The sequence below is a fragment of the Planococcus sp. CPCC 101016 genome, assembly GCF_007859295.1.
Classification (GTDB): domain Bacteria; phylum Bacillota; class Bacilli; order Bacillales_A; family Planococcaceae; genus Planococcus.
On record NZ_VOHB01000008.1, the window covers coordinates 1 to 57,138 of the forward strand.

The following is a 57,138-nucleotide window of genomic DNA, read 5'->3' on the forward strand; positions in this document are numbered from 1 at the left end:
AGATTTCCCATTGCGCAAGCAAGTAAGATCCCTCAAAGACGATGAGGTAGATAGGTTCGAGGTGGAAGCGTGGCGACACGTGCAGCTGACGAATACTAATCGATCGAGGACTTAACCAAATTTGTATGCGGAATCCTTGCATGTTCCGGTGTCGTTTATCCAGTTTTGAGCGAACAAGCTCAAGCAAAAAATAGTCCAGTGATGATGGCAAAGAGGCCACACCCGTTCCCATCCCGAACACGGCAGTTAAGCTCTTTTGCGCTGATGGTAGTTGGGGGTCTCCCCCTGTGAGAGTAGGACGTCGCTGGGCATCGAAAAGAAGTCGTTACCGATTCCGGTAACGGCTTTTTTTGTTTTGGAGAAAAAAAGCTGAAAACAAAGAATCTTAAAGTAAAAATAAGGGTTGAATAAGTATTGAAATGGGAAAAGTAAGAGTGAGGTGAGAATTATGAAGCCAGGTATATACAAAGTAGAAGCTATTGATAAAAGAACGGTATTGCTGAAAGCGACAGAAGAAAGCGAAGAACAGTATACTTTCCCTTTGGTAGATTTCACACATAATGTTTCCGTCGGTGATGTAGTAGAAATTTGGCAAGAAGGTATTAAGTGGAAGACTAAATACGTAGAAGAGAAAACAGAGTCAGTCTCTAGCCACGCTAAAGATTTTGTGAAAAGAATATTGGATCAAGAATAAGTTGTAAAAGTCTTTAAGCGTCTTAGCTTTAAGGCTTTTTTCAATTGATTAATACTTCTGATACATACTATTTGATATCTATAAAAACCATGGTGTATAATTAAGTCAAATATAGTCAAAGTCAACTTTGACATATTATGTATCGAAGAGGTGAAGGCGATGCGGAATATTTCGGATGTAATTGAAGGTTATTTAAAGCAGGTTATCGAATTAAGCGAGAGAGATCATATTGAAATTAAACGCAGCGAAGTAGCTGAAAAATTTCAATGTGTTCCTTCTCAAATAAATTATGTAATTAATACTCGATTTACCGTTGACCGTGGGTATTTGGTGGAGAGCAAACGCGGTGGCGGCGGGTATATTCGCATTAAGAGAATCAGGCTCCATCAAAAATCAGATGTAATTGCCGAAGTTATTCAACGCTTAGAACATGGTGCCACTCAAGTAATGGCAGAAGATATTGTTTTCAGGCTATTGGATGAAGAAATTATTTCTAAAAGAGAAGCAAAACTGATTCTTAGTGCTGTAGATCGTGCGACGCTGCTTTTGCCTCTTCCGACACGAGATGAAGTCCGAGCACGAATACTTATAGCTATGCTCTTCACAATTAAATATCAATCAAATGTATAAAGGGGTGAAAAGATGATTTGCGATCAGTGCGGAGAACGTTCTGCATCAGTTATAGTTAAACAACAGCATCAAGGACAGATAACTGAGCTTCATTTATGCCATATCTGTGCTGCTGAAAACCATAGTATTAATACTGCTTTTGAACAGGATCCACTAGCTATTCACCAGCTATTATCAAATTGGTTCCCTAACTCGCAGGCATCTATCAGTCCAGTTAGAAAGGAAGCAGCAACTTGTCCTTCTTGTGGCTTTACTTTCCCTAGGTTTTTACAACTTGGTAAATTTGGCTGTGCTTCTTGTTATGACGCATTTTCATCACAGCTTAATGAAATATTCAAACGATTCCATAATGGAAATACAGAACATACCGGTAAAATACCCGCTTCCTATGGAACGACGTTAAAAATAAAAAAAGAAATTGAAGAGCTCCGCAAGCAAATGCAGGTATCTATTCAAGGCGAACATTTTGAAGAAGCTGCACGATTAAGAGATGAAGTAAGAGTGCTAAGTTCGAAGCTTGAGGGAGGTGCTTCTAATGGTAGTTGACCGATTTCTCCAACCTCGAGCAAGTAGCTGGATGGCCAACGGTGGTGAAAACGTGGATATTGCTATGAGTACCAGAATTCGCCTAGCTAGAAATCTAACTGATTTTAAGTTTCCCTATTCTTTCTCAGAAGATGAGGCTCTCAAGGTGGATAAAGAAATATCTTCGGTATTGTTAGATAAAGGCCACGAATTAGATTATACTTTTAGCCATATCAATATTGAAGAACTTGCAAATCTGCAAAAAGAAGTATTGGTAGAAAAGCATTTGATCAGCCCGTATCTCGCTAATAGCCGTCATTCCAGTTCTGTGTTATTGTCTGAGAATGAAGAGCTGAGTATTATGGTAAACGAAGAAGACCATTTGCGGATTCAAAGTCTGCAATCAGGATTTCATCTTCAAAAAGCTTACAAGATAGCAAATGAGTTGGATTCCTTGCTGGAACAGAATCTGTCCTATGCTTTTCATGAGAAATATGGCTACTTAACCAGTTGTCCTACTAATGTGGGAACAGGGATGAGAGCTTCGGTCATGCTCCATTTGCCGGCCTTGACTATGTCGCATCAAATTCAACGGATCATACCTGCAATTTCAAGACTTGGCATGGTTGTTCGCGGCATTTATGGTGAAGGCAGCGAAGCATTAGGAAATGTTTATCAAATATCTAATCAATTGACGCTTGGAAAGTCTGAATACGAAATTCTTCAGGACTTGGAAAATATGACAGAACAGATTATTCAACAGGAACGCAAGGCAAGGGAAGCAATTGCTTTAAATTCCCCTTTAGTATTGGAAGATCGTGTGTATCGCTCGCTTGGGATTCTTACCCATTCGAGACTGCTGACGACAGAAGAAGCTGCAACTTGTTTGTCAGATGTTCGATTGGGTATTGATTTAAAGATGATCCAAGATGTAGACATGTCGATTTTGAATGAATTGATGATTTTTATGCAGCCGGCTTTTCTGCAGCAATATGCAGATAAACCGCTGCAGCCGAAAGAACGCGATTTTGCCCGGGCAAAACTGTTCCGGGAGCGATTGAATAAAGAAGGTACAAATAGTGAAGGAGAGGATCTTGCATGATGTTTAATCGATTTACACAACGCGCACAAAAAGTTCTTCAATTAGCTCAAGAAGAGGCTATTCGCATGAAACATGAATCAATAGGTACAGAGCATATTCTTCTCGGTTTAATTCGTGAAGGCGGCGGTATTGCCGCTAAAGCTCTTGAAGCGATTGAAGTGAATACACAGTTAATCGAAGAAGGCGTCAAAGAGCTTGTTGGTGTCGGTGAAAAAGATGTTGGCCCAATCGTACATTATACGCCGAGAGCGAAAAAAGTGATTGAATTGTCAGTTGATGAGTCTCGTAAATTGGGCCATTCTTATATTGGTACAGAGCATTTGCTATTGGCGTTGATTCGTGAAGGTGAAGGCGTTGCAGCCCGTGTATTAGGAAATGCAGGTGTCAGCTTGAATAAGGCGCGTCAACAGGTGTTGCAGCTTTTGGGCAATAATGAGCAGGCGTCTACAGGCACAAGCCCGAATGCTTCGGCTAATACACCAACTTTAGATGGTTTGGCCCGTGATTTGACCCAGGTAGCCCGTGAAGGCGGACTAGATCCAGTCATTGGCAGAAGTGATGAAATCACACGTGTGATTGAAGTACTGAGCCGCAGAACGAAAAACAACCCTGTATTGATCGGAGAACCAGGTGTCGGTAAAACTGCGATTGCTGAAGGTTTAGCACAGCAAATTGTCAACAATGAAATTCCGGAAACCCTACGCGACAAACGCGTCATGGTCTTAGATATGGGTACAGTGGTTGCAGGAACTAAATACCGTGGTGAATTTGAAGATCGTTTGAAAAAAGTGATGGATGAAATTCGCCAAGCAGGCAACGTTATTTTGTTCATCGATGAGCTCCATACATTAATTGGAGCAGGTGGTGCAGAAGGTGCAATTGATGCGTCCAACATCCTGAAACCTTCGTTATCGCGCGGTGAACTTCAATGTATTGGTGCCACTACTTTGGATGAGTATCGCAAGTATATTGAAAAAGACGCGGCGCTTGAACGCCGTTTCCAACCAATTCAAGTGGACGAACCTACTGTTGAAGAGTCGATTCAAATTATCCGTGGACTGCGTGATCGCTACGAAGCACATCACCGTGTGAAAATTACGGATGAAGCGATTGAAGCAGCAGCTAAAATGTCTGACCGCTACATTTCGGATCGTTTCTTGCCGGATAAAGCGATTGACTTGATTGATGAGGCGGGCTCTAAAGTAAGACTTCGCTCTTACACGACTCCACCAGATCTGAAAGAGTTGGAAGCGCGCTTGGAAGCTGCACGTTCTGAGAAAAATGAAGCGGTACAAAGCCAGGAATTTGAAAAAGCGGCTTCGCTTCGTGATGCGGAACAGAAGCTTCAGAACCAACTTGATAAAACAAAGAAAGAATGGAAAGAAAAACAAGGAAAAGAAGAATCTGAAGTGACAGTTGAAGATATTGCGAAAGTCGTGTCCATGTGGACTGGCATTCCGGTTTCAAAACTGGCTCAAACAGAATCTGATAAATTGTTGAATTTGGAATCGATTCTCCACAACCGTGTTATCGGCCAGAATGAAGCTGTAACTTCAATCTCTAAAGCCATTCGCCGTGCGCGTGCTGGATTAAAAGATCCAAAACGTCCAATCGGATCGTTCATTTTCCTTGGTCCAACTGGTGTTGGTAAAACTGAGTTGGCGCGTGCGCTGGCTGAGTCCATGTTTGGTGACGAGGACGCGATGATTCGAATTGATATGTCCGAATACATGGAAAGACATTCGACTTCACGCTTGGTCGGATCGCCTCCAGGTTATGTGGGTTATGAAGAAGGTGGACAGTTAACAGAGAAAGTTCGCAGAAAGCCTTATTCTGTAGTACTGCTTGATGAGATTGAAAAAGCTCACCCTGATGTATTTAATATTCTTTTGCAGGTTTTAGAAGATGGGCGTCTGACAGATTCCAAAGGTCGCAGAGTCGATTTCCGCAATACTGTCATCATCATGACTTCAAATGTTGGTGCGGAAGAGTTGAAATACAATAAATATGTTGGTTTCAATTTAGACGATGCAAAAACGGATTACAAAGACATGAAAGGGAAAATGCTTGCTGAATTGAAAAAAGCATTCCGTCCAGAGTTCTTAAACCGTGTGGATGACATGATCGTCTTCCATTCTCTTGAAAAAGAGAATTTGAGAGAGATTGTGAATTTGATGACGAAGCAATTGGTGGACCGTTTGCAAGAGCAGGATATCGATTTGGAATTGACCGAAGCTGCGCTTGAAAAGGTTGCTAAAGAGGGGTATGATCCGGAATACGGAGCCCGCCCACTTCGTCGCTCTCTACAAAAACACGTGGAAGACCGTTTGTCTGAAGAGTTGTTAAAAGGCACAGCGCTATCAGGCCAACGTATTGTCTTTGATGTGGAAGATGATGAGTTCATTGTTCGCACAAAAGAAACAGAAGAAGTAAAAGAGGCATTAGTGGAAAAACAATAAAAACATTCCGCTCGCCGGAGTTGATCTCTGGCGAGCGTTTTTTCTATTTAAGGAGGTACACATGGCTAAGAAAAAGACAAAATTCATTTGCCAGTCGTGTGGTTACGAATCGGCTAGATGGATGGGGAAATGTCCAGGATGTGCAGCATGGAATACGATGACTGAAGAAGTTGAGGTGGCTGCTCCTAAAGGCACCCGAGGCGCGTTTCAGCATAGTGCATCGGTTCCTCAAAAAGCGACGCCGATCAATGCGATTGAAACACAAGATGAACCAAGGGTAGAGACAGAACTAAGCGAATTGAACCGTGTACTTGGCGGGGGCATAGTACCGGGTTCGTTAGTGCTGATTGGGGGAGATCCAGGAATTGGGAAATCTACTTTGCTTTTGCAGGTTTCTGCAATGCTTGCAAATAGTGGTAACCGGGTATTATATATTTCCGGGGAAGAATCCATCCGCCAAACTAAACTCCGGGCAGAACGTCTGGATGCTTCGTCTTCAGAGCTGTTTATCTATGCAGAAACAAATCTTGAGCTGATTCATCATACAATTGAAGATGTGGCACCTGACTTTGTAATTGTCGATTCGATCCAAACCGTCCATCACCCTGAAGTGACTTCTGCACCAGGCAGTGTGACACAAGTAAGGGAAAGTACTGCGGAATTGATGCGGATCGCGAAAACAAAAAATATCGCTATCTTCCTGGTTGGTCACGTTACCAAAGAAGGGCAAATTGCTGGACCGCGTATTCTTGAGCATATGGTGGATACGGTGCTGTATTTTGAAGGCGAACGCCATCATACGTACCGGATTTTACGGAGTGTCAAAAACCGTTTTGGCTCGACTAATGAAATTGCCATCTTTGAGATGCTTCAAAGTGGCTTGAAAGAAGTATTGAACCCGTCCGAATTGTTCTTACAGGAGCGGTCGAGTGGTACAGCGGGTTCGACTGTAGTAGCTTCAATGGAAGGAACTCGTCCGATCCTGGTTGAAATCCAAGCCTTGGTGACCCCTTCGAGCTTTAACTATCCCAAACGCATGGCAACGGGCATCGATGTCAATCGTGTGTCGTTGCTGATGGCGGTGCTAGAGAAGCGGGTAGGTATGCTGCTGCAGGCACAGGACGCATACATCAAAGTTGCAGGTGGCGTGAAACTTGATGAGCCTGCCATCGATTTGGCTGTACTAGCCAGTATTGTCTCCAGTTTTCGGGACAAGGCTCCAAACGTCTACGATTGTATTATTGGTGAAGTAGGATTGACTGGTGAAGTAAGGCGCGTATCACGTATCGAGCAGCGTGTTCAGGAAGCAGCTAAGCTCGGATTTAAGCGAGCAATTGTGCCATCGTCAAATTTAGGCGGCTGGGATTATCCGGAAGGGATTCGTGTAGTCGGTGTAGAAAGTATCAATGATGCATTAAAAGAAATTTTTCCACAGTAAGGGGGCAGACATGCCTCCTTTTATTTCTAAATAAAGGTCATAAAAGCGTTTCCGTTTTAAAATGTGTATAATTATAAAAAGGAGGTGGAGCGCGTGTTAAGACCTATTATTCAAATTATGTTTTTGCTTATTGGTGCGACAGTCGGAATTTTATTATTACCATCTGCATTTGAACTTATTCCCCTTCTCGACAATCCTTGGATCAGTAATCCTTACGTAGCAGCAATTGTTGGTGCTCTTGTCTTTTTCCTGTTATCTTTATTATTTGTAGATTCTTTGATCAACTTCATGAAGTGGATGGAAGAGAAATTGCTTCATGCACCGACGCCTGATTTGTTGTTTGGAACAGTCGGAATGATAATCGGTCTTGTGGTGGCGTTCTTGATCGGATTTGCTTTAAGTACAGTTGATATTCCATTGGTAGCGACAATAGCCCCCTTAGTGCTTTCAGTAGTGCTTGGCTATTTAGGATTCCAAGTAGGATTCCAAAAGCGCGAAGAAATGTTGACCATGTTGACACCTTCAAAATTCACACCGGTAAAAAAGCTGGAAGCTGAAGAACCGGTTGAAAAAGTTTCTTATAAATTACTTGATACCAGTGTCATTATTGATGGGCGGATTGCCGATATCTCGGCAACAGGTTTTATGGAAGGCACTTTTGTGGTGCCGCAATTCGTTTTGTCTGAGCTTCAGCATATTGCTGACTCTTCAGATACACTAAAACGGACACGTGGCAGGCGAGGCTTGGATATTTTGAAACGCCTTCAAAGTGAACGCGTGGATGCCATAATGATCACCGAGGAAAATTTTGACGAAGTCAGCGAAGTCGATCTGAAATTGATGCGTGCTGCGAAAAAAATGGGCGGCCAAGTTGTGACCAATGATTTTAATCTTAATAAAGTGTGTGAACTTCATAATGTTCCTGTATTAAATATCAACGACTTGGCAAACGCTGTAAAACCTGTTGTAATTCCAGGAGAAGATATGCATGTAGTGGTCATCAAAGACGGCAAAGAACAAAACCAAGGTGTAGCTTATTTGGACGATGGCACAATGATTGTGATTGAAGATGGCAAAGGGTATATTGGCCAGGCTATCAATGTCACAGTCACCAGTGTTTTGCAGACCTCTGCAGGGCGGATGATTTTTGCGAAGCCGCGCGACCGCAAACAAACTGCAACAAATTGATAAAGGATGTTATCCAATGAATTATACAGTCGTCCTACCTGCTGCTGGCAGCGGGAAACGAATGAAAGCAGATAAAAATAAACTATTGCTCGAACTTTTTGGCAAGCCGATCTTTCTCTATACGCTGGAAGTTTTTCAGCGGGATCCAAACTGTGATGGCATTTGGATGGCAGTTAAAGAGCAGGAGCGGGAACTGATCGAGAGTTATGTGAAACGCTATGACATGACTAAAGTACAAGGGTACGCTACAGGGGGAATGGAAAGACAGGATAGTGTCAGAGCCTGTCTTGAAGCGATTCCACCTTGTGGCGTTGTTTTGGTTCATGACGCAGCGAGGCCCTTTATCGACCGCGAAGTTATTGCGCGTCTCGTGGAGGCAGCAAAAGAGTCAGGGGCTGCTATTGCAGGTGTTCCGGTCAAAGATACAATTAAGAAAGTAGACAATGGAATCATTTCAGAAACTGTGGATCGCAACCAATTATGGATGATCCAGACGCCGCAAGCCTTCCGTTATCCCTTGATCTTGAAGGCAGCTCAGGCAGCCCGCAATGACGGATTTATGGGTACAGATGAAGCGATGCTTGTCGAGCGCTTAAACTACCCTGTCGCTATTGTTGAAAGTACATATGAAAATATTAAAATGACGACGCCGGATGACTTGATTTACGGGAAAGCGATTCTGGAAAGTCGACTACAGGAGGAACAGAAATGATTCGAATTGGACAAGGTTATGACGTACATCAATTGGCAGAAGGACGTCCTTTTATATTGGGCGGTGTTGAAATCGACCATGATAGAGGGCTGCTTGGCCACTCAGATGCAGATGTTCTATTGCACACAATTACTGACGCTGCACTTGGCGCCATAGGCGGAGGGGATATCGGCAAACATTTCCCTGATACAGATCCTGAATTCAAGGATGCTGATTCCCGCAAATTACTGACGCATATTTGGGAATATGTCAAAGATCAGGGCTATGAGCTGGGCAATGTTGATTGCACGGTAATTGCCCAAAAGCCGAAACTGGCTCCATACATTGAACAAATGCGTGAATCGATTGCGAATCTGCTGGAAGCGGATGTATCACAAGTCAATGTCAAAGCAACCACTTCCGAACATTTGGGTTTTACGGGTCGCGAGGAAGGTATTGCAGCATTAGCAGTGATTTTACTGAATAAACGTCCGGTTTCGCTTGACGTCCCGGAGTGATAGAATAACAAAAGGATATTAGATAAATTAGGAGGAACTTAAATGACACAAGAAGTACGCGTACGTTACGCCCCAAGCCCAACAGGACATCTGCACATTGGCGGCGCCCGTACAGCATTATTCAATTATTTATATGCGCGCCACAACAATGGGAAATTCATCGTGCGCATTGAAGATACAGATACGGCACGCAATATTGAAACAGGTATCATGTCCCAACTGGATAATTTAAAATGGTTGGGCATTGAGCACGACGAGTCGATTGATATCGGCGGAGATTACGGTCCTTATCGTCAGATGGAACGTTTAGATACGTATAAAGAGCATTCAGAAATAATGCTTGAAAAAGGCTTGGCTTATAAATGTTTCTGTACACCTGAAGAGCTTGAAGCAGAACGTGATGCGCAAAAAGCATCTGGTATTGCAGCTCCTCAATATAGCGGAACTTGCCGCAATTTGACGGCTGAAGAAGTCGCTGAAAAAGAAGCAGCAGGCAAATCGTTCACTATTCGTGCAAAGGTTCCGGCCGGTGTTACGTATGAGTTCAACGATTTGGTGCGCGGCCCGATTTCATTTGAATCAAAAGATGTTGGCGATTGGGTGATGGTCAAGACGACTGGCATTCCAACATACAATTTTGCTGTTGTCATAGACGACCATTTGATGAAAATTTCCCATGTATTCCGCGGGGAAGAGCATTTGTCGAACACACCAAGACAGATGATGATCTATGATGCATTTGGCTGGGATTATCCAGGTTATGGCCACATGACTTTAATCATCAATGAAGATCGCAAAAAATTATCAAAACGTGATGAGTCTATTTTGCAGTTTATTTCCCAGTATAAGGATCTAGGTTATATTCCAGAAGCTTTATTTAATTTCTTTGCACTTCTAGGCTGGTCTCCAGAAGGGGAAGAAGAGATCTTCTCGAAAGAAGAGCTGATCCGCATCTTTGATGTGGAACGCTTGTCTAAATCGCCTTCCATGTTCGATAAGCAGAAATTGATGTGGATGAATAACCAGTACATCAAACAATTGCCGCTTGAAGAAGTGGTGAAGTTGTCTCTGCCGCATTTGCAAAAAGCAGGCAGATTGCCGGAAGAAATGACGCCGGAGCAAGCAGAATGGGCGAACAAGCTGGTCGCGCTGTATCATGATCAAATGAGTTATGGTGCAGAAATCACCGAACTTTCCGAGCAGTTCTTCACTGAAGAATTGTCATACGGAGAAGCCGAGAAAGAAATTTTGGCTGCTGAGCAAGTGCCTGAAGTCATGACGGCATTCAAAGAGCAATTGGCTTCATTGGAAAACTTTGAACCCGCTGAAATCAAAGCGGCAATCAAGGCAGTCCAAAAATCAACGGGTCATAAAGGCAAAAATTTGTTCATGCCGATCCGTGTAGTCATCACGGGACAAATGCATGGACCTGAGTTGCCGGATGCTATTTCCTTGTTAGGAAAAGACAAAGCCATCGCTCGTGTTTCACAATATGCAAGTGCATAACATTGACTTATTGCGCTGAGCGTGTAAAATGAATTTACCATTAACAAAACGTTGACGAGAAGAAGTACATGCAGCATGCTCTTTAGAGAAGATCTCCACCGGCTGAAAGGGATCCGGGCCGCTGCTGCATCGAAATGCCTCTCCGAGTGCTGAGTCGAATCAAGTAGACCAGACGTCTTGCCCGCGTTACGGGCCATCGAGAGAAAAGGACACACTGTCCTTTTAATCAGAGTGGAACCGCGCAACTATGCGTCTCTGTCATTTACATGACAGGGGCGCTTTTTATTTTGGAGAAGAAAGGGAGCGAGAGAGATGTTTAAGTTATTGAAAGATGATGTTGATGTCATTTTCGAACAAGATCCGGCAGCACGTAGTTATTTGGAAGTCATTCTGACCTATTCGGGTCTCCATGCCATCTGGGCACATCGATTGGCTCATTTCTTTTTTAAGAATAAGCTGTTTTTCATTGCCCGCATCATTTCACAGATCAGCCGTTTTTTCACTGGGATTGAAATTCATCCAGGTGCCGTTATTGGCCGCCGCTTCTTTATTGATCACGGAATGGGTGTTGTTATTGGAGAGACCTGTGAAATTGGCGACAATGTCACGCTGTACCAGGGTGTGACTTTGGGCGGTACCGGAAAAGAGCGCGGCAAACGCCATCCGACATTGGAAGACAATGTTCTCGTCGCCACTGGTGCTAAAGTGTTGGGTTCTATCGTGATTGGAGCTAACTCAAAAGTTGGGGCAGGATCGGTTGTCTTGAAAAATGTACCGATGAATTCGACAGTAGTCGGGATTCCAGGCAAAGTGGTTATTCAGAATGGTGTAAAGGTAAAGCGGGACTTGAACCATCAGAATATGCCGGATCCCGTTATGGATAAATGTGAAAGTATGGAAATGAAGATTGCCAGATTGCAGCAGGAAATTGAAGAATTAAAAAAAGTCAGGCAGGAAGAAGGGCAACGTTTATGAGTATTCAAATTTTTAATTCATTGTCACGGCAAAAAGAAAAGTTTATTCCTTTAGAAGAAGGAAAAGTGAAAATGTATGTATGTGGACCGACTGTTTACAACTATATCCACATCGGCAATGCTCGACCGGTCATCGTTTATGATACGGTACGCCGCCATTTGGAATACCGGGGCTACGATGTGAAGTATGTTTCTAACTTTACGGATGTTGACGATAAATTAATCAAAGCGGCAAATGAGTTTGGCCAAGAAGTTCCCGAAATTGCGGAGCGGTTTATTGCTGCTTATTTTGAAGACACGAAAGCATTGGGCTGTTCAGAGGCGGATGTTCATCCACGCGTAACGGACCATATGGTGCAAATCATTGAATTTATTGAAGCGTTGATTGAAAAAGGTTATGCCTATGAGTCGCAGGGAGATGTTTATTACCGGACCCGGAAATTTGAAGGCTACGGCAAGCTGTCTCATCAATCGGTGGACGAACTGAAGATTGGTGCACGGATTGAAACGGGCGACAAAAAGGAAGATGAGCTGGATTTTGTTTTGTGGAAAACAGCGAAGCCGAAAGAAATTTCTTGGGACAGCCCATGGGGCAAAGGACGCCCAGGCTGGCACATTGAATGCTCGGTGATGGCTCGCGAGCATTTAGGAGATACCATCGATATTCATGCAGGTGGACAAGATTTGACTTTCCCACATCATGAAAATGAAATTGCCCAATCGGAAGCATTAACTGGCAAACCATTTGCGCGTTATTGGATGCATAATGGGTATATTAATATTGATAACGAAAAAATGTCGAAATCGCTGAATAATTTTGTGTTGGTGAATGACATATTGAAGGAAATGGATCCACAGGTATTGCGCTTCTTTATGCTGTCAGTGCATTATCGCCACCCGATCAACTATTCACAGCAATTGGTTGAAGATGCTGTTGCCGGACTGGAGCGGTTGCGAACGGCTTATGCCAACTTGAAGCACCGTCTCGGCACATCAGCTGATCTTGGCGATCATTCCGATATATGGATCAATAAAATTGAAATCATTAAAGCAGCGTTTGTCGAAACAATGGATGATGACTTCAATACAGCTAATGCCATATCGAGCCTATTCGACTTGTCGCGTTTATCGAATACGTATTTATTGGAAAAACAAACATCTACAGCGGTTTTAGAGAAGTTTATTGCAGTGTTTGATGAATTGGTTGGTGTTTTAGGTGTACCATTCAACCAGGAAGAAGAACTGCTGGACGAGGAAGTCGAAGCATTGATGACGGAGCGCATTGAAGCGCGTAAAAACCGTGATTTTGCCCGCGCTGATGAAATCCGTGATTTATTTAAAGAAAAAAATATCATTCTGGAAGATACAGCACAAGGTACACGCTGGAAGAGAGGGTAACAACTTTGAGTGTTTTACGAAAAAATGATGTAGACCAATTGAACGCACTGGCTCTGGCATATATGGGAGATGCCGTTTACGAGCAGTCCATCCGTGAGCATTTACTGCGTTCAGGACGTGCAAAACCAAATATTCTGCACCGTCAGTCGACTACTTTTGTTTCTGCTAAAGCGCAGGCGGTGGTATTGAAGCGGTTGACAGAAGAAGGATTTTTGACAGAAGCGGAATTGGCGATTATGCGACGTGGGCGCAACGCTAAGTCCGGATCTGTTCCTAAAAATACCGATGTGCAGACTTATAATTTCAGCACTGCTTTTGAAGCGGTATTGGGCTGGCTATACTTAAAAGAAGAGCAAGCGCGTGTGGACGAAATCATTTCCTATGCGATTGAGATTGTCGAAGAGCTGGGAGGCGTGTTGAAATGACGGAAGAAGAATTGGCACCGGAGATAATTGGCGGCAAGAACCCTGTACTGGAAGCATTGCGGGCAGACCGGGATATCAATAAAATTTGGATTGCAGAAGGCATTCAGAAAAAAGGGATTACGGAATTGCTGCAGCTGGCTAAAGATAAGGGTGTCATCGTTCAATCTGTCCCGAAGAAAAAAATTGACGGATTGACAGATACTAACCATCAAGGCATTGCAGCGGCAGTAGCCGCCTATAATTACGCAAGCCTAGATGACTTGTTCGAGGCAGCAACTGTAAAAAATGAAGATCCATTCTTTCTCATATTAGATGAGTTGGAAGATCCTCATAACTTGGGCTCTATCATGCGAACAGCTGACGCAATTGGTGTTCATGGTTTAATTATCCCGAAGCGCCGGGCTGTCGGATTGACAGGTGTTGTGGCAAAGGCATCGACAGGCGCAATTGAGCATGTACCGGTTGTACGTATCAATAATTTGTCCCAGACAGTGGAAGAATTGAAAAAGCGTGGTGTGTGGATTGCCGGCACGGACGCTAAAGAGTCGGTTGATTACCGGAGAATGGATGCTTCCTTGCCGTTAGCCGTCATTATTGGCAGCGAGGGCAAAGGAATGAGCCGGATTTTGCGTGACAAATGCGATTTCCTTTATCAATTGCCAATGGTTGGCCACGTGACTTCGTTGAATGCTTCAGTGGCAGCAAGCTTATTAATGTATGAAGTTTATAGAAAGCGCAATCCTTTGGGTTGATGCCATGAATATTCTGCTAGTTGATGGATACAATATCATTGGTGACTGGGTGGAACTGCAGGAACTGAAAAAAGACAAATTGGCGAATGCTAGGGATCGCCTAATAGAGCGGATGGCTGAATACCGGAGCTATAAAGGGTGGCGTGTCATTATTATTTTTGACGCCCATCTTGTTCCAGGAATTGAAGCCAAGAATCTGCACCACGATGTTGAAGTCATTTTTACAAAAGAAAGCGAAACGGCAGATGAACGAATTGAAAAACTGGCGGCGAGTTTAAATAACCGCCGTGACCAAATTTATGTAGCCACTTCGGATTTTACGGAGCAATGGGTTATTTTTGGCAAAGGTGCATTGCGAATTTCAGCGCGTGAACTGGAAATTGAAATGATTGAAATACAGGAGAACATCACTAAAAAAGTAAAAGAAATCCAGGAACAGCGCGGGATTTCAAAAATACCGCTATCCGGAGAAGTAGCGGAAATTTTCGAAAAATGGCGAAGAGGCTTGAAATGAACGGTTGACGCTCATTTTTTTCTTCCTGTATACTGAAGATATCGAGGCTCACGCAATCGGAGGGATCACCCGTGGAAAATCATGAGCAAGTTCAGCCCCAACGATTCACCGACATGACAGATGAGGAACTTGTCAGTTTAGTCCACAGTGGAAACACGGAAGCATTGGATTTTTTGATTACAAAGTTTCGGCCTTTTGTTCGAATGAAAGCGCGCTCGTATTTTTTGATCGGCGCTGATAAAGAAGATATTATTCAGGAAGGCATGATCGGTCTCTATAAGGCGATTCGTGATTTTCGAAGTGATAAATTGTCTTCGTTCCGTGCGTTTGCAGAACTATGTATTATTCGGCAGATTATTACTGCCATTAAAACAGCCACACGCCAAAAGCATATTCCCTTGAACTCGTATATATCTTTAGACAAACCGATTTATGATGAAGAGTCTGATCGAACACTGATGGATGTGCTGACTGGAAACGGTGTAGACGATCCAGAAGATCTGATCATTCATAATGAGGAATTTCAGTATATGGAAGAAAAGATGGGTGAAGTACTGAGTGAACTTGAGCGTGAAGTGTTGGCTCTCTATTTAGACGGCCAATCCTATCAGGAAATTTCCGAGAAGCTCGAGAGGCATGTAAAATCGATTGACAACGCCTTGCAGCGGGTCAAGCGAAAGCTTGAACGGCACTTGCAGATCAATGAAATGCCGAGCTCCTGACGAGCGGTTGACAGGTCAGTTTTAAGGTGATAACCTTGAAAAAGCTGTAAACTTGAATAAGGTGATAACATGGCTAAAAAAATTGTTGTAAGCTGCTCGGAATGTGCATCCCGTAATTATGCGGTTCCTGCGAAAGCGGAATCGAGCACACGTTTGGAACTCAAAAAATTCTGTGCTCATTGCAATGGGCATACCGTGCATAAACAAACGATATGAATTTTAACTGAATGCCGGACGATATAAAGTGATTTTGAAATTCGGAGGTTTTTTAAACAATGGGTAACATTGGCGATTTCTTTAAAAATGTCGTTTCGGAAATGCGGAAAGTTAGCTGGCCGAAACGAAAAGAACTAACTCGTTATACAATCGTTGTTCTTTCTACTTGTATTTTCATGGCTCTCTTCTTCGCGGTAATTGACGCAGGCATCTCAGAGGTATTCCGCTGGTTCTTAGCACTATAAGTCATTCGACAAGAATAACGCATAAAAAATAGCCCGTCATTCTATGAGAACGGGTTTTTTCATTTGGTAAAAAAGGAGGGATGGACGTTTAGTCCGCACGATTATGGAGAAAAATTGGTATGTAGTCCATACGTATTCCGGTTACGAAAATAAAGTCAAAGCGAACCTGGAAAAGCGTGTAGAAACGATGGGTATGGAAGATCTTATCTTCCGCGTCATCATTCCTGAAGAACAGGAAACAGATTTTAAAGACGGCAAGAAACGTACAGTCATGCGCAAAACCTTCCCGGGATATGTCTTGGTCGAATTGATCATGACAGATGAGTCCTGGTATGTAGTCAGAAACACGCCAGGGGTTACAGGATTTATCGGTTCATCAGGCGGTGGAGCAAAACCGACGCCACTACTTGATGAAGAAGTAGATTTCATCCTGAAACAAATGGGAATGACTGAACGCAAAGTGGATATCGACTTTGCAGTTGCTGATACAGTTGAAGTAATGGAAGGACCATTCGCCAACTTCCAAGGGAAAGTGGAAGAAATCGACGATACAAAAGGCAAAGTTAAAGTGTCGATTGATATCTTCGGACGCGAAACCAAAATGGAACTGGATTTCGAGCAAGTTCAAAAAGTATAAAAGCCACTTGCTATTCTAAATTATTAATGGTATTATTTCATAGGTCAGACTGTCATAGGACAATCTGTACAATTTAGCTAATTCTATCAACATCGTTGACAGACAGATATTGAGTGGGAGGGGAAACCCTATTACCACATCACGGACTTAAGGAGGTGTGTTTCGTGGCTAAAAAAGTTGTTAAAGTTGTAAAATTGCAGATTCCTGCAGCAAAAGCTAATCCAGCGCCACCAGTTGGTCCAGCATTGGGTCAAGCAGGTGTTAACATCATGGGCTTCTGTAAAGAGTTCAACGCGCGTACGGCAGATCAAGCAGGACTGATCATTCCAGTTGAGATTTCAGTATTTGAAGATCGTTCATTTACATTCATTACGAAAACTCCACCCGCAGCTGTTCTATTAAAAGTAGCAGCCGGTATTGAATCAGGTTCAGGCGAACCGAACCGCAATAAAGTAGCGACTGTGAAACGCGACAAAGTTCGCGAAATCGCAGAAACTAAAATGCCAGATCTAAATGCTGCTTCAGTAGAAGCTGCAATGTTGATGGTTGAAGGTACTGCTCGCAGTATGGGCATTACAATCGAAGACTAATTCTAGCAGTTGTTTTTGGATGGGTTGCGCAGTTCATCATGAGCCGCGCAGCCTTTAATCGTGGGAGGTTCATTCCGTTATACCACAACAAGGAGGACGTTTAAAATGGCTAAAACAGGCAAAAAGCTGCAAGAAGCAGCAAAGTTGATCGACCGTTCAAAACAATACGAAGCTAAAGAAGCAATCGAACTTGCGAAAAAAGCAAGCACAGTGAACTTTGACGCTACAGTAGAAGTGGCTTTCCGTCTAGGAATCGACACGCGTAAGAACGACCAGCAAATCCGTGGGGCAGTAGTACTTCCAAACGGAACTGGTAAAACTCAAAGCGTATTGGTTTTCGCTAAAGGCGAAAAACTGAAAGAAGCTGAAGCAGCTGGCGCAGATTTCGTAGGCGATGCTGAATATATCCAAAAAATCCAACAAGGATGGTTTGACTTCGACGTGATCGTTGCAACTCCTGACATGATGGGTGAAGTTGGTAAACTTGGACGCGTTTTAGGACCAAAAGGCTTAATGCCAAACCCTAAAACAGGCACAGTTACATTTGATGTAACTAAAGCTGTTCAAGAAATCAAAGCTGGTAAAGTGGAATACCGTGCAGACAAAACTGGTATCATCCACGCGCCAATCGGGAAAGTTTCTTTTGATGACAGCAAACTTGCTGAAAACTTGGAAGCGATCTATGACGTAGTACAAAAAGCGAAGCCATCTTCTGCTAAAGGTACTTACATCAAATCATTGAACGTTACTACTACAATGGGACCTGCTGTTAAAGTAGATCCAACTAAAGTGGTTGCTAAATAAGATATTGACATCGTATTTCCGCTCTGCTATACTAGCGAAGTTGTGAAATACCCATTTGTACCGCAGACAGCAGGGGCGCCAGCCGCTTAATATATCCCTGCCGAGGACATGATGAATTCAGATAACATCTTTTTGATGCTGATTTTATGCCTCTGTGTCTGTAATGGACCAGAGGCTTTTCTTATGGACGGTATAAATGAAAAATCTATAGGAGGTGCCAAAATGAGCAAAGCAGTTGAAACGAAAAAAGTTGTCGTGCAAACAATCGCTGACAAGTTCAGCACTGCAGCTTCAGTTGTAGTTGTTGATTACCGCGGATTGAACGTTGCACAATTAACAGAACTTCGTAAACAGCTTCGTGAAGCAGGCGTTGAGTTTAAAGTTTACAAAAACTCAATGACTCGCCGTGCGACAGAAATGCACGGACTTGAAGCGATCAACGAACACTTTACAGGACCAAACGCCATTGCATTTTCTAACGAAGATGTAGTAGCACCAGCGAGAATCATTAATAATTTCGCTAAAACAAACGACGCGCTTGAAATTAAAGCAGGTGTCATCGAAGGTGCGGTTGCATCTGCTGAAGATGTGAAAGCATTGGCAGAACTTCCATCACGCGAAGGTTTGCTATCTATGCTACTCAGCGTACTTCAAGCTCCAGTCCGCAATTTTGCAGCTACAACAAAAGCAGTTGCAGATCAAAAAGAAGAACAAGGCGCTTAATAAGTTAGCCGGCTAAGCACGACAAAAAATATTACCTATCAATAGGAGGAAACTATAATGACACAAGAACAAATCTTAGACGCAATCAAAGAAATGACAGTTCTTCAATTAAACGACCTAGTAAAAGCAATCGAAGAAGAGTTCGGCGTAACTGCTGCTGCTCCAGTTGCTGCTGCTGCTGGCGGTGCTGCTGCTGAAGAAGAGCAAACTGAATTCGACGTAGTTCTTACTTCTGCTGGCGATTCAAAAATCAAAGTAATCAAAGCAGTACGTGAAGTAACTGGTCTTGGTCTTAAAGAAGCGAAAGCTCTTGTAGACGAAGCTCCTAAAGCAATCAAAGAAGGCGCTACTAAAGAAGAAGCTGAAGAAATCAAAGGCAAACTTGAAGAAGTTGGCGCGTCAGTAGAAGTTAAGTAATTTCATGAATCTATAAAAATGAAAGGAAAGCTCGTCAGTGTATACCGACGGGCTTTTCTTCTTTTTAAATTCATTTGCATGGCGGGCAGCTGTCCGCACCAAGTTAAATGCAAGGAGGACTTTATATGTCTCAACATTATTATTCCAAAAATCCTCAGACAAAAAGCAACCCTCGAGAATGGACAGATGTATTGCGTGGGGAAAAATTTCGTTTCCATACTGACACAGGTGTTTTTAGCAAAAGTGAAGTCGATTTTGGTTCGCGTCTATTGATCGAGACATTCAAAGAAGCTGAGATAGATGGGCCAATACTGGATGTGGGCTGTGGTTACGGACCCATCGGAATGGCGGTCGCTAAAGCATTTCCTCATAAACAAGTGCATATGGTAGACGTCAATACCCGGGCCATTGAACTGGCTAAAACAAATGTTGAAAAGAACGATATCTCCAATGCTCAGATCTACGAAAGCGATGGTCTGAGTGCTGTAGAGACAACGGGTTTTTCTGCAATTTTAACAAACCCGCCGATTAGGGCGGGAAAAGAGACGATTTTCCGTTTTTATGAAGAAGCTGCCGAGAAGTTAGCGGATGGTGGATCATTGTGGGTGGTTATTCAGAAAAAGCAGGGTGCTTCCTCTACAAAAGTGAAGCTGGAAGAGCTTTTCGGAGAAGTTAAAGTGGTCGATAAGAAGAAAGGTTACTTTATTTTTGAGGCCAGAAAAGTTTGACTTGACAAAACGGCTGTGTTATTATAATGAAATGCAAAATTTATTATTTTGAGGTCGTTTGCCCTTTTTCGGGCTTGGCATGACGACAGATCTAATCACGTGTAAACCGAAAATGAGCTGATTTAGTCTCGTTTTCTTTTTGTCTTTTCGATATCATACACTATTCTGTAGAAATCGCAAAGACCTATAATCGTTTTATTGAGGGGTGAATAAGTTGGTAGGTCAACTAGTTCAGTACGGTCAACATCGTCAACGCAGAAGTTTTTCGAGAATCAGTGAAGTGCTGGATCTTCCGAACTTGATTGAAATTCAATCATCATCTTACGAATGGTTCCTTGAAGAAGGACTTCGCGAAATGTTCCGGGATATCTCGCCGATTGAAGATTTCACAGGAAATCTATCACTCGAGTTTGTTGATTACAGTCTCGCAGAACCGAAGTATCCAGTCGATGAATCGAAAGAGCGTGACGTTACTTATGCAGCACCTTTGCGTGTAAAAGTACGTCTGCACAACAAAGAAACTGATGAAGTGAAAGAACAGGATGTCTTCATGGGAGATTTCCCATTAATGACAGAGACTGGTACTTTCGTCATCAACGGCGCAGAACGCGTCATCGTTTCCCAATTGGTTCGTTCGCCAAGTGTTTATTTCCATGACAAGACAGATAAAAACGGTAAAAAAGGCTTTGGAGCAACTGTTATTCCTAACCGCGGTGCATGGTTGGAGTATGAAACAGATGCAAAAGATGTCGTGTATGTCAGAATTGACCGCACGCGTAAATTGCCAGTGACGGTTCTTTTAAGAGCACTTGGTTTCGGATCCGACCAGGAAATTATTGATTTGCTTGGCGATAACGAATTCCTTCAAAATACGCTTGAAAAAGATAACACAGAGAGCACAGAAAAAGCGCTTCTTGAAATCTACGAACGCTTGCGCCCTGGTGAGCCGCCAACGGTTGAAAGCGCGAAGAGCTTATTGTATTCACGCTTCTTCGATCCAAAACGCTATGACTTAGCAAATGTCGGCCGTTACAAAATGAATAAAAAACTTCATATTAAAAACCGTCTATTCAATCAGACCATCGCTGAAACTTTGGTTGATCCTGAAACAGGCGAAATTTTAGTTGAAGCTGGCACACTGATCGACCGTCGTGTACTCGATCGTTTAATTCCAAACTTGGAAAATGGCGTTGGTTTCCATACGGTTTCTCAAGTAGGTGGTGTTCTGGAAGGCGAAGTTACCTTGCAGTCGATCAAAATCTACGCGCCAAATACCGAAGACCAAAAAGAAGTTACTGTAATAAGCAATGCTTATATAGAAGATAAGATTAAACATGTAACACCGGCAGATATCATTTCTTCCATCAGTTACTTCTTTAACCTACTTCACGGTGTTGGAAACACGGATGATATCGATCATCTTGGTAACCGTCGTCTGCGTTCAGTAGGGGAATTGCTGCAAAACCAATTCCGTATCGGATTATCCCGTATGGAGCGTGTAGTTCGTGAGCGTATGTCTATCAACGATACACAAGCAATCGTTCCTCAGCAATTGATCAATATCCGTCCGGTTATTGCATCGATTAAAGAGTTCTTCGGCAGCTCTCAGCTTTCTCAGTTTATGGATCAAACGAATCCATTGGCTGAATTGACGCACAAACGCCGTCTATCGGCTCTTGGGCCCGGTGGTTTAACGCGTGAACGCGCAGGCTTTGAAGTACGTGACGTTCACTATTCCCACTATGGCCGCATGTGTCCGATTGAAACGCCTGAGGGTCCGAACATCGGATTGATCAATACATTATCAACATTTGCGAAAGTGAATAAGTTTGGTTTCATTGAAACTCCTTATCGCCGTGTAGATGCTGAATCCGGTATTGTAACAGAACACATTGATTACTTGACTGCTGACGAAGAAGATAACTATGTAGTGGCTCAGGCCAATTCGAAGTTGAATGACGATGGCTCATTCGTTGAAGAAGGCATTGTTGCACGTTTCCGCGGTGAGAACACCGTTTACAAACGCGGCAATATTGACTACATGGATGTTTCGCCGAAGCAAGTCGTTTCCGTAGCGACAGCCTGCATCCCGTTCCTTGAAAACGATGACTCCAACCGAGCATTAATGGGAGCGAACATGCAGCGTCAAGCGGTTCCATTGTTAAATCCAGAAGCTCCTTTCGTAGGAACTGGAATGGAACACTTGGCAGCGCGTGATTCTGGTGCAGCTGTTGTTTCAAAAAGCGATGGTATTGTGGAATATGTGGAAGCTAAAGAAATTTCAGTCCGCCGCATTGAAGTAGTGGATGGCAATGAAGTCAGAGGCGACCTTGACACTTACAGATTGCAGAAGTTTGTTCGTTCCAACCAAGGAACAAGTTATAACCAACGCCCAATCGTTAAAGTTGGAGACCGTGTTTCCAAGCGCGATATTCTTGCTGACGGACCTTCGATGGAACGTGGAGAGATGGCATTAGGAAGAAACGTACTGGTTGCCTTCATGACATGGGATGGTTTTAACTACGAAGATGCGATCATCATGAGTGAACGCTTGGTAAAAGACGATGTTTACACATCTGTTCATATTGAAGAGTACGAATCCGATTCACGTGATACAAAACTGGGGCCGGAAGAAATTACGCGCGATATCCCGAACGTTGGGGAAGACGCATTGCGTAACTTGGATGACCGCGGAATTATCCGTGTCGGAGCTGAAGTGAAAGATGGAGATATTCTAGTTGGTAAAGTAACACCTAAAGGCGTTACTGAATTGACTGCTGAAGAACGTCTTCTTCATGCCATTTTCGGCGAAAAAGCACGTGAAGTTCGCGATACTTCATTGCGGGTGCCTCACGGTGCTGGCGGTATTGTATTGGACGTCAAAATCTTCAATCGCGAAGACGGAGACGAACTGCCACCGGGTGTGAACCAGCTGGTACGTGCATATATCGTTCAAAAACGTAAAATTTCTGTCGGCGATAAGATGGCTGGACGCCACGGAAACAAAGGTGTTATTTCAAGAATTTTACCTGAAGAAGATATGCCATTCATGCCAGACGGCACACCGGTTGACATCATGTTGAACCCGCTTGGTGTACCATCTCGTATGAATATCGGTCAGGTACTTGAGTTGCACTTAGGAATGGCTTCCCGTTCACTTGGAATTCATATGGCCTCATCGGTATTTGATGGAGCAAATGAAGAAGATGTACTGGAGACAATGGAAGAGTCAGGCATGCCGCGCGATGGCAAGACGATTCTTTACGATGGCCGTTCTGGTGAAGCATTCGATAACCGTGTGTCTGTAGGAATCATGTACATGATCAAACTTGCTCACATGGTCGATGATAAATTGCACGCCCGTTCAACAGGGCCTTATTCATTGGTTACACAACAGCCATTGGGTGGTAAAGCTCAATTCGGCGGACAGCGTTTCGGTGAAATGGAAGTATGGGCCCTTGAAGCATATGGTGCCGCACATACATTACAAGAGATCCTAACGGTGAAATCGGATGATGTTGTAGGCCGTGTCAAAACTTATGAAGCAATTGTCAAAGGTGAAAGTGTGCCGGAACCAAGCGTACCGGAATCATTTAAAGTTCTGATCAAGGAGCTTCAAAGTTTAGGTATGGATGTTAAGATGTTGACGATTGATGATGAAGAAATTGAGTTGCGCGATTTGGACGAAGAAGAAGATCTTCAACCTGCGGATTCATTGAATATCCTCCCGATTGCAGATACAGAAGCACCGGTTGGAACAATTGATTAATAACTATTGGGTTCGAACGGCTTTAACCGGCCGTTCTCCATTTATTCACTTAGCCATTACCGAGGAAGAGCCGTACAGAAACTCGAGACAAAAGGGAGGTAGGCTCCTTGATAGATGTTAATAATTTTGAGTATATGAAAATCGGATTAGCGTCACCCGATAAAATTCGCTCATGGTCTTATGGAGAAGTCAAAAAGCCAGAAACAATCAATTACCGTACACTAAAACCTGAAAAAGATGGTTTGTTCTGTGAACGTATTTTCGGTCCTACAAAAGACTGGGAATGCCATTGCGGTAAATACAAACGTGTTCGTTATAAAGGTGTTGTCTGCGATCGCTGCGGCGTTGAAGTTACACGTTCAAAAGTTCGCCGTGAACGCATGGGGCACATTGAATTAGCAGCTCCTGTTTCGCACATCTGGTATTTCAAAGGAATTCCAAGCCGTATGGGACTTATCTTAGATATGTCTCCGCGTTCACTGGAAGAAGTCATTTACTTCGCTTCTTATGTAGTAATTGATCCTGCGGATACACCGCTTGAAAAGAAACAACTTCTTTCTGAAAAAGAATACCGCGCTTACCGTGATAAGTTTGGCAAGAAATTCCAAGCTGCTATGGGAGCAGAAGCAATCAAACGTCTATTGCAGGAAATTGACCTTGAGCGCGAAACGGATTCATTAAAAGAAGAGTTGAAAACTGCCCAAGGCCAGCGCCGCACTCGTGCGATCAAACGCCTAGAAGTAGTTGAGTCTTTCCGTAATTCAGGGAACAATCCTGATTGGATGATTCTGGACGTACTCCCGGTTATTCCACCTGAACTTCGCCCGATGGTTCAATTAGATGGCGGCCGCTTTGCGACTTCTGATTTAAATGACCTTTATCGCCGCGTAATCAACCGGAACAACCGCTTGAAACGTCTTTTGGACCTTGGAGCACCAAGCATTATCGTACAAAACGAAAAACGTATGCTTCAGGAAGCTGTTGATGCGTTGATCGATAACGGCCGCCGCGGCCGTCCGGTCACAGGACCTGGTAACCGTCCATTGAAATCTCTTTCTCATATGCTGAAAGGGAAACAAGGGCGTTTCCGTCAGAACCTTCTTGGTAAACGAGTTGATTACTCAGGCCGTTCAGTTATCGTAGTTGGACCTAACCTGAAAATGTATCAATGTGGTTTGCCTAAAGGAATGGCAATCGAATTGTTCAAGCCTTTCGTTATGAAAGAATTGGTTGAACGCGGATTGGCACACAACATCAAGAGCGCAAAACGCAAAATTGAACGTCTTCATTCTGAAGTTTGGGATGTACTGGAAGATGTCATCAAGGAGCATCCGGTTCTACTGAACCGAGCACCGACACTTCACAGACTGGGTATCCAGGCATTTGAACCGACATTAGTTGAAGGTAAAGCGATCCGTCTGCACCCGCTTGTATGTACTGCATACAATGCCGATTTTGATGGTGACCAAATGGCTGTTCACGTACCTTTATCATCCGAAGCACAAGCAGAAGCAAGATTGTTGATGCTTGCAGCTCAGAACATTTTGAATCCAAAAGACGGAAAACCTGTTGTAACACCATCTCAGGATATGGTTCTAGGAAACTATTACTTAACACTTGAGCGCAAAGGTGCTACAGGAGAAGGCGCTACTTTCTCAGGACCTGAAGAAGTAATGATCGCTTATCAAACAGGCCATGTACATTTGCATACACGTATTGCAATTCAGGCTGGAGCCGTCAACAACCCGACATTCACAGAAAGCCAAAACAAAATGCTTTTATTGACAACAGTCGGTAAAATTATTTTCAATGAAATTCTGCCGAAGTCATTCCCTTATATAAATGAACCAACTGACTACAATCTGCAGGTGGAAACACCAGCGAAATATTTTGTCCCAACAACGACAGATATTCGCAAGCATATTGAAGAAGCAGAGCTTGTGACTCCATTCAAGAAGAAAATTCTTGGGGAAATCATCGCTGAAGTGTTCAAACGTTTCCACATTACGGAAACTTCTAAAATGCTTGACCGTATGAAGAGCCTTGGATTCAAGTATTCGACACAAGCCGGCATTACTGTTGGTGTGGCGGATATCGTAGTTCTTCCGGACAAAGGAGAAATCCTAGTTGATGCGCAAGAAAATGTAGATAAAGTAATGAAACAATTCCGTCGCGGATTGATTACTGAAGAAGAACGATATGCACGCGTCATTTCGTATTGGAGCAATGCAAAAGATATCATTCAGGGCAAACTGATGGCATCTCTTGATAACTTGAATCCAATCTTTATGATGAGTGATTCCGGAGCGCGTGGTAATGCTTCCAACTTTACACAGCTTGCTGGTATGCGCGGGCTCATGGCCAACCCGGCTGGACGCATCATCGAACTTCCGATTAAATCTTCCTTCCGTGAAGGATTGACAGTACTTGAATACTTCATCTCTACACACGGTGCTCGTAAAGGTCTTGCCGATACAGCACTTAAAACAGCCGATTCAGGTTACTTAACTCGTCGTTTGGTAGACGTTGCACAAGATGCAATTGTCCGTGAAAATGACTGTGGAACTGACAGAGGCTTGTTGGTAGGAGCGTTGATGGAAGGCACAGAAGTGATTGAAGAGCTTCATGAGCGTATCGTTGGTCGCCATGCTAAGAAAACAATTCGCCACCCGGAAACAAAAGAAGTGATTGTAGCGAAAGATGAATTGATCACACAAGATTTGACTCGTCTTATCCTTGAAGCGGGCATTAAAGAAGTGACGATTCGCTCTGCATTTACATGTAATACAAAACACGGCATTTGTAAAAAATGCTACGGAACTAACTTGGCAACTGGAGACGAAGTTGAAGTGGGCGAGGCAGTAGGTATCATTGCAGCTCAATCAATCGGTGAACCAGGAACTCAGCTTACAATGCGTACATTCCATACAGGCGGTGTTGCAGGAGACGATATTACACAAGGTCTTCCGCGTATCCAAGAAATATTCGAATCGCGTAATCCGAAAGGCCAAGCAGTTATTTCTGAAATTACAGGTACCGTAACTGAAATTGATGAAATCCGCGAAGGCCAGAAAGAAGTAACGATTCAAGGAGACGTTGAAACTCGTAAATACTTAGCTCCTTACAATGCACGCATCAAGGTTCAAGTTGATGACGCCATCGTTCGAGGTGAAGTGTTGACGGATGGTTCAATTGATCCGAAACAATTGCTTCAAGTAAAAGACGTTCAAGCTGTTCAAGTGTATCTATTGAAGGAAGTTCAAAAAGTATACCGTATGCAAGGGGTAGAGATCGGCGATAAGCACGTAGAAGTTATGGTTCGTCAAATGTTCCGTAAAGTTCGCGTCATTGAAGCCGGCGATACTGAATTGCTGCCAGGTTCACTTTTGGATATCCATCAATTCACTGAAGCCAACGTCAAAGCGGTTCTAGAAGGTAATTTGCCAGCGACAAGCCGTCCTGTTATCTTGGGTATCACAAAAGCATCCCTTGAAACAGAATCATTCCTATCAGCCGCATCATTCCAGGAAACGACTCGTGTCTTAACAGATGCAGCGATCAAAGGAAAACGCGATGAGCTTCTAGGATTGAAAGAGAATGTTATCATCGGTAAACTTGTTCCAGCTGGAACAGGAATGCAGCGTTACCGCCAAATTAAAATTGCTCAAAGCGAAAAAGCGGCGAAGCAGGAAATTGTCGGTACAGAATCATAAAATAAAATCTTAGATTCCGGGAAGCTTCTAAATAACCTTCCCGGGATTTTTTAAGAATTCAGTTGACAGCATTGTCATAGAATGATAATATGTTGAGGGTTGATGGTTAACGGTCTGACACTTTGGAGGATATGCAAATGTCTAATGAAAAAGTAAAACAGGCAAGTGAAATAATCATCGGTACAAAGCAGACAGTAAAAGCATTAAAAAGCGGCATTGTCCAAGAAGTAATAGTGGCAAAAGACGCGGACGATCGAATGACCGAACAGATTATCCAACTAGCCTTAGAAAAAGGTATTCGGATCGAATATGCAGATTCACGATTGAAGCTTGGCAAAGCATATGGCATTAATGTCGGTGCAGCTGCTGTGGCTATTACTGGATAACAGTTTTTGTGTAAAACACAAAGACTTTGTTTTTTACCCAAAAATGAACCACCTGGATATGTGGTATTAGAACACCTTTTGAGAGGAGGAAAAAATCGATGCCTACAATTAACCAATTAGTTAACAAGCCTCGTAAACCAAAGAGCACTAAATCAGATTCACCAGCGTTAAACAAAGGGTATAACAGCTTTAAAAAGTCTCAGACTAACGTGACATCACCACAAAAACGTGGAGTATGTACTCGTGTTGGTACGATGACACCGAAAAAACCAAACTCCGCATTGCGTAAATATGCGCGTGTACGTTTGACAAACCAAATCGAGGTTAATGCTTACATCCCTGGAGAAGGTCACAACCTTCAAGAGCACAGTGTAGTTCTTCTTCGCGGCGGACGCGTAAAAGATTTACCGGGTGTGCGTTACCATATCGTACGTGGAGCACTTGATACAGCTGGAGTAAACGGCCGTATGCAAAGCCGTTCTAAATACGGAACTAAACGTCCTAAAGTAAAAAAATAATAAGTTAAATTAACGAAGAGATTTCGTTGAAAGGAGGAACATACATGCCTCGTAAAGGTCCTGTAGCTAAACGTGACGTGTTGCCAGATCCAATTTATAATTCAAAATTGGTGACACGCTTAATTAATAAAATGATGGTTGACGGAAAAAGAGGTACTTCACAAAAGATCCTATACGGAGCGTTTGAGCTAGTTAAAGAACGCAGCGGTAAAGATCCAATTGAAGTATACGAACAAGCATTGACTAATGTTATGCCAGTTCTTGAAGTACGCGCTCGCCGTGTTGGTGGAGCTAACTACCAAGTACCGGTTGAAGTTCGTCCTGAACGCCGTACAACTCTAGGTCTTCGCTACCTTGTAAACTATTCACGTCTTCGTGGAGAGAAAACAATGGAAGAGCGTTTGGCTAATGAAATTTTAGACGCTGCTAACAACACTGGTGCAGCTGTTAAAAAACGTGAAGATATTCATAAAATGGCGGAAGCAAACAAAGCGTTTGCTCACTATCGCTGGTAATTTCTTTCGAGATGTTTACATCTTAATCCGAAACGGAAGGAGAAAAACAACATGGCTAGAGAGTTCTCCTTAGACAAAACACGTAATATCGGGATCATGGCACACATTGATGCCGGTAAAACGACTACTACGGAGCGTATTTTATACTACACTGGTAGAATCCACAAAATTGGTGAAACGCATGAAGGTGCTTCTCAAATGGACTGGATGGAGCAAGAGCAAGAACGTGGAATTACAATCACTTCTGCTGCGACAACAGCTTCATGGAAAAACCACCGTGTTAACATCATCGATACTCCTGGACACGTAGACTTCACTGTTGAAGTTGAACGTTCATTGCGCGTACTTGATGGTGCAGTTACAGTTCTTGATGCTCAATCAGGTGTTGAGCCTCAAACTGAAACTGTTTGGCGTCAAGCTACAACTTACGGAGTTCCACGTATCGTATTCATCAATAAAATGGATAAAATCGGTGCGGACTTCTTATATTCTGTAAACACACTGCATGAGCGTTTACAGGCTAATGCTCACCCGATTCAATTACCAATCGGTGCAGAAGATGACTTCTCAGCAATTATCGATCTTGTTGAAATGAATGCACGCTTCTACGCAAACGATTTGGGAACTGAAATTACAGAAGGTGAAATTCCTGAAGAGTACAAAGAGCAAGCAGAAGAATGGCACACTAAATTAGTGGAAGCTGTAGCTGAGCTTGATGAAGACTTGATGGAGAAATATCTTGGTGGCGAAGAAATCACTAAAGAAGAACTTAAAGCTGCGATCCGTAAAGGAACGTTAGATGTTGAGTTTTATCCAGTGGTTTGCGGAACTGCATTTAAAAACAAAGGGGTTCAATTAATGCTTGATGCAGTAATTGATTACCTACCATCTCCATTGGATGTACCACCAATGACTGGTGTTCTTCCGGATTCAGACGAAGAAGTATTGCGTAAACCTAGCGAAGACGAACCATTCTCAGCGCTTGCGTTTAAAGTAATGACAGATCCATACGTTGGGAAATTGACTTTCTTCCGTGTGTATTCTGGAACTCTTAAATCTGGTTCATATGTTCAGAACTCTTCTAAAGGCAAGCGTGAGCGCGTAGGACGTATCCTTCAAATGCACGCAAACTCCCGTGAAGAAATCGCTGAAGTATATTGTGGAGATATTGCTGCTGCTATCGGCCTTAAAGATACATCGACTGGTGATACTTTAAGTGACGAGAAACAACAAGTAATTCTTGAGCGCATGGTATTCCCAGAACCTGTTATCTCACTTTCTGTGGAGCCTAAATCTAAAGCGGATCAAGATAAAATGGGTCAAGCTCTTGCAAAACTGCAAGAAGAAGATCCAACTTTCCGTGCTCATACTGACCAGGAAACTGGCCAAACGATCATCGCTGGTATGGGTGAACTTCACCTTGATATCCTAGTTGACCGTATGCGTCGTGAATTCAACGTAGAAGCTAACGTGGGTGCACCTCAGGTATCTTACCGTGAGACATTCCGTGAGTCTGCTAAAGTTGAAGGTAAATTCGTACGCCAATCTGGTGGACGTGGACAATTCGGACACGTTTGGATTGAATTCTCTCCAAATGAAGAAGGAGCAGGTTTTGAATTTGAAAATGGTATCGTTGGTGGTGTTGTTCCACGTGAATACATCCCAGCAGTTGAAGCGGGTCTTCGTGACTCTCTAGACAATGGTGTTATCGCCGGATATCCTTTGATTGATATTAAAGCTCGCTTGTTCGACGGCTCTTACCATGATGTTGACTCGAATGAGATGGCATTTAAAGTTGCTGCTTCTATGGCACTTAAAAATGCAATTTCTAAAGTTAGACCGGTTCTTCTTGAGCCAATTATGCGCGTTGAGGTTGTTATCCCTGAGGAATACCTTGGAGATATCATGGGTGACATTACGTCACGCCGAGGCCGTGTAGAAGGTATGGACGCTCGCGGAAACGCACAAGTAGTTCGTGCTATGGTACCTCTTGCAGAAATGTTCGGTTATGCAACTTCATTGCGCTCAAACACGCAAGGTCGTGGTGTATTCTCAATGCACTTCGATCACTATGAAGAAGTACCGAAATCAATTTCTGAAGAAATCATCAAAAAAAATAAAGGTCAATAATTGAATTTTGATCTTTAATAAAGTATAAATAGTTTGTATGCTCGGAATAATAGGGCCCTATTATTCCAGCACTTCAAACAAACATTCACTTACATTTTGAGGAGGATTTTTCTAATGGGAAAAGCTAAATTTGATCGTTCTAAAACGCACGCGAATATTGGTACAATTGGTCACGTTGACCATGGTAAAACAACTTTGACTGCAGCAATCGCTACAGTTCTAGCTAAAAAATCAGGCGGGGAAGCTCGTTCTTACGCTCAAATCGACAACGCTCCTGAAGAAAAAGAGCGCGGTATCACAATCAATACTTCACACGTTGAGTATGAAACTGAAACTCGCCACTATGCACACGTAGATTGCCCTGGACACGCCGATTATGTTAAAAACATGATCACTGGTGCTGCTCAAATGGACGGCGGGATCCTAGTAGTATCTGCTGCTGACGGCCCAATGCCACAAACTCGTGAGCACATTCTTCTTTCACGTCAAGTTGGTGTTCCTTACCTAGTAGTATTCATGAACAAATGCGACATGGTAGATGACGAAGAACTTCTTGAACTAGTTGAAATGGAAGTCCGCGATCTTCTATCTGAATATGACTTCCCTGGCGATGACATTCCTGTCATCAAAGGATCTGCTCTTAAAGCTCTTGAAGGCGAAGCAGAATGGGAAGATAAAATCGTTGAATTGATGAACGCGGTTGATGAGTACATCCCTACTCCACCACGTGATACTGACAAGCCATTCATGATGCCTGTTGAGGATGTATTCTCAATCACTGGCCGTGGTACTGTTGCTACTGGACGCGTTGAACGCGGACAAATCAAAATCGGTGATAACGTTGATATCATTGGTCTTACTGAAGAACCAAAATCTACAACTGTAACTGGTGTAGAAATGTTCCGTAAATTGCTTGACTATGCTGAAGCTGGCGACAACATTGGTGCACTTCTTCGCGGAGTTTCTCGTGATGACGTACAACGTGGACAAGTATTGGCTAAACCAGGCACAATCACTCCACACACTGAGTTTAAAGCTGAAGTTTATGTTCTTTCAAAAGAAGAGGGTGGACGTCACACTCCATTCTTCACAAACTACCGTCCGCAGTTCTACTTCCGTACAACTGATGTAACTGGTGTTTGTAACCTTCCTGAAGGTGTAGAAATGGTTATGCCTGGAGATAACATCGAAATGATCGTTTCTCTAATCTCTCCTATCGCACTTGAAGAAGGAACTAAGTTCTCTATCCGTGAGGGTGGACGTACTGTAGGCGCTGGCGTTGTTGCTACAATCACTAAGTAAGATCTGCTAAGTGTTAATTTAAGACCCTGTCTCATTAAATGAGACAGGGTCTTTTTTTGTGCTGTGGCAAGGGGTACGACGAGTTTTTTTGAAAAATTATAGTGCGTTCATAAAATATTCAAACTTTTTAAAAAATCTGTTAAAGCCAGGTATACCAACAATGAAAACGGATACATGGTTTGTGAATATTCAAAATTAATAAAAAAACAGTGTGAAGTTGATTGACAGGCATGTAAATAGGCGATATGATAGCAACAATTTACAAGACGCAAACAGAATTCGATATATTGCATATTATAAAACTTTCGAGAAAGAAGTGGACATCATGAGCGAACAAGTAATTTATTTAAATGGTGAATTCGTTAAAAAGGAAGACGCTAAAATTTCAGTTTATGATCACGGTTTTTTATACGGTGATGGTGTGTTCGAGGGAATCCGTTCTTATAACGGAAACGTCTTTCGGCTGGAAGAACATCTAGAGCGGCTTTACGATTCAGCAAAATCCGTGATGCTCGAGATTCCACATACTTTTGAGGAAATGGTTGAAATTGTTGTCCAAACGCTTAGAGAGAATAAATTCAAGGATGCTTATATTCGACTGATCGTTTCACGGGGAGTTGGAAACCTTGGATTGGATCCATATAGCTGCTCACATCCAAGTGTAATTGTAATAGCAGAGCCTTTATCGTTATTTCCTAAATCAATGTATGAGACAGGGATTGAAATTGTATCGGTTGCTACACGGAGAAGCCGTTCAGACGTATTAAGTCCAAAGGTAAAATCATTGAACTACATGAATAATATTTTGGTGAAACTGGAAGCTCATCTAGCAGGTGTTTCTGAAGCACTCATGTTGAACGATCAAGGTTATGTAGCCGAAGGTTCAGCGGATAACATCTTCATTGTCCGCAAGAATAAATTATTAACGCCTCCAGGTTATGTAGGAGCGCTTGAAGGGATAACACGCAATGCGATTATGGATGTAGCGGCAGAAAAAGGTTATGACATTCAAGAAGGTGTTTTTACTAGACACGATGTGTACGTAGCGGATGAGGTGTTCCTGACAGGTACGGCTGCTGAAGTAATTGCCGTAGTAAAAGTGGATGGCCGAGTAATTGGCGAAGGGAAACCGGGGCCAGTAACAAATGATTTGCTTGAATCATTTAGAGAACTTGTCCAGAACGATGGCGTAAAAGTTTATTCAGACCATTTAAATGTAGTGTAAAAAATCGGTTAAATAAATTGAATATTAGTTCAACTCAATGACGAGGTTAAAGTAATTGGAAACTGTATTTACAGAGAGCCGGTATAGGTGGAAGCCGGTAATACAACCATTTACGACATCCCCTCTGAGTGGATTGCTGAAAAGCTTCGGCTGTTTAGGTAGTTCCGGTGACTTGCAAGTTAAAAGACATCGTTATCAGCGGATAGGCAATGCTTATCCATGAGGCTGCGGTTGCGCAGTGAAATAGGGTGGTACCATGAAGCTTTTTCATCCCTATGCGAAGAACATGTTTCTTTGTGTAGGGATGAAAAAGCTTCTTTGTTTTTATTCCACCGGAGACTTAGAAAAGGAGGCGGAAGGATTGGGAGTAAACGTACAGGTAAGAGAAGAAGTTAAACAGCAGCTGACAGGTAATGGTGCAGACGTACTGATTCAATCTTTGAAAGGTCAGGGTGTAGAAATCATTTTCGGATATCCGGGAGGCGCGGTGCTGCCAATTTATGACGCCTTGCATAAAAACCCCATACGCCACGTATTAGCCAGACATGAACAAGGTGCAATCCACGCGGCTGAGGGATATGCAAGAGTTTCCGGTAAGACTGGAGTCGTCCTTGCTACATCGGGACCAGGAGCTACAAATTTAGTTACAGGTATAGCGGATGCCATGCTGGATTCCTTGCCGCTGGTCATCTTCACGGGTCAGGTTGCAACTTCAGTTATTGGAACAGATGCTTTCCAGGAAGCAGATATTATCGGCATCACACAACCAATTACGAAACATAATTATCAAGTGAAAAAAGTGGCGGATTTGCCAAGAATTATAAAAGAGGCATTTTACATTGCTTCTACTGGACGACCAGGACCGGTTCTGGTCGACATCCCAAAAAATATCGCAACTGAATTATTCTTATCCAATAAAGAAGAAGAGGCTGTATACTTGCCGGGCTATCAACCAACAACAAACCCGAACTACCTGCAGATCCAAAAAGCTGCTCAGTTGTTATCACAAGCGAAAAAGCCATTGATCTTAGCGGGAGCCGGTGTACTTGCCGCAAAAGCAACAGATGAACTAAGAACTTTCTCGGAACGGCATCAAATTCCGATTACCAATACATTGCTGGGGCTCGGCAGCATCGCTGGCGAACACGAACTATTCTTAGGAATGGCTGGCATGCACGGAACTTATACAGCTAATACAGCAATTTGCGACTGCGATGTATTGATGAACATTGGTGCACGATTCGATGACCGGTTGACTGGGAATCTTGCTCACTTTGCACCTAATGCACAAGTGATCCATATCGATATCGATCCAGCAGAAATCGGTAAAAATGTTCCTACAGCAATTCCGATTGTTGCAGATGCTAAAGAAGCATTGGTTCAATTGCTTAACCAATCGTTTGAAAGCCCAGACACTACTCAATGGTTAACCGAATTAACCGGCAACAAAGATGAATATCCACTTCAGTATCACGTGAAAGGCCGCGAAGGCATCCTTCCTCAACAGGCGGTTGAATTGATTCATCGTTTGACCGGAGGCAATGCGGTCGTAACTACTGATGTGGGTCAGCATCAAATGTGGGCTGCTCAATATTACCGCTTTAATAATCCTCATAACTGGGTTACATCAGGCGGACTAGGGACAATGGGCTTTGGGTTCCCGGCAGCCATCGGCGCACAATTAGCAAAACCCGATGAGCAAGTCATCTCCATTGTTGGAGATGCCGGATTCCAAATGACTTTGCAGGAGCTGTCTTTGCTTCAAGAGCTTCGTCTCCCGGTCAAGATTGTTATCTTGAACAATCAAAGTCTGGGGATGGTAAGACAGTGGCAGGAAACATTCTACGAAGGACGTTATTCGCAATCGTTGATTCCTGTTCAACCGAACTTTGTGAAGCTCGCTGAAGCTTACGACATTAAAGGGTACAAAGTGGAAACGATGGAAGAAGCAGAAGCGGTTTTCGCAGAAGCATTTAATTCAAACGAGCCAGCCTTGATTGATTGCCGAGTGGTGCAGCTGGAATCTGTATATCCGATGGTTGCGCCTGGCAAAGGCTTGAATGAAATGATCGGAGTGAAAGGCGAATGAAAAGAGTCATTACTACAACGGTGATCAACCAAAGCGGGGTGTTGAACCGCGTGACTGGATTGCTGATGAAACGGCAGTTCAACATCGAAAGCATTTCGGTTGGCCACACAGAGCAGCCTGGCATGTCGAAAATGACTTTTGTGGTCAATGTAGAAGACAAAGGCAAATTGGAGCAGTTATTAAAGCAGCTTCAAAAGCAAATTGATGTGATTAAAGTGAATGACATTACCGATAAGGCAATGGTGATGAGAGAGTTGGCACTGGTCAAAGTGGTCGTCCCACCAGCAGTCAGAAATGAAGTTCTCAGCATCGTTGAACCGTTCCGGGCGACCGTCGTCGATATGAGCAAAAACGTAACGACATTCCAAGTGACAGGCGACCCGGAAAAAATCGAAGCGTTTATTGATCTGATGAGGCCGTATGGTGTGAAAGAGCTGACCCGAACCGGGGTATCCGCTTTTGTCAGAGAGACACAAAAAACACAAACACCGCAATTGAACATCCTATAAAAAACCCAAACCCAAGGAGGAAATTAAAAATGGCAAAAATGTATTATAACCAAGACGTAAACGAACAGGTACTTAAAGGAAAGAAAATTGCGGTGATCGGCTATGGTTCTCAGGGCCATGCACATGCTCAAAACTTAAAAGAATCCGGTTTTGATGTAGTAGTTGGAGTACGTCCAGGCAAGTCATTTGATCAAGCGAAAAATGACGGCATGCAAGTGTCTACAGTAAAAGAAGCGGCAGACGCTGCGGACGTAATCATGATCTTAGTACCGGATGAAAAACAGACGCAAATTTACAACGCAGAAATCAAACCTTCATTAACGGCTGGGAAATCACTTGTTTTTGCACACGGCTTTAATGTTCACTTTAACCAAATTGTTGCACCGGAAGATGTAGACGTGTTCTTAGTAGCTCCAAAAGGTCCGGGGCATCTTGTACGCCGTACGTACGAAGCTGGTGCCGGAGTTCCTGGATTGTTTGCTATTCATCAAGATGTATCTGGACAAGCTAAAGACGTGGCGCTTGCTTACGCTAAAGGAATCGGGGCTACACGTGCAGGCGTTTTGGAAACGACGTTTAAAGAAGAAACAGAAACGGATCTATTCGGAGAACAGGCAGTTCTTTGCGGTGGTGTAACTTCACTGGTGAAAGCTGGATTCGAAACACTTGTGGAAGCGGGATACCAACCGGAACTTGCTTATTTTGAATGCATGCACGAATTAAAATTGATTGTTGATCTAATGTACGAAGGTGGCTTGTCAGGAATGCGCTACTCGATTTCCGATACCGCTCAATGGGGAGACTTTGTTTCAGGACCGCGTGTTGTTGACGCAGATACAAAAGCTCGTATGAAAGATATTCTTACAGATATCCAAACAGGGAAATTCGCAAAAGGCTGGTTGCTTGAAAACCAATTGAACCGTCCAGAATTTACTGCGATTGAAAAAGCCGAAGAATCTCACCAAATTGAGCAAGTTGGACGTGAATTGCGTGCGATGATGCCATTCGTCAATGAAGGAAAAAAAGCTAAACAAAAAGAGGTGGTCGCCAATGTCACAAATTGATATTTTCGATACGACATTACGAGACGGAGAACAGTCGGCCGGGATCAACTTGAATACAGCAGAGAAAATCGAAATCGCCCGCCAGCTTGAACGTCTGGGAGTGACGATTATCGAATCAGGATTTCCTGCTTCATCTCCAGGAGATTTTGATGCCGTGCAGCGAATCGCAGGCACGGTGAAGAATTCCATCGTAACGGGCTTGGCCCGTTCGATCCAAAGTGATATTGACCGGACATGGGAAGCGTTAAAAGGAGCGGAACAGCCGCATATTCACATCTTTTTAGCTACTTCGCCTATCCATATGGAAACTAAATTGTTTAAAACACCTGAGCAGGTTGTTGAGCTTGCTGTGGAATCAGTGAAATATGCGCGTAAGTTCTTCCCGTTGGTCCAATGGTCAGCGGAAGATGCTTCCCGTTCAGATCCGGAATTTCTGGCCCATATTATTCGTAAAGTCATTGAAGCGGGTGCGACTACCATCAACCTTCCAGATACGGTTGGTTACGCGACGCCTCAGGAATACGGAGCAATGTTCAAATACATGACCGAAAATGTAGCAGGAATTGACAAAGTGAAGTTGTCCGCGCATTGCCATAATGATTTGGGCATGGCAACGGCCAACACATTGGCGGCAATTGAAAATGGTGCCACTCAAGTGGAAGGGACTATTAATGGCATTGGAGAACGCGCCGGCAACGTCGCACTCGAGGAAATTGCAGTCGCTTTACACATTCGCAAACAAATTTTCAATATCGAAACGGGTATCAACCTTCACGAAATCAAACGCACAAGCCAGTTGGTTAGCCAATTGACAGGCAGCCTGATTCAACCGAATAAAGCGGTTGTCGGCAAAAATGCTTTTGCCCATGAATCTGGCATCCACCAGGACGGCATGCTGAAGAATCCGTTGACCTATGAAATCATTACACCAGAATTGATTGGCGATGCAGCAACTGAATTGGTGCTTGGCAAACATTCTGGGCGCCACGCCTTTAAAGACCGCGCCGTCAAAATGGGCTTTGATTTAACAGATGAGAAGTTGAACAAAGCATTTATTGAATTTAAGAAACTAGCCGATCGCAAAAAAGAGATTGTAGAAGACGACCTTTACGTATTGCTGACAGATCAGCAGATTCATGATACTGAAACACCGGTTTACAAGTTGGAAAGTGTTCAAGTGCAATATGGTACGGCAAACATTCCAACTGCTACGGCTTCTGCTTATCACCCGAATGGTGAATTAATTAATGAAGCAGCTACTGGAGCTGGATCGGTCGAAGCGATTTTTAACACATTGGAACGAATTGTAGAAGGCAAAGTTCATATTTTAGATTACCGTGTAACCTCTATTGGCAAAGGACGCGATGCACTGGGCGAGGCTGTTATCAATATGAGTTATGACGGAGAGACAGTGACAGGACGCGATGTCGCGCAGGATGTTTTGGAAGCAACAGCAAAAGCTTATTTAAACGCAGTCAATCGTCAAATTGTGCAAACAGGTAAGAAAGTTAGGATGTCGGCAGTGTAAAAAGAACAGATCAAAAGAGGAGGAATTTAAAATGAAAAAAACAATAGCGGTATTGCCAGGAGACGGAATCGGACCAGAAGTAACAGATGCAGCGGTAAAGGTGCTGCAATCCATCGCAATGCGTTATGGACATACTTTTCATTTGAAGCACGCGGCAATCGGAGGTACCGCGGTTGATCAATTCGATAACCCGCTGCCTCAGCAAACTATTGATGTTTGCGAAGCGAGTGACGCGATTCTCCTCGGTGCGGTCGGAGGAACAAAATGGGACAGCAATCCTGCTCACCTGCGTCCTGAAAAAGGACTTTTGAACATCCGTAAGCATTTCGATTTGTTTGCCAATATCCGCCCTGTCAAAGCGGTGCCTGCATTGCTGGCTTCTTCTCCATTAAAAGAAGAAGTAGCGAAAGAAGTGGACATGGTCATTGTCCGTGAATTGACGAGCGGTCTGTATTTCGGAGAACCGAAGCGCCGGTCGGAAAAATCAGCGGTGGATACCTTGGTTTATACAAGACAGGAAATCGAACGCATTGTAAATCAAGCATTTGAAATTGCCCGTACACGCAGAGGCAAAGTGACTTCGGTCGATAAAGCCAATGTACTGGAAACCAGTAAACTATGGCGTGAAGTTGTAGAAGAGCGCCGTAAAGCTTATCCGGATATTGAAGTGGAGCATATGCTGGTCGATTCAGCTGCAATGAAACTGATCACCGATCCGCGTGCTTTCGATGTTATGGTAACGGAGAATATGTTTGGTGACATCTTGAGCGACGAAGCTTCAGTGATCACCGGTTCACTTGGCATGCTGCCATCTGCGAGCATCCGTTCAGACGGCTTCGGGCTTTACGAACCCGTACACGGTTCAGCACCGGATATCGCAGGACAAAATAAAGCGAATCCATCGGCTGCCATCCTGTCGGTCGCGATGATGTTCAAGCATTCATTCGGCCTTCATACAGAAGCTGCAGCTATTGAGAAAGCGGTTATGGGAGTTCTCGAAGACGGCTATTGCACAGGTGACTTGGCTGGGCATGGGAAACGTGTAGTTTCTACTGATCGATTTGTAACGAAAGTGGTAGAAGAATTGGAAAGAGAATTTGTATCAGAACACATTATGTATTCTTATGTATAAGTGAAAGGAGCGGTTCGCATGGCAAAAACAATCATAGAGAAAATTTGGGAACAACATATCGTCTTCGAAGAGAAAGGCAAGCCGGACCTGCTATATATTGATCTTCATTTATTGCATGAGGTGACATCTCCGCAAGCGTTTGAAGGGCTTCGGCTGAACGGAAGAAAAGTTCGCCGTCCCGACCTTTGCTTCGCAACCATGGACCATAATGTTCCGACAAGAAACCGGGAGACGATTACGGATCCCATTTCGCGGAAGCAAATTAAAACTTTGCAAGACAATTGTGATGAATTCGGTGTGCCGCTTGCAGGCATCAATCATCCAGACCAAGGGATTGTGCATGTCATTGGCCCGGAACTGGGCTTGACACAACCTGGCAAGACCATCGTCTGCGGTGACAGCCATACTTCGACGCATGGTGCCTTTGGTGCATTGGCGTTCGGAATCGGTACTAGTGAAGTAGAGCATGTCCTGTCCACTCAGACTTTATGGCAATCAAAGCCGAAAACCATGGAAGTGCGGATTGACGGCAAGCTAGGTTTTGGCGTTTCTTCTAAAGACGTCATCTTGGCTATTATTTCGAAATTCGGCATCGACATGGGAACAGGCTATATTATGGAGTACACGGGTGAAGCGATCCGTGGTTTATCGATGGAAGAACGCATGACCATCTGCAATATGTCAATTGAAGCCGGTGCGCGGGCAGGCTTGATCAGTCCGGATGAAACAACGGTGGAATATTTGAGAGGGCGCAGACACGTGCCTGAAGGTGAAGCGTTTGAAAAAGAAGCTGCCCGTTGGCTGGCTCTTGCAACAGATGAAGGTGCGCAGTACGACGCGACAGTTACCATTCATGCAGATGAGATTTCTCCATTCGTAACGTGGGGCACTAACCCTTCAATGGGTTCAGGCATTGCGGAACGCGTCCCGTCTGCTGCTGATTACGATAAACAGTCAGATAGAGATGCGTTGAAGCAAGCATTGGCCTATATGCACCTAGAAGAAGGAACGCCGCTTACTTCTATTGATATCCAACATGTGTTTATTGGTTCTTGCACAAACGCACGCCTCGGCGATTTGCGCGCAGCGAGTGAAATTGTCAAAGGCAAAAAAGTACATCCGTCCGTAACGGCAATTGTCGTTCCTGGATCTGAAACGGTCAAACGTGCAGCTGAACAGGAAGGGTTGGACCAAGTCTTTCTTGAAGCGGGCTTTGAGTGGCGTGAGACAGGCTGCAGTATGTGCCTAGCAATGAATGAGGACTCGGTGCCTGCAGGCGAACGCTGTGCATCTACTTCCAACCGGAATTTCGAAGGACGCCAAGGAGCGGGATCGATGACGCACCTGGTGAGCCCCGTCATGGCAGCTGCCGCTGCGATTGAAGGTCACTTGACCGATGTCCGTAATTATATGAAAGAGCCGGTACCATCAGCATGACAGACAGAAATGAGGAGGCCTATCGATGAAACCGATCAATAAAATCTCAAGCGTTTTGACTCCGCTTGAACGAAAAAACGTAGATACTGACCAAATCATCTCAAAAGAGTTTCTGAAGCGTATTGAACGAACGGGATTCGGCAAATACCTATTTTATCATTGGCGCTTTCATGCTGATGGAACACCGATAGAAGACTTTGTTCTGAATGACCCTCGATTCAACGACTCCGAAATTCTGGTCGCACAAGAAAATTTCGGTTGCGGTTCTTCTCGTGAACATGCTCCGTGGGCGATTTTAGATTACGGCTTCCGTGTAGTCATCGCTCCCAGTTATGCAGACATCTTCTATAACAACTGTGTGAAAAATGGCATTTTGCCAATCCGCTTAAAGGATCAGGAGGTCAATGAGCTGCTAGATAAGGGACAGCGTGAGGAGTTCAAGTTGGAAATCAACTTGGCCGATCAGACTGTCACTGGACAGGACGGCATACGCTATGAATTTGATATTGACCCTTATTGGAAAGAAATGCTGCTGAAGGGCTGGGATGAAATCGCGTTGACGTTCCAGTACGATGCCTATATCGCGGCTTATGAAGAAAGGCAGCGGCGGGCTTAATGGAGTACAGGTAAACAACTTGATAAGTCTTTTTAAGAAGACCTTTTACGTAAACCGTAGAAGGTCTTTGTTTTTGGATTTTTTATCTGCAAACAAATCAGCAATAGGCTGTTGACAAGCTTTTCGCGTTTTGTTAATTTAAAGTGTGTACTTTAACGCTTTAGCAAACTAAAGGAGAGTTTATTTATGAATGCAGTTATTATCGCTGTCTTAGTCATGCTCGTATTGAGCTTATTGCGTGTGAATGTCGTCTTTGCTTTATTGATTGGGGCGCTTGCAGGTGGATTGAGCGGCGGATTATCCTTTGTGGACACATTAACCTCATTTACAGACGGGTTAGGGGAAGGGGCAACCATTGCGCTCAGCTACGCCATGCTCGGTGGATTTGCCGTAGCGATTTCACGCACGGGCATACCGGAGCTTCTTGTTTCAGGAGTTCTAAAGCTAGTCAATAAAGACGGAGAGGCGACACGGGAAAATTTAGCGAAAGCCCTCATCATCATCGCGCTGCTGGCGATGGCTATCTTCTCGCAAAACCTGATTCCGATTCACATCGCTTTTATTCCTTTATTGGTTCCACCGATTTTGCACATTTTAAATGAGCTGCGGATTGATCGCCGACTGATTGCGGCCGTTCTGACTTTTGGTCTGACTGCTCCTTATATTTTATTGCCATACGGCTTCGGATTGATTTTCCATGAGATAGTCTTTACGCAGATGGAACTTGCAGGTCTGACGATCGACATGGCTGACATTCCAAAAGCGATGGCGATTCCTGTAGCCGGCTTATTGGTGGGATTGATCATCGCGGTGTTCATCTCCTACCGCAAGCCGCGTGAATATCGCAAAACCTCTTCTACTATAGAAGGAACTTTGAAAAAGACGGCTTCAACGAAAGATGTCATCGTCACGATCGTGGCACTGATCGCCGCATTGTATGCCCAGATTCAGACGGATTCAATGATCATCGGAGCGCTTGCCGGGATCTTGGTGCTATATGTCTTTGGCGCAATGAAATGGCGCGAAGCTGACGAAGTCCTTACGGAAGGTATGCGCATGATGGCCTTTATTGGGTTTGTTATGATTACGGCAAATGGCTTCGCTTCGGTCATACAGGCGACAGGAGCTGTCGAGCCGCTGGTTGACAGTGTATCAGAACTATTTGCAGGCAATAAGGGCATTGCGGCATTAGCAATGCTTGTCGTCGGCTTGTTTGTGACGATGGGCATCGGTTCATCGTTTGCCACGATTCCGATCATCGCTGCCATCTTCGTACCGTTGAGTTTAGAATTCGAATTCTCGACGATGGCGATCATTGCTTTGATCGGCACCGCGGGAGCACTGGGTGATGCGGGTTCGCCAGCTTCTGATTCAACGCTTGGCCCAACAGCCGGCTTGAATGTGGATGGACAGCATAATCACATCTGGGATACCTGTGTTCCCACCTTCCTTCACTACAATATTCCATTAGTAATTTTCGGTTGGATTGCCGCTATGATATTGGGCTAAGCTCGAAATGTTCGGACTATTACCATCAGGCTTGAAGTTCTAAAATATCCTGTTATACTAATAAAAGCGAATTGAAAAGAATTTCGTGGAAACACTTGCGGAATTCTTTTTTCTTTTGTATAATGGTGAATGTTGGTCTTTGACTGCGATGAAGCGAGAGGTTACCGATACACCCGGCCGCTTTGCCATGGCGAGTGATTGGAAAATTTTCGTGGAGAATGTCTATCAAAAAATAGGCGAAAAGGAGGGAAAATAATGGCAAAACAAAAAATTCGTATCCGTTTAAAAGCATATGATCACAGAATTCTTGATCAGTCTGCCGAGAAAATTGTAGAAACCGCTAAACGTTCAGGTGCAAGCGTATCGGGTCCGATACCGTTGCCGACTGAAAGATCGGTCTACACAATCTTGCGTGCTGTCCATAAGTACAAAGATGCTCGTGAGCAATTTGAAATGCGCACACACAAACGTCTAATCGATATCGTTAACCCGACACCACAAACTGTCGATGCGTTAATGAAACTTGATTTACCATCAGGCGTTGACATTGAAATTAAACTTTAATCGGTAAACGAAATAGAAAACATAAATAACCACAGGAGGTGTGACAACATGACCAAAGGAATCTTAGGTAGAAAAATCGGTATGACGCAAGTTTTTGCTGAGAACGGTGATTTAATCCCTGTAACTGTTATTGAAGCTTCTCCAAACGTAGTGCTTCAAAAGAAAACAGTTGAGGTTGACGGCTACGAAGCAATCCAATTAGGTTTTGAAGACAAGCGCGAAAAGCTTTCAAACAAACCTTCTAAAGGACACGTAGCAAAAGCGAACACTGCTCCTAAGCGCTTCATTCGCGAACTTCGCAATGTAAACTTAGCTGATTACGAGATTGGTCAAGAAGTCAAAGTAGATGTATTCGCAGAAGGCGATGTAGTAGATGTCACAGGAACAACAAAAGGTAAAGGTTTCCAAGGTGTTATTAAACGCCACGGACAATCTCGCGGACCAATGTCTCACGGTTCACGTTACCACCGTCGTCCTGGTTCAATGGGTCCGGTTGCTCCTAACCGCGTATTCAAACAGAAGAAATTACCTGGTCAAATGGGTGGCACGACAATTACGATTCAAAACCTTTCAATCGTGAAGGTTGATCTTGAACGTAACCTGCTTCTTGTTAAAGGTAATGTTCCTGGTTCTCGCAAAGCATTGATCCGTGTTAAATCGGCAATTAAAGCGAAATAATAATTTTTTAGAGAAAGGAGGAAACAAGAATGCCTAAAGTAGCTTTATTAAATCAAACAGGTTCACAAGTGGGCGACATCGAATTGAACGACTATGTATTCGGTATCGAGCCAAATGAATCAGTGTTATTTGACGCAGTAGTGTCTCAACGCGCTTCACTTCGTCAAGGTAACCATAAAGTAAAAAACCGTTCTGAAGTAGCTGGTGGTGGTAAAAAACCATGGCGTCAAAAAGGAACTGGACGTGCTCGTCAAGGGTCGATCCGTTCACCACAATGGCGCGGAGGCGGTATCGTATTCGGACCAACTCCACGTAGCTATAGCTACAAACTTCCTAAAAAAGTACGTCGTTTAGCTCTACGTTCTGCACTTTCATCTGCAGTTATCGGAGAAAACTTGATGGTACTTGAAGGGTTGACATTTGATGCACCGAAAACAAAATCTTTCAACCAGTTGATCCAAGATCTTTCAATTGGCAAAAAAGCTTTGTTCGTAACTGCTGACCTTGATGAGAACGTAGCAAAATCTGCACGTAACCTTCACGGTATGACAGTAGTAGCAGCAGATGGTATTAACGTTTTAGACTTGCTTGGACATGACAAGATTGTTATGACAAAAGCAGCGATTGAGAAAATTGAGGAGGTGCTTAGTTAATGGAAGCACGTGATGTAATAAAGCGTCCAGTCATTACTGAGCAATCATCTGAAGTAATGGCAGAGAAAAAGTACACTTTTGAAGTGGACACTCGCGCAAACAAAACCCAAGTTAAACAAGCCGTACAGGAGATCTTTGGCGTGAAAGTTGAGAAAGTCAACATCATGAACTACAAAGGTAAATTCAAGCGTATGGGCAAACATGCAGGATACACAAACAAACGCCGTAAAGCGATTGTTAAATTGACTGCTGAATCTAAAGACATCGAATTGTTCGAAATTTAATTTTTATAAGTTCTTATAGGACTATTAAAGAAGGAGGGAAACAACGTGGGGATAAGAAAATATAAACCTACCACTAACGGTCGTCGTAACATGACGAGTTCAGATTTCGCTGAAATCACAACGAACAAACCTGAAAAATCGCTTTTACGACCTGTAAAGCGCAAGGGCGGCCGTAACAACCAAGGTAAAATAACTGTACGCCACCACGGTGGTGGACATAAACGCCAATACCGTGTTATTGACTTCAAACGTAACAAAGATGGCATTCCAGGACGCGTTGCTACAATTGAGTACGATCCAAACCGTTCTGCAAACATCGCGTTGATTCACTACGCTGATGGTGAGAAACGTTACATCCTCGCTCCTAAAGGAGTCGAAGTTGGAACTCAACTTATGTCAGGTATTGAAGCAGACATCAAGGCAGGTAACGCTTTGCCGTTGTCAAACATCCCAATGGGTTCTACAATCCACAACATCGAATTGAAGCCAGGCGGCGGCGGACAACTAGTTCGTTCTGCAGGAACTTCAGCTCAGGTTTTGGGTAAAGAAGGAAAATACGTAACAGTTCGTTTGCAATCAGGCGAAGTTCGCATGATCCTTGCTACTTGCCGCGCAACTATCGGTGCAGTAGGAAATGAGCAGCACGAATTGATCAACATTGGTAAAGCAGGACGTAACCGCTGGAAGGGTAACCGCCCAACAGTCCGCGGATCTGTAATGAACCCTAACGATCACCCACACGGTGGTGGTGAAGGACGTTCGCCAATCGGACGTAAATCACCAATGTCTCCTTGGGGCAAACCAACTCTTGGGTACAAGACACGTAAGAAAACGAACAAGTCAGATAAATTTATCGTGCGTCGTCGTAAAAAATAATTTGATTCCGCTACGGTTCGCTGAAAGAACCGTGGTGCAATCACGAAGGGAGGATCCCACATGGGCCGCAGCTTGAAAAAAGGACCTTTTGTTGATGATCATCTTATGAAAAAAGTTGAAGCACAAAAGGATTCTGAGAAAAAACAAGTGATCAAAACTTGGTCTCGCCGTTCTACAATTTTCCCGACATTCATCGGACAAACAATCGCAGTATACGATGGTCGTAAACACATCCCTGTATATGTGACTGAAGACATGGTGGGCCATAAACTAGGCGAATTCGCTCCAACACGCAAATACGCTAGTCATGGTGCAGACGATAAGAAAACAAGACGTTAATTGAGAGGAGGATTTCCCCATGCAAGCAAAAGCTGTCGCTAGAACAGTACGTATTGCTCCTCGTAAAGTCCGTTTAGTAGTAGATTTAATCCGAGGCAAGCAAATTGGCGAAGCTGTTGCGATTTTGAACCACACTCCGAAAGCAGCATCTATTGTTGTTGAGAAGTTATTGAAATCTGCAGCTGCTAACGCTGAACACAACTACGAAATGGATCTGAATGACTTGGTCATCAGTGAAGTATTCGTTGACGAAGGTCCAACACTTAAACGTTTCCGTCCACGTGCAATGGGACGCGCAAGCGCAATTAATAAACGCACAAGCCACATCACACTAGTGGTATCTGACAAGAAGGAGGGATAATTCGTGGGACAAAAAATACATCCAATTGGGATGCGTATCGGAATCATTCGTGATTGGGAATCTAAATGGTACGCTGAGAAAGATTATGCGACACTTCTTCACGAAGATATTAAAATCCGTGAATATGTTGAAGCACGTTTGAAAGAAGCTTCAGTTTCTAAAATCGAAATTGAACGCGCTGCAAACCGTGTTAACGTAACTATTCACACAGCGAAACCAGGTATGGTAATTGGTAAAGGTGGATCTGAAGTAGAAGTACTTCGCAAACAGCTTAACTCTATGACTGGCAAGCGTGTACACATCAACATCATTGAAATCAAAAGAGCTGACCTTGATGCAAGATTGGTTGCTGAAAGTGTTGCACGTCAATTGGAAAACCGAGTGTCTTTCCGTCGTGCACAAAAACAAGCGATCCAACGCACAATGCGTTCTGGCGCTAAAGGAATCAAAACTCAAGTATCTGGACGTCTAGGCGGCGCTGACATTGCGCGTGCTGAACACTACAGTGAAGGTACTGTTCCGCTCCATACGCTCCGCGCTGATATTGATTATGCGCATGCTGAAGCAGACACAACTTATGGTAAGCTTGGCGTAAAAGTATGGATCTACCGCGGTGAAGTCCTTCCAACTAAGAAGAAATCTGAGGAAGGAGGCAAATAATATGTTAATGCCTAAACGCGTTAAATATCGTAGAGAGCACCGTGGCAAGATGCGCGGAGAAGCTAAAGGCGGTAAAGAAATCGCATTCGGCGAATTTGGTCTCCAAGCACTAGAATCATCTTGGATCACTAACCGTCAAATCGAAGCAGCACGTATTTCCATGACTCGTTACATGAAACGTGGCGGTAAAGTCTGGATTAAAATATTCCCGCATAAACCATATACGAAAAAGCCTCTAGAGGTACGTATGGGATCTGGTAAAGGTTCACCTGAAGGCTGGGTAGCCGTTGTCAAAACTGGTAAAATCATGTTCGAACTTGGTGGAGTATCTGAAGAAGTGGCACGCGAAGCATTACGCCTTGCATCTCACAAACTTCCAATCAAAACGAAGTTCGTAAAACGCGAAGAAATTGGTGGTGAATCGAATGAAAGCTAATGAAATCCGTGACCTAACCACTGCTGAGATTGAACAAAAAGTGAAATCACTGAAAGAAGAGCTTTTCAACCTTCGCTTCCAATTGGCTACTGGTCAATTAGAAAATACTGCTCGCATCCGCGAAGTACGTAAAGCGATTGCCCGTATGAAAACTGTGATTCACGAAAGAGTACTCAGTGGCAATAACTGATAAATCGAGAGGAGGTTTGCAAGTATGACTGAGCGTAACCAACGCAAAGTATACACAGGCCGTGTTGTGTCTGACAAAATGGACAAAACCGTTACAGTAATGGTTGAAACTCAAAAGAAGCACGCATTCTATGGCAAACGTGTAAAATACTCTAAGAAATATAAAGCTCATGATGAGCTAAACGAAGCGAAAATGGGCGACGTAGTTCGCATCATGGAAACTCGTCCGCTATCAGCTACGAAACGTTTCCGCGTATTGGAAATTGTAGAAAAAGCGGTTATCATTTAATTTAAATAATTTCGGAACCTAAGAAATTCCGGAGGGAGGTTACCTAAGTGATCCAACAGGAAAGTCGTTTAAAAGTTGCAGACAACTCGGGTGCTCGTGAAGTACTAACGATTAAAGTACTTGGTGGTTCTGGTCGCAAGACTGCAAACATCGGAGACGTAATCGTTTGTACCGTGAAAAAAGCAACACCAGGTGGCGTTGTTAAGAAAGGTGAAGTCGTTAAGGCTGTCATCGTTCGCACGAAAAGCGGAGCTCGCCGTAAAGACGGTACTTATATCAAATTTGATGAAAATGCATGTGTCATTATCCGTGACGACAAAGGTCCACGCGGAACTCGTATTTTCGGACCTGTTGCCCGCGAACTTCGCGATAACAGCTTCATGAAAATCGTATCACTTGCTCCTGAAGTTCTTTAATAAATCAATGTGCCATACCAAGGAGGTGCGACAGAATGCATGTTAAAAAAGGCGATACAGTTAAGGTAATCTCAGGCAAAGACAAAGGCAAAACAGGTGTTGTTTTGACTGCTTTACCTAAGAAAGACCGTGTGCTTGTAGAAGGTGTAAACATCGTGAAAAAGCACACAAAACCGAACCAGGCAAACCCACAAGGTGGAATTGTCAGCCAAGAAGCAGCAATTCATGTTTCTAACGTAATGTTACTTGACCCTAAATCCGGCGAGCCGACTCGTGTAGGATATAAGGTTGAAGATGGTAAAAAAGTTCGTGTTGCAAAAAAATCCGGCGAAAAATTAGATAAATAAAATTCCTGAATGAAGGGAGGTACACACATGAACCGCCTAAAAGAAAAATATGTGAATGAAATCACTCCTGCTCTAGTGAGCAAGTTTGAATATAAATCTGTAATGCAGGCACCTGAAGTAAACAAAATCGTCATCAACATGGGTGTAGGCGAAGCTGTTCAAAACACTAAGTCACTTGACTCTGCTGTTGAAGAATTACAAACGATCACTGGTCAAAAACCAGTTATTACTAAAGCTAAGAAATCTATCGCTGGCTTCCGTCTTCGTGAAGGTATGCCTATCGGATGTAAAGTTACACTACGCGGAGAGCGTATGTATGACTTCCTGGATAAATTGATTGCTGTCTCACTTCCACGTGTACGTGACTTCCGTGGCGTATCGAACAAGTCGTTCGACGGACGCAATAACTACACACTTGGTGTGAAAGAACAATTGATCTTCCCTGAAATCGATTATGATAAAGTTTCTAAAGTACGCGGTATGGACATCGTAATTGTAACGACTGCGAACTCTGATGAAGAAGCTCGTGAGTTATTAACACAATTCGGAATGCCGTTCCAAAAGTAAACGTGAGGGAGGCGTAAACGTGGCTAAAAAATCTATGATCGCAAAACAAAAACGCACGCCAAAGTTTAAAGTACAAGAGTACACACGCTGTGAACGATGCGGACGTCCGCATTCGGTATTACGCAAATTTAAACTTTGCCGTATTTGTTTCCGTGAACTTGCATATGTGGGACAAATTCCTGGCGTCAAAAAAGCCAGCTGGTAATCCCCTAATTTGGGAAGGAGGTAAAAGTAATGACAATGACAGATCCGATTGCAGATATGCTGACACGCATTCGTAACGCAAACATGGTTCGTCACGAGAAATTAGAGCTTCCGGCTTCTAATGTGAAAAAAGACATCGCTGAAATCCTTAAGCGTGAAGGTTTCGTTCGTGACGTAGAATATGTTGAAGATGATAAACAAGGCATGATCCGGATTTTCCTTAAATACGGAGCTAACAACGAACGCGTTATTACTGGATTGAAACGCATTTCAAAACCAGGACTACGTGTATACGCTAAAACTAACGAGGTGCCACGTGTACTAAACGGTCTTGGAATCGCTTTAGTCTCAACATCACAAGGTTTGGTAACTGATAAAGAAGCCCGCGCGAAACAAATCGGCGGAGAAATCATAGCATACGTTTGGTAATAAGCAACAAACGAATGGAGGTGCAACAGAATGTCACGTGTAGGTAAAAAACCAATCGAGGTTCCTGCTAACGTTACCGTAACTCTTGGAGACAAGAACACCGTAACTGTTAAAGGTCCTCAAGGCGAGTTGACTCGCACATTTAACCAAGATATTACAATCACGCAAGAAGATAACGTGCTAACATTGACACGTCCTTCAGATTCTAAAGATCACCGCACAAACCACGGTACAACTCGTGCTTTGCTTGCGAACATGGTCACTGGAGTTTCAGAAGGATTCCAACGTACACTTGAATTAGTAGGTGTTGGTTACCGTGCTCAATTGCAAGGACAAAAATTGGTTCTTAACGTTGGTTACTCTCACCCGGTTGAATTCACACCGGAAGAAGGAATCACAGTTGAAGTCCCAGCTAACACTAAAGTCGTTGTTAAAGGCATCGATAAAGAACGTGTTGGAGCTCTTGCTTCGAACATCCGTCAAGTACGTCCACCAGAGCCGTATAAAGGTAAAGGTATTCGTTACGAAGGAGAAGCAGTTCGTCGCAAAGAAGGTAAAACAGGTAAATAATGCTGCTTAGGCAGGCTGAAAGGAGTGACCTCAGTGATTACGAAACTCGATAAAAACGCATCTCGTAAAAAACGTCATGCACGCGTACGTTCTAAAATTACAGGCACAGCACAACGCCCACGTTTAAACGTATTCCGTTCAAATAAATATATTTACGCTCAATTGATCGACGATGTTAATGGCGTTACACTTGCAAGTGCATCATCTATGGAGAAGGATTTCTCAGTAGAATCAACTGGCAATGTGGAAGCGGCAGCTAAAGTCGGCGAAACAATCGCAAAACGCGCTACTGAAAACGGCTTAAAATCGGTTGTTTTCGACCGCGGTGGTTATTTATATCATGGACGCGTAAAAGCATTAGCTGAAGCTGCACGCGAAAATGGTTTACAATTTTAAAAAGAAGGAGGGACACATTTCATGAGTCGTATTGATCCAAACAAACTTGAACTTGAAGAACGCGTAGTTACAATCAATCGCGTAGCTAAAGTTGTAAAAGGTGGACGTCGTTTCCGTTTCTCCGCTTTAGTTGTTGTAGGCGACAGAAATGGTAATGTTGGTTTTGGTACTGGTAAAGCTCAAGAAGTTCCAGATGCTATCCGCAAAGCCATCGAAGATGCGAAGAAAAACCTTATTGAAGTACCAATGGTTAAAGGTACAACTCCACACTTAGTAATCGGCCGTTTTGGTGCAGGCCAAATCCTTATCAAACCTGCTTCTCCGGGTACTGGTGTAATTGCTGGCGGACCTGTTCGTGCGGTACTTGAATTAGCTGGGGTACAAGATATTTTATCTAAATCTCTAGGTTCAAGCACACCAATCAACATGGTACGTGCAACTATTAACGGTTTAACTCAATTGAAAAGTGCTGATGAAGTTGCAAAACTTCGCGGTAAATCAATAGAAGAACTGTTAGGATAGGAGGGAAAATCACATGGCAACTAAATTGGAAATTACCCTCACAAAATCAGTGATTGGTTCTAAACCGACACAACGCAAAACTGTTCAGTCATTGGGATTGCGCAAAATGCACCAAACAGTTGAGCACCAAGACAATGCAGCCGTTCGCGGAATGCTTGATAAAGTCGCTCACTTAGTAACTATCAAAGAAGTTTAATTACGGATTTCTATAGAAGGAGGTGCCAACCAAATGAAACTTCATGAATTAAAACCGGCAGAAGGTTCACGCAGCTCAAGAAAGCGTATCGGACGCGGTATCGGTTCAGGTACTGGTAAAACAGCAGGTAAAGGTCATAAAGGTCAAAACGCACGTTCAGGCGGCGGTGTTCGTCCTGGATTCGAAGGTGGTCAAAATCCTTTGTTCCGTCGTTTGCCAAAACGTGGATTTACCAACATTAACCGTAAAGACTATGCAGTCGTAAACATTGAAGTGCTTAACCGTTTCGACGAAGGCACAGAAGTAACACCTGCATTGTTGATTGAAACAGGTGTTGTGAGCAACGAACGTTCTGGAATCAAAATTCTCGGCAATGGTAGCTTAGAAAAGAAATTGACAGTAAAAGCTCACAAATTCTCTGGATCAGCTAAAGAAGCGATTGAAGCTGCCGGCGGACAAACCGAGGTGGTTTAATGTTTCAGACAATCTCTAATTTTATGCGCGTGACTGATATTCGAAATAAAATATTCTTTACATTACTGATGCTCATCATTTTCCGTATTGGAACTTTTGTTCCAGTACCGAATGTTGACGCTTCGGTTTTGCAAGCTACTGACCAGATGGGTCTGGTTGGATTCTTAAATACTTTCGGTGGAGGCGCCCTTGCTAACTTTTCGATTTTAGCGATGGGAATTATGCCTTACATTACAGCATCGATCATCGTGCAATTATTGCAGATGGATGTTGTACCGAAATTTGCAGAGTGGGCGAAACAAGGTGAAGTCGGAAGACGGAAACTTGCTCAATTCACTCGCTACTTCACAATCGTTCTTGCCTTTATTCAAGCAATCGGTATGTCTTACGGATTTAACCAAATGTACGGCGGTTCTTTAATCCAGAACGACACGGTTTCAACTTATGTTGTCATCGCCATTGTATTGACTGCGGGTACGGCGTTTCTACTGTGGCTTGGTGAGCAGATTACGGCAAAAGGTGTGGGGAACGGTATTTCGATTATCATCTTCGCAGGGATTGTCGCTGCAATACCAGGCGCTATCAATCAATTATATGCACAGCAGATCCAAGGAGCTGGAGATCAGCTTCCGATCAATATTGCCATCATGGCATTGCTTGCATTAGCTGTTGTTGCCATTACCGTATTGGTCATTTACGTTCAACAAGCGTTGCGTAAAATACCGATTCAGTATGCGAAGCGAGTTGCTGGCCGTGGCCAGACGACAAGCGGGCAGCAAACGCATTTACCTTTGAAAGTGAACGCGGCTGGAGTTATCCCGGTAATCTTTGCAGTAGCGTTTATCATTACGCCACAAACCATTGCTTCTTTCTTTGGTGCCAACGCGTTTACAGAAGCGATTCAGAATACGTTTGATTATACGCGTCCTGTCGGCATGATCATTTATGTCGCTCTGATCGTAGCATTCACGTACTTCTACGCATTTATTCAGGTTAACCCTGAAAACGTGTCGGATAACCTGAAAAAGCAAGGCGCATATATTCCGGGAATCCGTCCGGGTAAAAATACACAGGATTATTTAACAAGCGTGTTATACCGATTGACCTTCGTCGGTGCGATCTTCCTGGCAGTCATTGCTATTCTTCCAATTTTCTTCATCAACATTGCGAATTTACCGCAATCGGCGCAAATCGGTGGAACAAGTCTTTTGATTGTTGTTGGGGTAGCACTTGAGACGATGAAGCAATTGGAATCTCAGCTTGTAAAACGTCATTATAAAGGCTTTATGAAATAATCAGTGGGATTAAAGGGACGTGAGAACGTCTCTTGTCCAATTGTTTGAGGGGGAAAACGTATGAATATCGTATTAATGGGTCTACCAGGTGCCGGAAAAGGTACTCAAGCAGACGAAATTGTTAAGAAGTACGACATCCCTCATATTTCTACAGGTGACATGTTCCGAGCTGCTATAAAAGGTGGAACGGAACTGGGCTTGAAAGCAAAATCATTCATGGATCAAGGTGCTCTAGTGCCTGATGAAGTGACAATCGGCATTGTCCGCGAACGACTAAGCGAAGAGGATTGTGAAAAAGGCTTCTTATTAGATGGCTTTCCACGTACAGTCCCTCAAGCTGAAGCGTTGGAATCTCTTCTGGCCGATCTTGATAAGCGAATCGAGCATGTCGTAAATATCCAAGTTGAACAAGACGAATTAATTGCACGTTTAACAGGCCGATGGATCTGTAAAGTTTGTGGAACTGCTTACCATACCGTGTTTAACCCACCAGCAACAGCTGGAGTGTGTGACAAAGATGGTGGAGAACTCTACCAGCGTGAAGATGATAAGCCTGAAACCGTCACTAAGCGTTTAGAAGTAAATATGCAACAAACACAGCCGCTTCTTGATTTCTATGAAAGCAAAAACGTGCTGACAAATATAGATGGACAGCAGGACATCCAAAAAGTATTTGCTGACATTGATGCTCTTCTAAAGGGCGACCGAGGATAATCCCCGGCGCCGGGCGCAGTTAGTTGCCTCCATGTGGCTTTAAGGAGCACCGGAGATATGAATTTTCGAGAGCTGCAAAAGCAAACAAGGCTCAGGATACGAAAGTTGATGCAGAATGCACTTTAGTGCAATTGCGCATCGAAACTAGTATAATGGGTTTCGTGGAAGCATCTGTGTAACGGGTTTGGAACTCATCCAAAGCAGTCCGGGCAGTCGAGGATACATGAGACAGACTGGCTTTGCCGGATTAACCCCGGCCCGCTGAATGGCGGGACTCGGAGAATGTCTTTCGAATGTCACTCATGCATTTCTTGTGAATGAATGTACTACTACTATTCAATCAGCAAATACTGTTTGAAGATGAGAACCTGATTTGTATACAGAAGGGAGACTGGGTCGATGGCGAAAGACGATGTAATTGAAATCGAAGGAACTGTCGTTGAGACTTTGCCTAACGCGATGTTTAAAGTGGAATTGGAAAACGGCCATACGATTCTTGCGCACGTATCAGGCAAGATTCGTATGCATTTCATCCGCATTCTGCCAGGAGATAAAGTGACAGTGGAACTTTCTCCTTATGATTTAACACGCGGTCGTATCACATACCGTTTTAAATAATCTTTTGCACTCCGGACTACTAAGGAGGTTGGGTTAGATGAAAGTGAGACCATCTGTAAAACCGATCTGCGAAAAATGTAAAGTTATTCGCAGAAACGGTAAAGTAATGGTAATCTGTGAAAATCCGAAACACAAACAAAGACAAGGCTAATTTGAAGGAGGTGCATCGCACACATGGCACGTATTGCTGGTGTTGACATTCCGCGCGACAAACGCGTTGTTATTTCATTAACATACATTTTCGGTGTTGGTAAAACAACTGCACAGAAAGTTCTTTCTGCTGCTGGTATCTCTGAAGAGACACGCGTTCGTGATCTTACAGAAGACGAGTTGAACAATATCCGTGAACAATTGGATCAATATAAAATTGAAGGTGACCTTCGCCGTGAAGTTTCAATGAACATCAAACGTTTGATGGAAATTGCTAGCTTCAGAGGGATCCGTCATCGTCGTGGACTACCGGTCCGCGGTCAAAATACGAAGAACAATGCGCGTACGCGTAAAGGTCCTCGTAAAACTGTAGCTAACAAGAAAAAATAATCAGTAAAGGAGGTTTCTTCTTAACATGGCACGTAAACAACAAACTCGTAAGCGTCGTGTGAAAAAGAATATCGAATCTGGTATTGCTCACATCCGCTCAACATTCAATAACACAATCGTTACTATCACTGACATGCAGGGTAACGCTGTTTCATGGTCAAGTGCAGGAGCTCTAGGATTTAGAGGTTCACGTAAATCTACTCCTTTCGCTGCGCAAATGGCTGCTGAAACTGCTGCTAAAACATCAATCGAACACGGTCTTAAAACTCTAGAAGTTACAGTTAAAGGTCCTGGTTCAGGTCGTGAAGCTGCTATCCGTGCACTTCAAGCTGCCGGACTAGAAGTTACAGCTATCAAAGATGTAACTCCAGTACCTCACAACGGTTGCCGTCCGCCAAAACGCCGTCGCGTATAATCGTTAATCTGAATGGGATTTTTGAACATCACGACTTACTGGATGGGTTCTGAATCGTAGCGAAAGTCTGTGACTATCGAATTCTTGATGAAGCGAAAAAAAACCGACGTTTTGAAGGAGGGTAAACTGAATGCTCGAAATAGAAAAACCAAAGATTGAAACGGTTGAGATCGACAGCAATTCCAAGTTTGGAAAATTTGTTGTTGAACCCCTTGAGCGTGGATATGGAACCACTTTAGGAAACTCCTTACGTCGAATCTTACTTTCATCTTTACCTGGCGCAGCTGTTACTTCAATTCAAATTGATGGCGTTCTGCACGAATTCTCCACTGTTGAAGGTGTTGAAGAAGATGTAGCAACCATTATTTTGAATATTAAGAAGCTGGCTTTGAAGATTTACTCTGACGAAGAAAAAGTCATTGAAATTGACGTAAAAGGTGATGGAACGGTTACGGCTGCAGATATCACGCACGACAGTGACGTGGAAATTCTGAATCCGGATCTATATATTGCAACAATCGCTAAAAACGGTCACCTGCGTATGCGCATGTATGCGAACAGAGGCCGTGGATATGCCCGTGCAGATCAGAACAAACGTGAAGATCTTCCAATTGGCGTTATTCCGATTGACTCTATTTACACTCCAGTTTCACGCGTTAATTTCCAAGTGGAAAACACTCGTGTGGGTCAACTGGCTCATTTCGACAAATTATCTCTTGATGTATGGACAGATGGCAGCATTGGTCCAAAAGAGGCAATTGCGCTTGG

At 43.6% G+C, this 57,138-nt stretch carries 68 protein-coding genes, 2 rRNA genes and 2 other annotated features (1 of these 72 only partly in view); all 70 genes read left to right on the top strand.

Features of this window, described 5'->3' with window-relative positions; genetic code table 11:
- Positions 1–119, top strand: a 23S ribosomal RNA gene (locus tag FQV26_RS17875); the annotation flags it as partial.
- Positions 120–194: 75 nt separating this feature from the next.
- Positions 195–310: ribosomal RNA gene (gene rrf, locus FQV26_RS17880) — 5S ribosomal RNA — on the top strand.
- Between the two features lie 138 nt (positions 311–448).
- Positions 449–694, top strand: coding sequence for a hypothetical protein (locus tag FQV26_RS17885; RefSeq protein ID WP_146559381.1), 246 nt, complete (start codon positions 449–451; stop codon positions 692–694).
- Positions 695–853: 159 nt separating this feature from the next.
- Entirely contained in the window at positions 854–1,324 is a 471-nt protein-coding gene (locus tag FQV26_RS17890) for a CtsR family transcriptional regulator (RefSeq protein ID WP_146559383.1), read from the top strand.
- A gap of 12 nt (positions 1,325–1,336) precedes the next feature.
- Complete coding sequence (locus tag FQV26_RS17895; protein WP_146559385.1) at positions 1,337–1,870, top strand: UvrB/UvrC motif-containing protein; 534 nt, start codon at positions 1,337–1,339, stop codon at positions 1,868–1,870.
- A complete protein-coding gene (mcsB, locus tag FQV26_RS17900) occupies positions 1,860–2,951 on the top strand; it encodes a protein-arginine kinase McsB (protein ID WP_146559387.1) in 1,092 nt (363 codons plus the stop codon). The genes FQV26_RS17895 and mcsB overlap by 11 nt, the downstream gene beginning before the upstream one ends.
- The gene (locus FQV26_RS17905; protein ID WP_146559389.1) at positions 2,948–5,410 is read left to right on the top strand and encodes an ATP-dependent Clp protease ATP-binding subunit; all 2,463 of its coding nucleotides are present in this window, start codon (positions 2,948–2,950) and stop codon (positions 5,408–5,410) included. Before mcsB ends, FQV26_RS17905 begins: the two co-directional genes overlap by 4 nt.
- A gap of 61 nt (positions 5,411–5,471) precedes the next feature.
- Positions 5,472–6,848, top strand: a complete 1,377-nt coding sequence (gene radA / locus FQV26_RS17910) for a DNA repair protein RadA (RefSeq protein ID WP_146559391.1) — start codon at positions 5,472–5,474, stop codon at positions 6,846–6,848.
- A 93-nt stretch (positions 6,849–6,941) separates the two neighbouring features.
- On the top strand, positions 6,942–8,036 hold the full coding sequence (locus FQV26_RS17915; RefSeq protein WP_146559392.1) for a PIN/TRAM domain-containing protein: 1,095 nt from the start codon (positions 6,942–6,944) through the stop codon (positions 8,034–8,036).
- 16 nt (positions 8,037–8,052) lie between these two features.
- Positions 8,053–8,748 carry a 2-C-methyl-D-erythritol 4-phosphate cytidylyltransferase gene (ispD, locus tag FQV26_RS17920; protein WP_146559394.1) on the top strand — a complete coding sequence of 232 codons (696 nt, stop codon included), beginning with the start codon at positions 8,053–8,055 and terminating at the stop codon, positions 8,746–8,748.
- Positions 8,745–9,245, top strand: a complete 501-nt coding sequence (gene ispF, locus FQV26_RS17925; protein WP_146559396.1) for a 2-C-methyl-D-erythritol 2,4-cyclodiphosphate synthase — start codon at positions 8,745–8,747, stop codon at positions 9,243–9,245. Before ispD ends, ispF begins: the two co-directional genes overlap by 4 nt.
- Before the next feature lie 42 nt (positions 9,246–9,287).
- Positions 9,288–10,751, top strand: a complete 1,464-nt coding sequence (gene gltX / locus FQV26_RS17930) for a glutamate--tRNA ligase (protein ID WP_146559398.1) — start codon at positions 9,288–9,290, stop codon at positions 10,749–10,751.
- 42 nt (positions 10,752–10,793) lie between these two features.
- Positions 10,794–11,011 (top strand) — a binding site (T-box leader).
- A gap of 52 nt (positions 11,012–11,063) precedes the next feature.
- Positions 11,064–11,726: a serine O-acetyltransferase EpsC gene (gene epsC / locus FQV26_RS17935; RefSeq protein ID WP_146559400.1), complete on the top strand. Its 663-nt coding sequence runs from the start codon at positions 11,064–11,066 to the stop codon at positions 11,724–11,726.
- A complete protein-coding gene (gene cysS, locus FQV26_RS17940) occupies positions 11,723–13,123 on the top strand; it encodes a cysteine--tRNA ligase (protein ID WP_146559402.1) in 1,401 nt (466 codons plus the stop codon). The genes epsC and cysS overlap by 4 nt, the downstream gene beginning before the upstream one ends.
- Positions 13,124–13,128: 5 nt before the next feature.
- On the top strand, positions 13,129–13,548 hold the full coding sequence (locus FQV26_RS17945) for a Mini-ribonuclease 3 (protein WP_146559404.1): 420 nt from the start codon (positions 13,129–13,131) through the stop codon (positions 13,546–13,548).
- Positions 13,545–14,300: a 23S rRNA (guanosine(2251)-2'-O)-methyltransferase RlmB gene (rlmB, locus tag FQV26_RS17950; RefSeq protein WP_146559406.1), complete on the top strand. Its 756-nt coding sequence runs from the start codon at positions 13,545–13,547 to the stop codon at positions 14,298–14,300. Before FQV26_RS17945 ends, rlmB begins: the two co-directional genes overlap by 4 nt.
- A 4-nt stretch (positions 14,301–14,304) precedes the next feature.
- The gene (locus FQV26_RS17955) at positions 14,305–14,814 is read left to right on the top strand and encodes an NYN domain-containing protein (RefSeq protein ID WP_146559408.1); all 510 of its coding nucleotides are present in this window, start codon (positions 14,305–14,307) and stop codon (positions 14,812–14,814) included.
- 71 nt (positions 14,815–14,885) lie between these two features.
- On the top strand, positions 14,886–15,536 hold the full coding sequence (gene sigH, locus FQV26_RS17960; RefSeq protein WP_146559411.1) for an RNA polymerase sporulation sigma factor SigH: 651 nt from the start codon (positions 14,886–14,888) through the stop codon (positions 15,534–15,536).
- 69 nt (positions 15,537–15,605) lie between these two features.
- Complete coding sequence (gene rpmG / locus FQV26_RS17965) at positions 15,606–15,752, top strand: 50S ribosomal protein L33 (RefSeq protein WP_146559413.1); 147 nt, start codon at positions 15,606–15,608, stop codon at positions 15,750–15,752.
- 59 nt (positions 15,753–15,811) lie between these two features.
- A complete protein-coding gene (gene secE, locus FQV26_RS17970; RefSeq protein WP_146559415.1) occupies positions 15,812–15,997 on the top strand; it encodes a preprotein translocase subunit SecE in 186 nt (61 codons plus the stop codon).
- 103 nt (positions 15,998–16,100) lie between these two features.
- Positions 16,101–16,634, top strand: a complete 534-nt coding sequence (gene nusG, locus FQV26_RS17975) for a transcription termination/antitermination protein NusG (RefSeq protein WP_142830501.1) — start codon at positions 16,101–16,103, stop codon at positions 16,632–16,634.
- Positions 16,635–16,798: 164 nt separating this feature from the next.
- Positions 16,799–17,224, top strand: a complete 426-nt coding sequence (gene rplK / locus FQV26_RS17980; protein ID WP_006828906.1) for a 50S ribosomal protein L11 — start codon at positions 16,799–16,801, stop codon at positions 17,222–17,224.
- 105 nt (positions 17,225–17,329) lie between these two features.
- Positions 17,330–18,028 (top strand): 50S ribosomal protein L1, encoded by a 699-nt coding sequence (rplA, locus tag FQV26_RS17985; protein WP_146559417.1) that lies wholly within the window; start codon positions 17,330–17,332, stop codon positions 18,026–18,028.
- Positions 18,029–18,070: 42 nt separating this feature from the next.
- Positions 18,071–18,219, top strand: a sequence feature (ribosomal protein L10 leader region).
- A 31-nt stretch (positions 18,220–18,250) separates the two neighbouring features.
- Positions 18,251–18,751: a 50S ribosomal protein L10 gene (gene rplJ, locus FQV26_RS17990; protein ID WP_146559419.1), complete on the top strand. Its 501-nt coding sequence runs from the start codon at positions 18,251–18,253 to the stop codon at positions 18,749–18,751.
- Positions 18,752–18,808: 57 nt separating this feature from the next.
- Positions 18,809–19,168 carry a 50S ribosomal protein L7/L12 gene (gene rplL, locus FQV26_RS17995; protein ID WP_142830507.1) on the top strand — a complete coding sequence of 120 codons (360 nt, stop codon included), beginning with the start codon at positions 18,809–18,811 and terminating at the stop codon, positions 19,166–19,168.
- 125 nt (positions 19,169–19,293) lie between these two features.
- Positions 19,294–19,896, top strand: coding sequence for a class I SAM-dependent methyltransferase (locus FQV26_RS18000; RefSeq protein WP_146559421.1), 603 nt, complete (start codon positions 19,294–19,296; stop codon positions 19,894–19,896).
- A 214-nt stretch (positions 19,897–20,110) separates the two neighbouring features.
- A complete protein-coding gene (rpoB, locus tag FQV26_RS18005) occupies positions 20,111–23,665 on the top strand; it encodes a DNA-directed RNA polymerase subunit beta (RefSeq protein ID WP_146559423.1) in 3,555 nt (1,184 codons plus the stop codon).
- A 107-nt stretch (positions 23,666–23,772) separates the two neighbouring features.
- The gene (gene rpoC / locus FQV26_RS18010; RefSeq protein WP_146559425.1) at positions 23,773–27,378 is read left to right on the top strand and encodes a DNA-directed RNA polymerase subunit beta'; all 3,606 of its coding nucleotides are present in this window, start codon (positions 23,773–23,775) and stop codon (positions 27,376–27,378) included.
- Positions 27,379–27,515: 137 nt separating this feature from the next.
- Positions 27,516–27,764 carry a ribosomal L7Ae/L30e/S12e/Gadd45 family protein gene (locus FQV26_RS18015; protein WP_146559428.1) on the top strand — a complete coding sequence of 83 codons (249 nt, stop codon included), beginning with the start codon at positions 27,516–27,518 and terminating at the stop codon, positions 27,762–27,764.
- 98 nt (positions 27,765–27,862) lie between these two features.
- Positions 27,863–28,282 carry a 30S ribosomal protein S12 gene (rpsL, locus tag FQV26_RS18020; RefSeq protein ID WP_049694534.1) on the top strand — a complete coding sequence of 140 codons (420 nt, stop codon included), beginning with the start codon at positions 27,863–27,865 and terminating at the stop codon, positions 28,280–28,282.
- 44 nt (positions 28,283–28,326) lie between these two features.
- Positions 28,327–28,797 carry a 30S ribosomal protein S7 gene (gene rpsG / locus FQV26_RS18025; protein ID WP_008432480.1) on the top strand — a complete coding sequence of 157 codons (471 nt, stop codon included), beginning with the start codon at positions 28,327–28,329 and terminating at the stop codon, positions 28,795–28,797.
- Positions 28,798–28,848: 51 nt separating this feature from the next.
- Positions 28,849–30,927, top strand: a complete 2,079-nt coding sequence (fusA, locus tag FQV26_RS18030) for an elongation factor G (RefSeq protein ID WP_146559430.1) — start codon at positions 28,849–28,851, stop codon at positions 30,925–30,927.
- A gap of 114 nt (positions 30,928–31,041) precedes the next feature.
- On the top strand, positions 31,042–32,229 hold the full coding sequence (gene tuf, locus FQV26_RS18035) for an elongation factor Tu (protein ID WP_146559433.1): 1,188 nt from the start codon (positions 31,042–31,044) through the stop codon (positions 32,227–32,229).
- A 325-nt stretch (positions 32,230–32,554) separates the two neighbouring features.
- Complete coding sequence (ilvE, locus tag FQV26_RS18040; protein WP_146559435.1) at positions 32,555–33,454, top strand: branched-chain-amino-acid transaminase; 900 nt, start codon at positions 32,555–32,557, stop codon at positions 33,452–33,454.
- A gap of 361 nt (positions 33,455–33,815) precedes the next feature.
- Positions 33,816–35,543, top strand: a complete 1,728-nt coding sequence (ilvB, locus tag FQV26_RS18045) for a biosynthetic-type acetolactate synthase large subunit (protein WP_146559437.1) — start codon at positions 33,816–33,818, stop codon at positions 35,541–35,543.
- The gene (gene ilvN, locus FQV26_RS18050) at positions 35,540–36,052 is read left to right on the top strand and encodes an acetolactate synthase small subunit (protein ID WP_146559438.1); all 513 of its coding nucleotides are present in this window, start codon (positions 35,540–35,542) and stop codon (positions 36,050–36,052) included. Before ilvB ends, ilvN begins: the two co-directional genes overlap by 4 nt.
- 29 nt (positions 36,053–36,081) lie before the next feature.
- Positions 36,082–37,116, top strand: a complete 1,035-nt coding sequence (ilvC, locus tag FQV26_RS18055; protein ID WP_146559440.1) for a ketol-acid reductoisomerase — start codon at positions 36,082–36,084, stop codon at positions 37,114–37,116.
- Positions 37,103–38,644, top strand: coding sequence for a 2-isopropylmalate synthase (locus FQV26_RS18060; RefSeq protein ID WP_146559442.1), 1,542 nt, complete (start codon positions 37,103–37,105; stop codon positions 38,642–38,644). The genes ilvC and FQV26_RS18060 overlap by 14 nt, the downstream gene beginning before the upstream one ends.
- 31 nt (positions 38,645–38,675) lie before the next feature.
- Positions 38,676–39,776, top strand: a complete 1,101-nt coding sequence (gene leuB / locus FQV26_RS18065; protein ID WP_146559444.1) for a 3-isopropylmalate dehydrogenase — start codon at positions 38,676–38,678, stop codon at positions 39,774–39,776.
- Between the two features lie 18 nt (positions 39,777–39,794).
- Positions 39,795–41,213 (top strand): 3-isopropylmalate dehydratase large subunit, encoded by a 1,419-nt coding sequence (gene leuC, locus FQV26_RS18070; RefSeq protein WP_146559446.1) that lies wholly within the window; start codon positions 39,795–39,797, stop codon positions 41,211–41,213.
- Between the two features lie 25 nt (positions 41,214–41,238).
- Complete coding sequence (gene leuD / locus FQV26_RS18075) at positions 41,239–41,829, top strand: 3-isopropylmalate dehydratase small subunit (protein WP_146559448.1); 591 nt, start codon at positions 41,239–41,241, stop codon at positions 41,827–41,829.
- Between the two features lie 186 nt (positions 41,830–42,015).
- A complete protein-coding gene (locus tag FQV26_RS18080; RefSeq protein WP_146559451.1) occupies positions 42,016–43,338 on the top strand; it encodes a Na+/H+ antiporter family protein in 1,323 nt (440 codons plus the stop codon).
- 255 nt (positions 43,339–43,593) lie between these two features.
- Positions 43,594–43,902: a 30S ribosomal protein S10 gene (rpsJ, locus tag FQV26_RS18085; RefSeq protein ID WP_006828927.1), complete on the top strand. Its 309-nt coding sequence runs from the start codon at positions 43,594–43,596 to the stop codon at positions 43,900–43,902.
- A gap of 48 nt (positions 43,903–43,950) precedes the next feature.
- The gene (rplC, locus tag FQV26_RS18090; RefSeq protein WP_146559453.1) at positions 43,951–44,580 is read left to right on the top strand and encodes a 50S ribosomal protein L3; all 630 of its coding nucleotides are present in this window, start codon (positions 43,951–43,953) and stop codon (positions 44,578–44,580) included.
- Positions 44,581–44,609: 29 nt separating this feature from the next.
- Positions 44,610–45,233: a 50S ribosomal protein L4 gene (gene rplD, locus FQV26_RS18095; protein ID WP_146559454.1), complete on the top strand. Its 624-nt coding sequence runs from the start codon at positions 44,610–44,612 to the stop codon at positions 45,231–45,233.
- Positions 45,233–45,517, top strand: coding sequence for a 50S ribosomal protein L23 (rplW, locus tag FQV26_RS18100; protein ID WP_006828930.1), 285 nt, complete (start codon positions 45,233–45,235; stop codon positions 45,515–45,517). The genes rplD and rplW overlap by 1 nt, the downstream gene beginning before the upstream one ends.
- Positions 45,518–45,562: 45 nt before the next feature.
- Positions 45,563–46,393 carry a 50S ribosomal protein L2 gene (gene rplB / locus FQV26_RS18105; RefSeq protein WP_142830547.1) on the top strand — a complete coding sequence of 277 codons (831 nt, stop codon included), beginning with the start codon at positions 45,563–45,565 and terminating at the stop codon, positions 46,391–46,393.
- Positions 46,394–46,453: 60 nt separating this feature from the next.
- Positions 46,454–46,732: a 30S ribosomal protein S19 gene (rpsS, locus tag FQV26_RS18110; RefSeq protein ID WP_006828932.1), complete on the top strand. Its 279-nt coding sequence runs from the start codon at positions 46,454–46,456 to the stop codon at positions 46,730–46,732.
- 19 nt (positions 46,733–46,751) lie between these two features.
- Positions 46,752–47,093, top strand: coding sequence for a 50S ribosomal protein L22 (gene rplV / locus FQV26_RS18115; RefSeq protein WP_006828933.1), 342 nt, complete (start codon positions 46,752–46,754; stop codon positions 47,091–47,093).
- A gap of 3 nt (positions 47,094–47,096) precedes the next feature.
- Positions 47,097–47,753, top strand: a complete 657-nt coding sequence (rpsC, locus tag FQV26_RS18120) for a 30S ribosomal protein S3 (RefSeq protein ID WP_006828934.1) — start codon at positions 47,097–47,099, stop codon at positions 47,751–47,753.
- A gap of 1 nt (position 47,754) precedes the next feature.
- On the top strand, positions 47,755–48,189 hold the full coding sequence (gene rplP / locus FQV26_RS18125) for a 50S ribosomal protein L16 (protein ID WP_038701916.1): 435 nt from the start codon (positions 47,755–47,757) through the stop codon (positions 48,187–48,189).
- Entirely contained in the window at positions 48,179–48,379 is a 201-nt protein-coding gene (gene rpmC, locus FQV26_RS18130; protein ID WP_006828936.1) for a 50S ribosomal protein L29, read from the top strand. Before rplP ends, rpmC begins: the two co-directional genes overlap by 11 nt.
- A gap of 24 nt (positions 48,380–48,403) precedes the next feature.
- Positions 48,404–48,667 carry a 30S ribosomal protein S17 gene (rpsQ, locus tag FQV26_RS18135; RefSeq protein WP_008432511.1) on the top strand — a complete coding sequence of 88 codons (264 nt, stop codon included), beginning with the start codon at positions 48,404–48,406 and terminating at the stop codon, positions 48,665–48,667.
- 47 nt (positions 48,668–48,714) lie between these two features.
- Positions 48,715–49,083 (top strand): 50S ribosomal protein L14, encoded by a 369-nt coding sequence (gene rplN / locus FQV26_RS18140; protein ID WP_006828938.1) that lies wholly within the window; start codon positions 48,715–48,717, stop codon positions 49,081–49,083.
- A gap of 35 nt (positions 49,084–49,118) precedes the next feature.
- Complete coding sequence (gene rplX, locus FQV26_RS18145) at positions 49,119–49,430, top strand: 50S ribosomal protein L24 (RefSeq protein WP_008432514.1); 312 nt, start codon at positions 49,119–49,121, stop codon at positions 49,428–49,430.
- Positions 49,431–49,457: 27 nt separating this feature from the next.
- On the top strand, positions 49,458–49,997 hold the full coding sequence (gene rplE, locus FQV26_RS18150) for a 50S ribosomal protein L5 (protein WP_146559456.1): 540 nt from the start codon (positions 49,458–49,460) through the stop codon (positions 49,995–49,997).
- A 19-nt stretch (positions 49,998–50,016) separates the two neighbouring features.
- Positions 50,017–50,202: a 30S ribosomal protein S14 gene (rpsN, locus tag FQV26_RS18155; protein WP_006828941.1), complete on the top strand. Its 186-nt coding sequence runs from the start codon at positions 50,017–50,019 to the stop codon at positions 50,200–50,202.
- A gap of 29 nt (positions 50,203–50,231) precedes the next feature.
- A complete protein-coding gene (gene rpsH / locus FQV26_RS18160) occupies positions 50,232–50,630 on the top strand; it encodes a 30S ribosomal protein S8 (RefSeq protein WP_006828942.1) in 399 nt (132 codons plus the stop codon).
- A 30-nt stretch (positions 50,631–50,660) separates the two neighbouring features.
- Positions 50,661–51,200, top strand: coding sequence for a 50S ribosomal protein L6 (rplF, locus tag FQV26_RS18165; protein WP_146559458.1), 540 nt, complete (start codon positions 50,661–50,663; stop codon positions 51,198–51,200).
- A 33-nt stretch (positions 51,201–51,233) separates the two neighbouring features.
- On the top strand, positions 51,234–51,596 hold the full coding sequence (gene rplR, locus FQV26_RS18170) for a 50S ribosomal protein L18 (protein WP_146559460.1): 363 nt from the start codon (positions 51,234–51,236) through the stop codon (positions 51,594–51,596).
- Positions 51,597–51,617: 21 nt separating this feature from the next.
- Positions 51,618–52,118 (top strand): 30S ribosomal protein S5, encoded by a 501-nt coding sequence (gene rpsE, locus FQV26_RS18175; protein WP_142830560.1) that lies wholly within the window; start codon positions 51,618–51,620, stop codon positions 52,116–52,118.
- 13 nt (positions 52,119–52,131) lie between these two features.
- Complete coding sequence (gene rpmD / locus FQV26_RS18180) at positions 52,132–52,314, top strand: 50S ribosomal protein L30 (protein WP_058382148.1); 183 nt, start codon at positions 52,132–52,134, stop codon at positions 52,312–52,314.
- Positions 52,315–52,347: 33 nt separating this feature from the next.
- Positions 52,348–52,788 carry a 50S ribosomal protein L15 gene (rplO, locus tag FQV26_RS18185; protein ID WP_038701928.1) on the top strand — a complete coding sequence of 147 codons (441 nt, stop codon included), beginning with the start codon at positions 52,348–52,350 and terminating at the stop codon, positions 52,786–52,788.
- Positions 52,788–54,083, top strand: coding sequence for a preprotein translocase subunit SecY (gene secY, locus FQV26_RS18190; RefSeq protein ID WP_146559462.1), 1,296 nt, complete (start codon positions 52,788–52,790; stop codon positions 54,081–54,083). The genes rplO and secY overlap by 1 nt, the downstream gene beginning before the upstream one ends.
- A 60-nt stretch (positions 54,084–54,143) precedes the next feature.
- Positions 54,144–54,797 (top strand): adenylate kinase, encoded by a 654-nt coding sequence (locus tag FQV26_RS18195; protein WP_146559464.1) that lies wholly within the window; start codon positions 54,144–54,146, stop codon positions 54,795–54,797.
- A 399-nt stretch (positions 54,798–55,196) separates the two neighbouring features.
- Entirely contained in the window at positions 55,197–55,415 is a 219-nt protein-coding gene (infA, locus tag FQV26_RS18200; RefSeq protein ID WP_006828950.1) for a translation initiation factor IF-1, read from the top strand.
- 37 nt (positions 55,416–55,452) lie between these two features.
- Positions 55,453–55,566, top strand: coding sequence for a 50S ribosomal protein L36 (rpmJ, locus tag FQV26_RS18205; RefSeq protein WP_006828951.1), 114 nt, complete (start codon positions 55,453–55,455; stop codon positions 55,564–55,566).
- Between the two features lie 23 nt (positions 55,567–55,589).
- Positions 55,590–55,955, top strand: coding sequence for a 30S ribosomal protein S13 (rpsM, locus tag FQV26_RS18210; RefSeq protein WP_006828952.1), 366 nt, complete (start codon positions 55,590–55,592; stop codon positions 55,953–55,955).
- 25 nt (positions 55,956–55,980) lie between these two features.
- Positions 55,981–56,370, top strand: a complete 390-nt coding sequence (rpsK, locus tag FQV26_RS18215; protein ID WP_006828953.1) for a 30S ribosomal protein S11 — start codon at positions 55,981–55,983, stop codon at positions 56,368–56,370.
- A gap of 130 nt (positions 56,371–56,500) precedes the next feature.
- Positions 56,501–57,138, top strand: the 5' portion of a protein-coding gene (locus FQV26_RS18220) for a DNA-directed RNA polymerase subunit alpha (protein WP_146559466.1). The gene runs 307 nt beyond the window's last position; the window shows 638 of its 945 coding nt (coding positions 1–638); the start codon lies at positions 56,501–56,503; its stop codon lies beyond the right edge, outside the window.

Excerpts from the sequence above, each read along its gene's own strand:
- FQV26_RS17885 (WP_146559381.1), top strand. The coding sequence starts at position 449 with ATGAAGCCAGGTATATACAAAGTAGAAGCTATTGATAAAAGAACGGTA.
- FQV26_RS17890 (WP_146559383.1), top strand. The coding sequence starts at position 854 with ATGCGGAATATTTCGGATGTAATTGAAGGTTATTTAAAGCAGGTTATC.
- FQV26_RS17895 (WP_146559385.1), top strand. The coding sequence starts at position 1,337 with ATGATTTGCGATCAGTGCGGAGAACGTTCTGCATCAGTTATAGTTAAA.
- mcsB (WP_146559387.1), top strand. The coding sequence starts at position 1,860 with ATGGTAGTTGACCGATTTCTCCAACCTCGAGCAAGTAGCTGGATGGCC.
- FQV26_RS17905 (WP_146559389.1), top strand. The coding sequence starts at position 2,948 with ATGATGTTTAATCGATTTACACAACGCGCACAAAAAGTTCTTCAATTA.
- radA (WP_146559391.1), top strand. The coding sequence starts at position 5,472 with ATGGCTAAGAAAAAGACAAAATTCATTTGCCAGTCGTGTGGTTACGAA.
- ispD (WP_146559394.1), top strand. The coding sequence starts at position 8,053 with ATGAATTATACAGTCGTCCTACCTGCTGCTGGCAGCGGGAAACGAATG.
- ispF (WP_146559396.1), top strand. The coding sequence starts at position 8,745 with ATGATTCGAATTGGACAAGGTTATGACGTACATCAATTGGCAGAAGGA.
- gltX (WP_146559398.1), top strand. The coding sequence starts at position 9,288 with ATGACACAAGAAGTACGCGTACGTTACGCCCCAAGCCCAACAGGACAT.
- epsC (WP_146559400.1), top strand. The coding sequence starts at position 11,064 with ATGTTTAAGTTATTGAAAGATGATGTTGATGTCATTTTCGAACAAGAT.
- cysS (WP_146559402.1), top strand. The coding sequence starts at position 11,723 with ATGAGTATTCAAATTTTTAATTCATTGTCACGGCAAAAAGAAAAGTTT.
- rlmB (WP_146559406.1), top strand. The coding sequence starts at position 13,545 with ATGACGGAAGAAGAATTGGCACCGGAGATAATTGGCGGCAAGAACCCT.
- FQV26_RS17955 (WP_146559408.1), top strand. The coding sequence starts at position 14,305 with ATGAATATTCTGCTAGTTGATGGATACAATATCATTGGTGACTGGGTG.
- rpmG (WP_146559413.1), top strand. The coding sequence starts at position 15,606 with ATGGCTAAAAAAATTGTTGTAAGCTGCTCGGAATGTGCATCCCGTAAT.
- secE (WP_146559415.1), top strand. The coding sequence starts at position 15,812 with ATGGGTAACATTGGCGATTTCTTTAAAAATGTCGTTTCGGAAATGCGG.
- nusG (WP_142830501.1), top strand. The coding sequence starts at position 16,101 with ATGGAGAAAAATTGGTATGTAGTCCATACGTATTCCGGTTACGAAAAT.
- rplA (WP_146559417.1), top strand. The coding sequence starts at position 17,330 with ATGGCTAAAACAGGCAAAAAGCTGCAAGAAGCAGCAAAGTTGATCGAC.
- rplJ (WP_146559419.1), top strand. The coding sequence starts at position 18,251 with ATGAGCAAAGCAGTTGAAACGAAAAAAGTTGTCGTGCAAACAATCGCT.
- rplL (WP_142830507.1), top strand. The coding sequence starts at position 18,809 with ATGACACAAGAACAAATCTTAGACGCAATCAAAGAAATGACAGTTCTT.
- FQV26_RS18000 (WP_146559421.1), top strand. The coding sequence starts at position 19,294 with ATGTCTCAACATTATTATTCCAAAAATCCTCAGACAAAAAGCAACCCT.
- FQV26_RS18015 (WP_146559428.1), top strand. The coding sequence starts at position 27,516 with ATGTCTAATGAAAAAGTAAAACAGGCAAGTGAAATAATCATCGGTACA.
- rpsL (WP_049694534.1), top strand. The coding sequence starts at position 27,863 with ATGCCTACAATTAACCAATTAGTTAACAAGCCTCGTAAACCAAAGAGC.
- rpsG (WP_008432480.1), top strand. The coding sequence starts at position 28,327 with ATGCCTCGTAAAGGTCCTGTAGCTAAACGTGACGTGTTGCCAGATCCA.
- fusA (WP_146559430.1), top strand. The coding sequence starts at position 28,849 with ATGGCTAGAGAGTTCTCCTTAGACAAAACACGTAATATCGGGATCATG.
- tuf (WP_146559433.1), top strand. The coding sequence starts at position 31,042 with ATGGGAAAAGCTAAATTTGATCGTTCTAAAACGCACGCGAATATTGGT.
- ilvE (WP_146559435.1), top strand. The coding sequence starts at position 32,555 with ATGAGCGAACAAGTAATTTATTTAAATGGTGAATTCGTTAAAAAGGAA.
- ilvN (WP_146559438.1), top strand. The coding sequence starts at position 35,540 with ATGAAAAGAGTCATTACTACAACGGTGATCAACCAAAGCGGGGTGTTG.
- ilvC (WP_146559440.1), top strand. The coding sequence starts at position 36,082 with ATGGCAAAAATGTATTATAACCAAGACGTAAACGAACAGGTACTTAAA.
- FQV26_RS18060 (WP_146559442.1), top strand. The coding sequence starts at position 37,103 with ATGTCACAAATTGATATTTTCGATACGACATTACGAGACGGAGAACAG.
- leuB (WP_146559444.1), top strand. The coding sequence starts at position 38,676 with ATGAAAAAAACAATAGCGGTATTGCCAGGAGACGGAATCGGACCAGAA.
- leuC (WP_146559446.1), top strand. The coding sequence starts at position 39,795 with ATGGCAAAAACAATCATAGAGAAAATTTGGGAACAACATATCGTCTTC.
- leuD (WP_146559448.1), top strand. The coding sequence starts at position 41,239 with ATGAAACCGATCAATAAAATCTCAAGCGTTTTGACTCCGCTTGAACGA.
- FQV26_RS18080 (WP_146559451.1), top strand. The coding sequence starts at position 42,016 with ATGAATGCAGTTATTATCGCTGTCTTAGTCATGCTCGTATTGAGCTTA.
- rpsJ (WP_006828927.1), top strand. The coding sequence starts at position 43,594 with ATGGCAAAACAAAAAATTCGTATCCGTTTAAAAGCATATGATCACAGA.
- rplC (WP_146559453.1), top strand. The coding sequence starts at position 43,951 with ATGACCAAAGGAATCTTAGGTAGAAAAATCGGTATGACGCAAGTTTTT.
- rplD (WP_146559454.1), top strand. The coding sequence starts at position 44,610 with ATGCCTAAAGTAGCTTTATTAAATCAAACAGGTTCACAAGTGGGCGAC.
- rplW (WP_006828930.1), top strand. The coding sequence starts at position 45,233 with ATGGAAGCACGTGATGTAATAAAGCGTCCAGTCATTACTGAGCAATCA.
- rpsS (WP_006828932.1), top strand. The coding sequence starts at position 46,454 with ATGGGCCGCAGCTTGAAAAAAGGACCTTTTGTTGATGATCATCTTATG.
- rplV (WP_006828933.1), top strand. The coding sequence starts at position 46,752 with ATGCAAGCAAAAGCTGTCGCTAGAACAGTACGTATTGCTCCTCGTAAA.
- rplP (WP_038701916.1), top strand. The coding sequence starts at position 47,755 with ATGTTAATGCCTAAACGCGTTAAATATCGTAGAGAGCACCGTGGCAAG.
- rpmC (WP_006828936.1), top strand. The coding sequence starts at position 48,179 with ATGAAAGCTAATGAAATCCGTGACCTAACCACTGCTGAGATTGAACAA.
- rpsQ (WP_008432511.1), top strand. The coding sequence starts at position 48,404 with ATGACTGAGCGTAACCAACGCAAAGTATACACAGGCCGTGTTGTGTCT.
- rplX (WP_008432514.1), top strand. The coding sequence starts at position 49,119 with ATGCATGTTAAAAAAGGCGATACAGTTAAGGTAATCTCAGGCAAAGAC.
- rplE (WP_146559456.1), top strand. The coding sequence starts at position 49,458 with ATGAACCGCCTAAAAGAAAAATATGTGAATGAAATCACTCCTGCTCTA.
- rpsH (WP_006828942.1), top strand. The coding sequence starts at position 50,232 with ATGACAATGACAGATCCGATTGCAGATATGCTGACACGCATTCGTAAC.
- rplF (WP_146559458.1), top strand. The coding sequence starts at position 50,661 with ATGTCACGTGTAGGTAAAAAACCAATCGAGGTTCCTGCTAACGTTACC.
- rpsE (WP_142830560.1), top strand. The coding sequence starts at position 51,618 with ATGAGTCGTATTGATCCAAACAAACTTGAACTTGAAGAACGCGTAGTT.
- rpmD (WP_058382148.1), top strand. The coding sequence starts at position 52,132 with ATGGCAACTAAATTGGAAATTACCCTCACAAAATCAGTGATTGGTTCT.
- rplO (WP_038701928.1), top strand. The coding sequence starts at position 52,348 with ATGAAACTTCATGAATTAAAACCGGCAGAAGGTTCACGCAGCTCAAGA.
- secY (WP_146559462.1), top strand. The coding sequence starts at position 52,788 with ATGTTTCAGACAATCTCTAATTTTATGCGCGTGACTGATATTCGAAAT.
- FQV26_RS18195 (WP_146559464.1), top strand. The coding sequence starts at position 54,144 with ATGAATATCGTATTAATGGGTCTACCAGGTGCCGGAAAAGGTACTCAA.
- infA (WP_006828950.1), top strand. The coding sequence starts at position 55,197 with ATGGCGAAAGACGATGTAATTGAAATCGAAGGAACTGTCGTTGAGACT.
- rpmJ (WP_006828951.1), top strand. The coding sequence starts at position 55,453 with ATGAAAGTGAGACCATCTGTAAAACCGATCTGCGAAAAATGTAAAGTT.
- rpsM (WP_006828952.1), top strand. The coding sequence starts at position 55,590 with ATGGCACGTATTGCTGGTGTTGACATTCCGCGCGACAAACGCGTTGTT.
- rpsK (WP_006828953.1), top strand. The coding sequence starts at position 55,981 with ATGGCACGTAAACAACAAACTCGTAAGCGTCGTGTGAAAAAGAATATC.